Origin of the sequence: Brevundimonas sp. VNH65 (genome assembly GCF_049445955.1) — a bacterium.
Lineage (GTDB): Bacteria > Pseudomonadota > Alphaproteobacteria > Caulobacterales > Caulobacteraceae > Brevundimonas.
Genome location: NZ_JBMSDX010000001.1, coordinates 1 through 55876 on the forward strand (window position 1 = coordinate 1; position 55876 = coordinate 55876).

53 protein-coding genes, 1 tRNA gene and 1 riboswitch (1 of these 55 cut by a window edge) are annotated in these 55876 nt (G+C 68.6%); of the genes, 35 read left to right on the forward strand and 19 right to left on the reverse strand.

Translation table 11 applies throughout. The annotated features are described in order from the left end of the window. Positions 1-164 precede the first annotated feature (164 nt). From ACO2Q1_RS00005 to ACO2Q1_RS00015, 3 genes are all read right to left on the reverse strand, one after another. On the reverse strand, positions 165-1184 hold the full coding sequence (locus tag ACO2Q1_RS00005; RefSeq protein ID WP_423327491.1) for a L,D-transpeptidase family protein: 1020 nt from the start codon (positions 1182-1184) through the stop codon (positions 165-167). A 69-nt stretch (positions 1185-1253) separates the two neighbouring features. Further along, complete coding sequence (locus ACO2Q1_RS00010; protein WP_423327492.1) at positions 1254-2072, reverse strand: SGNH/GDSL hydrolase family protein; 819 nt, start codon at positions 2070-2072, stop codon at positions 1254-1256. Then, positions 2069-2239, reverse strand: a complete 171-nt coding sequence (locus ACO2Q1_RS00015) for a hypothetical protein (RefSeq protein WP_423327493.1) — start codon at positions 2237-2239, stop codon at positions 2069-2071. The genes ACO2Q1_RS00010 and ACO2Q1_RS00015 overlap by 4 nt, the downstream gene beginning before the upstream one ends. Before the next feature lie 157 nt (positions 2240-2396). On the opposite strand from ACO2Q1_RS00015, the gene ACO2Q1_RS00020 reads away from it, so the two are divergent. The 6 genes from ACO2Q1_RS00020 to ACO2Q1_RS00045 all read left to right on the forward strand — a co-directional run bounded on the left by ACO2Q1_RS00020 (position 2397) and on the right by ACO2Q1_RS00045 (position 8679). After that, positions 2397-3569, forward strand: a complete 1173-nt coding sequence (locus ACO2Q1_RS00020) for a GNAT family N-acetyltransferase (protein ID WP_423327494.1) — start codon at positions 2397-2399, stop codon at positions 3567-3569. 11 nt (positions 3570-3580) lie between these two features. Further along, positions 3581-4507 carry a cupin-like domain-containing protein gene (locus ACO2Q1_RS00025; protein ID WP_423327495.1) on the forward strand — a complete coding sequence of 309 codons (927 nt, stop codon included), beginning with the start codon at positions 3581-3583 and terminating at the stop codon, positions 4505-4507. 144 nt (positions 4508-4651) lie between these two features. Then, positions 4652-6049: a circularly permuted type 2 ATP-grasp protein gene (locus ACO2Q1_RS00030; protein ID WP_423328224.1), complete on the forward strand. Its 1398-nt coding sequence runs from the start codon at positions 4652-4654 to the stop codon at positions 6047-6049. Next, complete coding sequence (locus ACO2Q1_RS00035) at positions 6049-6987, forward strand: alpha-E domain-containing protein (protein ID WP_423327496.1); 939 nt, start codon at positions 6049-6051, stop codon at positions 6985-6987. The genes ACO2Q1_RS00030 and ACO2Q1_RS00035 overlap by 1 nt, the downstream gene beginning before the upstream one ends. 2 nt (positions 6988-6989) lie before the next feature. Continuing rightward, entirely contained in the window at positions 6990-7826 is an 837-nt protein-coding gene (locus ACO2Q1_RS00040) for a transglutaminase family protein (protein ID WP_423328225.1), read from the forward strand. 79 nt (positions 7827-7905) lie between these two features. Beyond that, positions 7906-8679 carry a peptidase gene (locus ACO2Q1_RS00045; protein ID WP_423327497.1) on the forward strand — a complete coding sequence of 258 codons (774 nt, stop codon included), beginning with the start codon at positions 7906-7908 and terminating at the stop codon, positions 8677-8679. Positions 8680-8683: 4 nt separating this feature from the next. Here ACO2Q1_RS00045 and ACO2Q1_RS00050 read toward each other — a convergent pair whose 3' ends face one another. Together ACO2Q1_RS00050 and ACO2Q1_RS00055 are read right to left on the reverse strand one after the other, a co-directional pair. Next, a complete protein-coding gene (locus ACO2Q1_RS00050) occupies positions 8684-9319 on the reverse strand; it encodes an NrsF family protein (RefSeq protein WP_423327498.1) in 636 nt (211 codons plus the stop codon). Continuing rightward, the gene (locus ACO2Q1_RS00055) at positions 9309-9851 is read right to left on the reverse strand and encodes a sigma-70 family RNA polymerase sigma factor (protein WP_423327499.1); all 543 of its coding nucleotides are present in this window, start codon (positions 9849-9851) and stop codon (positions 9309-9311) included. The genes ACO2Q1_RS00050 and ACO2Q1_RS00055 overlap by 11 nt, the downstream gene beginning before the upstream one ends. Positions 9852-10005: 154 nt before the next feature. Between ACO2Q1_RS00055 and ACO2Q1_RS00060 the strand changes: the two genes are divergently transcribed. The 6 genes from ACO2Q1_RS00060 to ACO2Q1_RS00085 all read left to right on the forward strand — a co-directional run bounded on the left by ACO2Q1_RS00060 (position 10006) and on the right by ACO2Q1_RS00085 (position 15540). After that, on the forward strand, positions 10006-10299 hold the full coding sequence (locus ACO2Q1_RS00060; RefSeq protein WP_423327500.1) for a DUF2282 domain-containing protein: 294 nt from the start codon (positions 10006-10008) through the stop codon (positions 10297-10299). Further along, a complete protein-coding gene (locus ACO2Q1_RS00065) occupies positions 10299-11159 on the forward strand; it encodes a DUF692 domain-containing protein (RefSeq protein ID WP_423327501.1) in 861 nt (286 codons plus the stop codon). Before ACO2Q1_RS00060 ends, ACO2Q1_RS00065 begins: the two co-directional genes overlap by 1 nt. Next, positions 11156-11935, forward strand: a complete 780-nt coding sequence (locus tag ACO2Q1_RS00070; RefSeq protein ID WP_423327502.1) for a putative DNA-binding domain-containing protein — start codon at positions 11156-11158, stop codon at positions 11933-11935. Before ACO2Q1_RS00065 ends, ACO2Q1_RS00070 begins: the two co-directional genes overlap by 4 nt. Beyond that, complete coding sequence (locus tag ACO2Q1_RS00075) at positions 11932-12360, forward strand: DoxX family protein (protein WP_423327503.1); 429 nt, start codon at positions 11932-11934, stop codon at positions 12358-12360. The genes ACO2Q1_RS00070 and ACO2Q1_RS00075 overlap by 4 nt, the downstream gene beginning before the upstream one ends. A 164-nt stretch (positions 12361-12524) precedes the next feature. Beyond that, on the forward strand, positions 12525-14774 hold the full coding sequence (locus tag ACO2Q1_RS00080; RefSeq protein ID WP_423327504.1) for a TonB-dependent receptor: 2250 nt from the start codon (positions 12525-12527) through the stop codon (positions 14772-14774). Between the two features lie 82 nt (positions 14775-14856). Then, positions 14857-15540 (forward strand): Fe2+-dependent dioxygenase, encoded by a 684-nt coding sequence (locus tag ACO2Q1_RS00085; protein WP_423327505.1) that lies wholly within the window; start codon positions 14857-14859, stop codon positions 15538-15540. 257 nt (positions 15541-15797) lie between these two features. Here ACO2Q1_RS00085 and ACO2Q1_RS00090 read toward each other — a convergent pair whose 3' ends face one another. The 8 genes from ACO2Q1_RS00090 to ACO2Q1_RS00125 all read right to left on the reverse strand — a co-directional run bounded on the left by ACO2Q1_RS00090 (position 15798) and on the right by ACO2Q1_RS00125 (position 22481). Then, positions 15798-17159 (reverse strand): sulfite reductase subunit alpha, encoded by a 1362-nt coding sequence (locus ACO2Q1_RS00090; RefSeq protein ID WP_423327506.1) that lies wholly within the window; start codon positions 17157-17159, stop codon positions 15798-15800. Position 17160: 1 nt separating this feature from the next. Next, positions 17161-18240 carry an FAD:protein FMN transferase gene (locus ACO2Q1_RS00095; RefSeq protein ID WP_423327507.1) on the reverse strand — a complete coding sequence of 360 codons (1080 nt, stop codon included), beginning with the start codon at positions 18238-18240 and terminating at the stop codon, positions 17161-17163. Positions 18241-18249: 9 nt separating this feature from the next. Next, the gene (locus ACO2Q1_RS00100) at positions 18250-19050 is read right to left on the reverse strand and encodes a DUF4198 domain-containing protein (protein ID WP_423327508.1); all 801 of its coding nucleotides are present in this window, start codon (positions 19048-19050) and stop codon (positions 18250-18252) included. Between the two features lie 23 nt (positions 19051-19073). Further along, entirely contained in the window at positions 19074-19586 is a 513-nt protein-coding gene (locus ACO2Q1_RS00105; protein ID WP_423327509.1) for a DUF2271 domain-containing protein, read from the reverse strand. A 13-nt stretch (positions 19587-19599) separates the two neighbouring features. Then, complete coding sequence (locus ACO2Q1_RS00110) at positions 19600-20289, reverse strand: PepSY-associated TM helix domain-containing protein (protein ID WP_423327510.1); 690 nt, start codon at positions 20287-20289, stop codon at positions 19600-19602. A gap of 112 nt (positions 20290-20401) precedes the next feature. Beyond that, the gene (locus tag ACO2Q1_RS00115; protein ID WP_423327511.1) at positions 20402-21814 is read right to left on the reverse strand and encodes a UDP-N-acetylmuramate--L-alanine ligase; all 1413 of its coding nucleotides are present in this window, start codon (positions 21812-21814) and stop codon (positions 20402-20404) included. A 79-nt stretch (positions 21815-21893) separates the two neighbouring features. Continuing rightward, entirely contained in the window at positions 21894-22190 is a 297-nt protein-coding gene (locus ACO2Q1_RS00120; protein WP_423327512.1) for an addiction module antidote protein, read from the reverse strand. Further along, positions 22191-22481: a type II toxin-antitoxin system RelE/ParE family toxin gene (locus ACO2Q1_RS00125; protein WP_423327513.1), complete on the reverse strand. Its 291-nt coding sequence runs from the start codon at positions 22479-22481 to the stop codon at positions 22191-22193. A gap of 352 nt (positions 22482-22833) precedes the next feature. Between ACO2Q1_RS00125 and ACO2Q1_RS00130 the strand changes: the two genes are divergently transcribed. Continuing rightward, positions 22834-23664, forward strand: coding sequence for an LD-carboxypeptidase (locus ACO2Q1_RS00130; RefSeq protein ID WP_423327514.1), 831 nt, complete (start codon positions 22834-22836; stop codon positions 23662-23664). Between the two features lie 385 nt (positions 23665-24049). On the opposite strand, the gene metB is transcribed toward ACO2Q1_RS00130, so the two are convergent. The 3 genes from metB to ACO2Q1_RS00145 form a co-directional block, all read right to left on the reverse strand. Continuing rightward, positions 24050-25234, reverse strand: a complete 1185-nt coding sequence (gene metB / locus ACO2Q1_RS00135) for a cystathionine gamma-synthase (protein ID WP_423327515.1) — start codon at positions 25232-25234, stop codon at positions 24050-24052. Beyond that, positions 25231-26274 carry a homoserine O-succinyltransferase MetX gene (metX, locus tag ACO2Q1_RS00140; RefSeq protein WP_423327516.1) on the reverse strand — a complete coding sequence of 348 codons (1044 nt, stop codon included), beginning with the start codon at positions 26272-26274 and terminating at the stop codon, positions 25231-25233. Before metX ends, metB begins: the two co-directional genes overlap by 4 nt. A gap of 73 nt (positions 26275-26347) precedes the next feature. Further along, a riboswitch (SAM riboswitch) is annotated at positions 26348-26460 on the reverse strand. A gap of 159 nt (positions 26461-26619) precedes the next feature. Next, positions 26620-26748, reverse strand: coding sequence for a hypothetical protein (locus ACO2Q1_RS00145; RefSeq protein ID WP_423327517.1), 129 nt, complete (start codon positions 26746-26748; stop codon positions 26620-26622). Between the two features lie 146 nt (positions 26749-26894). Here ACO2Q1_RS00145 and ACO2Q1_RS00150 point away from each other — a divergent pair, with 146 nt between their 5' ends. From ACO2Q1_RS00150 to ACO2Q1_RS00160, 3 genes are read left to right on the forward strand one after another with little or no spacing between them, the layout of a single operon-like run. Beyond that, complete coding sequence (locus ACO2Q1_RS00150; protein ID WP_423327518.1) at positions 26895-28670, forward strand: homoserine dehydrogenase; 1776 nt, start codon at positions 26895-26897, stop codon at positions 28668-28670. 29 nt (positions 28671-28699) lie between these two features. After that, on the forward strand, positions 28700-29647 hold the full coding sequence (gene thrB / locus ACO2Q1_RS00155; protein ID WP_423327519.1) for a homoserine kinase: 948 nt from the start codon (positions 28700-28702) through the stop codon (positions 29645-29647). Between the two features lie 54 nt (positions 29648-29701). Then, positions 29702-30289: a hypothetical protein gene (locus ACO2Q1_RS00160; RefSeq protein ID WP_423327520.1), complete on the forward strand. Its 588-nt coding sequence runs from the start codon at positions 29702-29704 to the stop codon at positions 30287-30289. 293 nt (positions 30290-30582) lie between these two features. Here ACO2Q1_RS00160 and thrC read toward each other — a convergent pair whose 3' ends face one another. Next, complete coding sequence (thrC, locus tag ACO2Q1_RS00165; protein ID WP_423327521.1) at positions 30583-31992, reverse strand: threonine synthase; 1410 nt, start codon at positions 31990-31992, stop codon at positions 30583-30585. 208 nt (positions 31993-32200) lie between these two features. Between thrC and ACO2Q1_RS00170 the strand changes: the two genes are divergently transcribed. From ACO2Q1_RS00170 to ACO2Q1_RS00185, 4 genes are all read left to right on the forward strand, one after another. After that, complete coding sequence (locus tag ACO2Q1_RS00170) at positions 32201-33145, forward strand: aspartyl protease family protein (protein WP_423327522.1); 945 nt, start codon at positions 32201-32203, stop codon at positions 33143-33145. A gap of 14 nt (positions 33146-33159) precedes the next feature. Beyond that, the gene (locus ACO2Q1_RS00175) at positions 33160-33879 is read left to right on the forward strand and encodes a 16S rRNA (uracil(1498)-N(3))-methyltransferase (RefSeq protein WP_423327523.1); all 720 of its coding nucleotides are present in this window, start codon (positions 33160-33162) and stop codon (positions 33877-33879) included. Positions 33880-33981: 102 nt separating this feature from the next. Continuing rightward, on the forward strand, positions 33982-35343 hold the full coding sequence (locus ACO2Q1_RS00180) for a glutamate--cysteine ligase (protein ID WP_423327524.1): 1362 nt from the start codon (positions 33982-33984) through the stop codon (positions 35341-35343). A 270-nt stretch (positions 35344-35613) separates the two neighbouring features. Continuing rightward, positions 35614-35687, forward strand: a tRNA-Gly gene (locus tag ACO2Q1_RS00185). 118 nt (positions 35688-35805) lie between these two features. Here the strand turns inward: ACO2Q1_RS00185 and ACO2Q1_RS00190 are convergent. Then, a complete protein-coding gene (locus ACO2Q1_RS00190; protein ID WP_423327525.1) occupies positions 35806-36480 on the reverse strand; it encodes a TetR/AcrR family transcriptional regulator in 675 nt (224 codons plus the stop codon). Between the two features lie 392 nt (positions 36481-36872). Between ACO2Q1_RS00190 and pelA the strand changes: the two genes are divergently transcribed. The 4 genes from pelA to ACO2Q1_RS00210 all read left to right on the forward strand — a co-directional run bounded on the left by pelA (position 36873) and on the right by ACO2Q1_RS00210 (position 45202). Further along, complete coding sequence (pelA, locus tag ACO2Q1_RS00195) at positions 36873-39158, forward strand: pectate lyase (RefSeq protein WP_423327526.1); 2286 nt, start codon at positions 36873-36875, stop codon at positions 39156-39158. Between the two features lie 60 nt (positions 39159-39218). Continuing rightward, a complete protein-coding gene (locus tag ACO2Q1_RS00200; protein ID WP_423327527.1) occupies positions 39219-42662 on the forward strand; it encodes a TonB-dependent receptor in 3444 nt (1147 codons plus the stop codon). 71 nt (positions 42663-42733) lie between these two features. Beyond that, the gene (locus ACO2Q1_RS00205) at positions 42734-44266 is read left to right on the forward strand and encodes a pectinesterase family protein (protein ID WP_423327528.1); all 1533 of its coding nucleotides are present in this window, start codon (positions 42734-42736) and stop codon (positions 44264-44266) included. 126 nt (positions 44267-44392) lie between these two features. Beyond that, the gene (locus ACO2Q1_RS00210) at positions 44393-45202 is read left to right on the forward strand and encodes a ricin-type beta-trefoil lectin domain protein (RefSeq protein WP_423327529.1); all 810 of its coding nucleotides are present in this window, start codon (positions 44393-44395) and stop codon (positions 45200-45202) included. 19 nt (positions 45203-45221) lie between these two features. Here the strand turns inward: ACO2Q1_RS00210 and mnmA are convergent, their stop codons facing one another. Beyond that, positions 45222-46442, reverse strand: a complete 1221-nt coding sequence (gene mnmA, locus ACO2Q1_RS00215) for a tRNA 2-thiouridine(34) synthase MnmA (RefSeq protein WP_423327530.1) — start codon at positions 46440-46442, stop codon at positions 45222-45224. Positions 46443-47209: 767 nt separating this feature from the next. On the opposite strand from mnmA, the gene ACO2Q1_RS00220 reads away from it, so the two are divergent. The 11 genes from ACO2Q1_RS00220 to ACO2Q1_RS00270 form a co-directional block, all read left to right on the forward strand. Further along, positions 47210-48556, forward strand: coding sequence for a tyrosine-type recombinase/integrase (locus ACO2Q1_RS00220; RefSeq protein ID WP_423327531.1), 1347 nt, complete (start codon positions 47210-47212; stop codon positions 48554-48556). 875 nt (positions 48557-49431) lie between these two features. Then, positions 49432-49623 (forward strand): helix-turn-helix transcriptional regulator, encoded by a 192-nt coding sequence (locus ACO2Q1_RS00225; protein WP_423327532.1) that lies wholly within the window; start codon positions 49432-49434, stop codon positions 49621-49623. 28 nt (positions 49624-49651) lie between these two features. Then, the gene (locus ACO2Q1_RS00230; RefSeq protein WP_423327533.1) at positions 49652-49873 is read left to right on the forward strand and encodes a hypothetical protein; all 222 of its coding nucleotides are present in this window, start codon (positions 49652-49654) and stop codon (positions 49871-49873) included. After that, the gene (locus ACO2Q1_RS00235; RefSeq protein WP_423327534.1) at positions 49870-50238 is read left to right on the forward strand and encodes a hypothetical protein; all 369 of its coding nucleotides are present in this window, start codon (positions 49870-49872) and stop codon (positions 50236-50238) included. The genes ACO2Q1_RS00230 and ACO2Q1_RS00235 overlap by 4 nt, the downstream gene beginning before the upstream one ends. Beyond that, on the forward strand, positions 50235-50486 hold the full coding sequence (locus ACO2Q1_RS00240; protein WP_423327535.1) for a transcriptional coactivator p15/PC4 family protein: 252 nt from the start codon (positions 50235-50237) through the stop codon (positions 50484-50486). The genes ACO2Q1_RS00235 and ACO2Q1_RS00240 overlap by 4 nt, the downstream gene beginning before the upstream one ends. Continuing rightward, the gene (locus ACO2Q1_RS00245; protein ID WP_423327536.1) at positions 50483-51445 is read left to right on the forward strand and encodes a DUF1376 domain-containing protein; all 963 of its coding nucleotides are present in this window, start codon (positions 50483-50485) and stop codon (positions 51443-51445) included. The genes ACO2Q1_RS00240 and ACO2Q1_RS00245 overlap by 4 nt, the downstream gene beginning before the upstream one ends. Continuing rightward, positions 51442-52218, forward strand: a complete 777-nt coding sequence (locus ACO2Q1_RS00250) for a hypothetical protein (protein WP_423327537.1) — start codon at positions 51442-51444, stop codon at positions 52216-52218. Before ACO2Q1_RS00245 ends, ACO2Q1_RS00250 begins: the two co-directional genes overlap by 4 nt. Continuing rightward, positions 52215-52445, forward strand: coding sequence for a hypothetical protein (locus ACO2Q1_RS00255; protein WP_423327538.1), 231 nt, complete (start codon positions 52215-52217; stop codon positions 52443-52445). Before ACO2Q1_RS00250 ends, ACO2Q1_RS00255 begins: the two co-directional genes overlap by 4 nt. Before the next feature lie 43 nt (positions 52446-52488). Beyond that, on the forward strand, positions 52489-53148 hold the full coding sequence (locus ACO2Q1_RS00260; protein ID WP_423327539.1) for a hypothetical protein: 660 nt from the start codon (positions 52489-52491) through the stop codon (positions 53146-53148). Beyond that, positions 53148-54329: a hypothetical protein gene (locus tag ACO2Q1_RS00265; protein WP_423327540.1), complete on the forward strand. Its 1182-nt coding sequence runs from the start codon at positions 53148-53150 to the stop codon at positions 54327-54329. Before ACO2Q1_RS00260 ends, ACO2Q1_RS00265 begins: the two co-directional genes overlap by 1 nt. Position 54330: 1 nt before the next feature. Beyond that, positions 54331-55876, forward strand: the start of a protein-coding gene (locus tag ACO2Q1_RS00270; protein ID WP_423327541.1) for an LPD38 domain-containing protein. The gene runs 5048 nt beyond the window's last position; only the first 1546 of its 6594 coding nucleotides appear in the window; it begins with the start codon at positions 54331-54333; its stop codon lies off the right edge, out of view.

The window sequence follows — 55876 nt, forward strand, 5'->3', positions numbered from 1 at the left end:
ATCCGTGAAGGCGGCCGCACCGTCGGCGCGGGCGTCGTCTCCAAGATCATCGCCTAAGCGATCTTCTGACCTCAGTCGCATGACAGAACGGCCCCGGGAGCGATCCCGGGGCCGTTTTGCTGTGGGGTGCGTCGTGCGGATCGTGGCCGCTCGCAAGGACCGGCCTAGACGAACCGCACCCGGACCCCCGGCTTCACCGCGGCGGCCAGCCTTTGCGCGTCCCAGTTGGTCAGGCGGACGCAGCCGTGCGACGCCGTCTTGCCGACCCGTGACGGTTCGGGCGTCCCGTGGATGCCGTAGCTCTCGCGCGACAGGTCGATCCAGACGGCGCCCACGGGGTTGTTCGGCCCGGCGGGGACCACCACGCGCGGCCCGCCGGGGCCGTAGCTGAGCTTCTTGGGGTCATAGACATAGTCCGGCGCACGGGCGACGCCGTTGACCGTCAGTTGTCCGCGCGGCGAGGGATTGTCCGAACTGCCGACCGTGGCGGGCAGGACGGCGACCACAGAGTCATCCTCGCCATAGGCCGTCAGCCCGTTGGCGCGGCCGTCGATCTCGATGCGGGCGACGGGCGGCAGCGGATCGGCGTTCAGGACCGGAACCACGATCGCCTGCCCCGCGCGATCGAAGCCGACGCCGGGGTTCAGGGCCTGAAGCAGGCCGGGCGAGACATGAAATCGCTCGGCCAGTCTTTCCAGGGACGAGGTGAAGTGGGTCCCGTTTCGCGCCTGGGCCTGCAGGTCGTCGCCGGGCGGCGGGCTGAACGGCCCGCCCACATCGGCCGGGGTCAGGGCGTAGGTGGTCGTCACAGGCCGGTTGTCCGTCCGCGACAGGGCCTGAAGCAGGGCGTTGTCGGCGCCCCCCTTCTCGCCCAGACCGTTCGCACGCCGATAGGCCGTCACCGCCCTTTGCAGGTTCGATCCGTCCAGGCCGTCGATTTCGCCGGGCGAGAAGGGCGTTCGGTCCAGCAGGATCTGCAGCCGCACCAGCGCCGCATCGGGCGCACCGGAGCCGGGCAGGACAGCGGGGAGGGTCGTCGCCGTCTCGACGGCCTGCCGCAGCGGACTCGTCGGGGCGGACGGCTCGGCCGGCGACGTCGCCGCTTCACGCCCGCCATCGCCGCATCCGGCCAGGAGGCACAGAGCCAGAAAGGAACAGGCGAGGAGGGGGACGTGACGACGCATGGGCGCTCCGCAAGCAACTGATCCAGGGACCAATCCGCCTGGAGCGCCGAATGTTCCCGAAGGGTCGGATCAGCGCACGGCGGCGGCCAGGCTGTCGGCGGTGACCGAGGCCCAGCAGGCGTAGCCGTCGTCGTTCATGTGCAGGTCGTCCGGCCCGATGCCGCCGCGCGTCAGCCCGGTCCAGCCGCGCATGGCCTCGAACCGGTGCTGCACCGCATAGCCCATGCGGGCGCCTTCGACGGCCAGCAGCCGCGCCACCTCGGCCAGGTCGGTGTTCTTGCCCCGGAAATTGACCCCGTCCTCGGGCAGCCGCTGGGGATCGATCAGGATCACGTCGACATTGGCGGCGTCGAGGATGGCCTGGCCTCGGGTGATGTCCGTCATGACGTCGCCCCAGGGCCGGGCGCGCAGCACGTCGTTGGTTCCGACCTGCCAGATGACCAGGTCGGGGCGATAGGCGTCGATCTCGGCCTGCATGCGATTGGCGGTTTCGAACGCCGATTCTCCGCCAATGCCCCGGTTGAAGACGTTGACCGCCACGCCGGGCAGGCGGGCGCGCAGATCGTTCTGGAGGCGCGGCACAAAGCCCAGGTCGCGGCGGCTGGCGCCCACGCCCTCGATACTGGACGACCCGAGGGCCAGGATGTTCAGCCGGCTGAGATCCCGGACCGCAGCCTTGCTGCGATACAGGCCCTCGCCCGCCAGGGTCAGGGCGGCCGCATTGACCGGACAGGCCGCTGCGGACGCTGGCGGCGCCTCGCCGGGGCGAGGCAGGGTCGGCTCCTGCGTGCTCGTCGCGCCGGCGCTCTGCGCCCGGGCCGCGCCCGCGATCAACAGGCCGACGCCGAGCCCCAGCAGGGCGGTCAGGATGACAGTCGTGCGTTTCACCCGTTCTCTTCTCCGGTGGCGGGGTCGGTGGCGGTTTCGCCGGAATTGCTGCTGCCTTCGGACCCCGGCGGCTCCGTGGCCGGGCGCGGCGGCTCGCCCGGACGCGCCGGGGCGCGCTGGTTCTCGGTCTCGGTCTGGCGGTCTTTCGGGCGGGCGGGGTCGGTCATGTCAGTCTCTCCTGAATAGGCGCGCTGGGCGCCTCACGGCAACGCCTGACCGCCGTTTCGGGTCCGGAAAGGGTTCGTTCACCATCGCCCTCAACCGGACCGAAAGCCTGTTCGGGCATAACAGCCGACCAGAAGAACGCGACAAGGGGGCGGACGCATGGGCGACAGGGTGGAGACCGAGATCATCCGCGCGCGGGACCTGACCGCCGCCGACATCGCCGACTGGCGCGCCATGATCGCCTCGGATCCGGCCCTGGCCAGCCCCTATTTCCGTCCGGAATTCACCCAGGTCGCCGGAGAGATCAGCCCGGACGCCGCCGTGGCCGTCTTCCGTCGCGACGGCCGCACCCTCGGCTTCTTTCCGCACCAGAAGCGCGGCGGCACGATCCAGCCGCTCGGGGCGCCGATGAACGACTACCACGGCGTCATCGCCCGGCCCGGCGACGCGCCCTGTTTGGAAGGCGTGGCCCGGTCGCTGAACGCCCCGCGTCTGCGCGTCGGCGCCTGGGTCGGGGCGGCCCAGGATGGGGAGGCCCGCGAAACCCTGATGGTCGAGATGCCTGACGGCGGCTACGAGCCCTGGTACGCCGAGCGGCGTCGCACCTGGTCGAAATACTACAAGGACAAGGAACGCGCCCGCCGCAGCCTGGAGGCCGAGCTCGGCCCGATCCGCGTCGAGCGCGGCCTGCGCGATCCGGCCCTGCTCGACCAGCTCATCAATCTGAAGCGCGACCAGTACCGCCGCACCGGTCGGCACGACATCTTCGACTGCGGCTGGACGGCGGACCTGCTGCACGCCCTGATGCAGACGCGTGGCCAGGACGACTTCGGCGCCTCCATGGCCGCGATCTGGGCCGGCGGGCGACTGACGGCGGTCGAGTATTCGCTGCACGCCGGCGACCGCTATCATTTCTGGTTCCCGGTCTATGAGCCGTCGCTGGCGCGGTGTTCGCCGGGAATCCTGCTGAGCCTCGACACCATGCGGCTGGCCTCTGCGGAGGGCTATCGGGTGTTCGACTTCGGGTTCGGCGGCGAGGGCTACAAGAAATACTTCTGCAACGCCCAGCAGTCGGTGCGCGAGGCGGTCGTCATGCAGCCCGGTCTGGCGGCCTCGGCCAGCGAGGCGGCGGTCAAACTTCTCAACGCCGCGGGCAAGCGTCGCGGCGAACGCCTGCGCCAGAGCGTGCGCCGTCGCTGGGCGGCGATCGAGGCCTGCGAGGTGACGCCGCTCAATCGCTGGAAGGGGGCCGTCGAGGCCACCCGGACGGCCCTGGTCAAGGGCAAGGACCGCGCCGCCGCCCGGCTGGCCGAACCGGCGGTGACCGGTTGAGGATGGACCCGATGATCGCTCCTCCCGCCGAGACACGGCGCACCCGCTATCCCGGCCCGATCGCCCGGGCCGCCGTCCATCCCCACAGTCTGGTGGATCGCGGCTTCGCCGACGACGAGGCGCTGGAGCGTATTCTCGACCGCTATCCGGCCGAGCTGATCGACATCAACCTGTACGACTATGACGACGCCGGCCAGGTGACGATGCGCACCGGATCGCGCGGCGACCTGCCGGGATCGCGCCTGCTGGAGGCGATCAAGGCCGGCCGCCTGTGGGTCAACATGCGGGCCGCCCAGACCGGCTGTCCCGAGCTTTGGGCGGCCGCCATGGAGGAGTTCCATCGCATCCAGGCGACCTATCCGGGCCTGAAGGCGGTGAAGAACGCCGGCCAGCTGATCATCTCCTCGCCCAGCAACCGCACGCCCTATCACTTCGACGCCGCCGGGGTGGTGCTGTTTCATCTTCGCGGCCGCAAGCGGCTGTTCGTCTATCCGGGCGACGAGACCCATCTGGCCGAACACGACATGGAGCGCGTCGTCGCGCGCCAGACCACCGAGGAACTGCCCTATGACCGCGCCTTCGAGGCGGCGGCCCAGGTGGTCGACCTGGAGCCGGGCCAGGCCCTGACCTGGCCCTTCTATGCGCCGCATCGGGTGGAGAACCTGGACCGCTTCTGCGTCAGCCTGTCGATGGATTTCCAGACCTGGCCGTCGCGGCTGCGCAACGGCGCCCTCTACGCCAACGCCGTGCTGCGCAGTCGTGGGCTGAACCCGCGCCCCACCGACCGCATGGCGCCGCCCGAGCTGGCCGCTCGCTGGGCCCTGTCTCTGGCGTTGAAGAAGGCGGGGCTGATGGAGGACCGCATCTCGGCCATCCGTCGCGATTTCACCCCCGACGAAGCGGCGGCGGACGGCGCCGGCGACCTGCGCGCCGCCTGACATCCGGTGCGCGCCAGGAAGGCGGCTGACAGAAAACCTCTGCCGCACTGCAATATTTCTGTTGCTTCGGCGTCGCTCGCCGTCTCAATCTGTCGCCGTGGGATCAGCAACCGGCGAGAGGCGCACGATTTGATCTTCGACGAGATGTCCGGCGGGGGCGGCGAGGTTCGCGAGAGCTATCGTACCCTGGCGCGCTGGCTGGAAAGCGCGCCGGACGACCTGCTGACCTCGCGCTCGCGCCAGGCGGAGCTGTTCTTCCGCCGCATGGGGGTGACCTTCGCCGTCTACGGCGATGTCGAATCCAACGAGCGGCTGATCCCCTTCGACGTCGTGCCCCGCATCATCGGCGCCGCGGAGTGGGCCCAGCTGGAGGGCGGCCTGATCCAGCGGGTGTCCGCCATCAACGCCTTTCTCAAGGACATCTACGGACCGCAGGAGTGCATCCGCGCGGGCGTGGTTCCGGCCGAACTGATCCTGACCAACCCTCACTACCGCCCGGAGATGCAGGGGCGTCGCCCGCCGGGGGACGTCTGGTCCCACATTTCCGGCGTGGACCTGATCCGCACCGGCGAGGACGGCTTCATCGTGCTGGAGGACAATGTCCGCACGCCCAGCGGCGTCTCCTACATGCTGGAGAACCGCGAGATGATGATGCGGCTCTTCCCCGATCTGTTCGCCGAGCACCGCATCCGGCCGGTCGAGACCTATACCGACATGCTGCTGGCCTCGCTGCAGGCCTCGGCGCCCGAGGCGGCGGGGGCCGATCCGAACATCGTCGTGCTGACGCCCGGCCCGTTCAACTCTGCCTACTACGAGCACAGCTTCCTGGCCGACAAGCTCGGGGTCGAACTGGTCGAGGGCGGCGATCTCTTCGTCAACGACGACGTCGTCTATATGCGCACGACCGAGGGGCCGCAGCGGGTCGACGTCATCTATCGCCGCATCGACGACGAGTTTCTCGACCCCCTGACGTTCCGCCCGGACTCCGCCGTCGGCGTGCCCGGCATCATGGCGGCCTATGCGGCGGGCAATGTGACCCTGTCGAACGCGGTGGGCACGGGCGTGGCCGACGACAAGGCCGTCTACACCTATATGCCCGAGATCATCCGCTTCTTTTCCGGCGTCGATCCGATCCTTGGCAATGTGCCGACCTGGCGCTGTCGCGAGCCGGAGGCGCTGAAAGAGGTGCTCGACAAGCTGCCGGAGCTGGTGGTCAAGGAGGTCGGCGGCTCGGGCGGTTACGGCATGCTGGTCGGGCCGGCCGCGACAAAGGCCGAGATCGAGACCTTCCGCGCCAAGCTGATCGCCCATCCGGAAGAGTTCATCGCCCAGCCGACCCTCGCGCTGTCCACGGCGCCGACCCTGGCCAATGGCGAGCTGTCGCCGCGCCACGTCGACCTGCGCCCGTTTGTCCTGTCCAGCCCGAAAGATGTGCGCGTCGCCCCGGGCGGCCTGACCCGTGTGGCGTTGAAGGCCGGATCCCTGGTGGTCAATTCCAGCCAGGGCGGTGGAACCAAGGACACCTGGGTGTTGGACGACTGATGCTGAGCCGCACCGCAGACAGCCTGTACTGGACCGGCCGCTACATGGAGCGGGCCGACTTCCTCGCGCGCATTCTGGAGGCGGCGTCGCGCCTGGCCTCGCTGCCCGCCAAGGATGCGGCGGCGACCAACGCCTGGGCCAGCGCCATCGCCTCGGCCGGGGTGGCGCAGAGGTTCGCCGAGTCCGGCCGGTCGCCGGGCGAGCGTTCAGTGCGGGAGTTTCTGGCCTTCGCGCCCGAGAACCCCTCGTCGATCAAGAACTGCATCACGGCCGCCCGCACCAACGCCCGATCGGTCCGCACCGCCCTGACGATCGAATTGTGGGAGGCGATCAACGGCGCCTGGAACGGCCAGGCGGAGTTCGGCGAACCGACCCGCCGCGACGACTTCGTCCGCTATCTGGAGTGGGTCAAGAACGTCTCCCTGGCGGTCGAGGGCGCCAGCTCGCGGACCATGCTGAGGAACGACGCCTACTGGTTCCTGCGTCTCGGTGCGGCGATCGAGCGGGCCGACAACACCGCGCGCCTGCTGGACGTGAAATACCATCTGCTGCTGCCGGCCGACGAGCGAGTGGGAGGTCAGCTCGACTATTTCCAGTGGACCACCCTGCTGCGCGAGGTCTCGGCCCTGACCGCCTATCGCTGGGTCTATCGGGAATCGGTGCGACCCTGGCTGGTGGCCGATCTGATGGTGCTCAACCGTCAGATGCCCCGGTCGCTGGCCAGCTGTCAGGGGATGATCGTCAGCTATCTGGAGCGGCTGGCCGGCGACTACAACCGCCGCGGCCCGGCCCAGCGGCTGGCTTCGGCGCGTCTGGCCCGGTTCAACGAGGCCAAGATCGAGGACATTTTCCAGTCGGGCCTGCACGAATACATCCTCGGCTTTCTGTCCGAGAACAACGCCCTAGCCGCCGCCATCCACGATCAGTATCTGGTGTGAGCATGCGGATCCGGATCGATTACGAAACCCGCTACGCCTACGAGCGCCCGGCCCGGTTCATCGTTCAGGCGCTGCGTCTGACGCCGCGCACCAACGAGGGCCAGCAGGTGCGCGACTGGCGCATAGAGACCGATGTGGACGCCCGTCTGCGCCGCACCGAGGACGCCTTCGGCAACATCGTCCACCATCTCTACACCGAGCGTCCGACCGACAGCCTGTGCATCCGCGTCACTGGCGAGGTGGCGACCTCGGACACAAATGGCGTGGTCAGGGGCGCGCTGGAGCGGCTGTCACCCACGGTCTTCCTGCGCGAGACCCCGCTGACCGAGGCGGACGGGCCGCTGCGCGCCTTCGCCGAGGCGGTCGGGGAGGGGGACGATCTCGGGCGGATGCACGAACTGATGGGCCGCATCCATGGCGAGGTGGCCTTCGAGGTCGGGGCGACCACGCCCGATCATACGGCGGCCCAGGCCTTCGCCCTGAAACGCGGCGTCTGCCAGGATCACGCCCAGATCTTCATCGCCTGCGCACGCCGTCTCGGCGTTCCCGCACGCTACGTCTCCGGCCATTTCCAGCGCACCGACGGCCAGGACGACCAGGACGCCGCCCACGCCTGGGCCGAGGCCTGGATCGAGGGTCTGGGCTGGCTGGGGTTCGATCCGGCCAACGGCGTCTGTCCCACCGATCGCTATGTGCGGGTGGCCGTCGGCCTGGACGCCCTGGGCGCCTCGCCGATCCGTGGCGCAAGCTATGGTGGTGGGCGCGAGCGGATGACCGTCGCCCTGCGTGTGCGCCAGATGCAACAGACCCAGCAGCAACAGCAGAGGCAGGGTCGATGACGGGGCTGTCCGGGGTCGTGCTGTCGTCCGAATCTGTTAGCGTCGGGGTTCGTTTGTTTGCGGGTCGCGAACCGGGGCGATGACCTACTGCGTCGGCATGATGGTGAATGACGGTCTGGCGATGATCGCCGACACGCGCACCAACGCGGGCGTGGACAACATCTCGTCCTACAAGAAGCTGCACGTCACCGAGGTGACCGGCGAGCGCATCATCGGCATCTGCACCGCCGGCAACCTGTCGGTCACCCAGACGGCGCTGTCGATGGTGGCCGAAGGCGTCCGCATGCCGGGCCAGGATCATGTCGAGACGCTGGAGACCGCGCCGACCCTGTTCCGCGCGGCCCAGATCGTCGGCCACGCCCTGGCCGAGGTCCGCAACGAACTGACCTCCATGAGGGCCGAGGCGCCGAGGCTTTCGGCCTCCATGCTGCTGGGCGGCCAGATCAAGGGCGGCAAGATGGGGCTGTATCTCATCTACGCCGAGGGCAATTTCATCGAGTGCGGGCTCGACACCCCCTATCTGCAGATCGGGGAGTTCAAATACGGCAAGCCGATCCTGGATCGCGCCCTGCGGCCCGACACCCCGATGGCCGAGGCGGTCAAGCTGGGCCTGATTTCGTTCGATTCCACGATCCGCTCGAACATCGCCGTGGGGCCGCCGTTCGACATGGTGGTGATCGGCCGTGACGCCCTGCATGGCGAGCAACGCCGGATCGAGGCCGACGATCCCTATTTCAAGGACCTGGGCCGGCGCTGGTCCGAAAGCCTGGCCGCCGCCCACCGCGCCATGCCCCCGCCGCCGTGGCTGGACCCCCAGCCCAGCGCCCGGCCCTCGATTTCGGTGGTGGGCTAGGCCCTCACCACCTCAGGGCGAACCGGCCGACGACGGCGCCGATGACGCCCGCCGCGAGAACACCCAGCGTGTACCAGGTCGCAACGAAGGCGGCGGTCGCCTCCGGGCAATGCAGGACGCCGTAGGCCGTCGCCGCGATGCCGCCGGCCACGACGCCCAGGGCCGCCCCACAGGCGGCGGGCCGGGTCGGCGCCAGCCGCCGCGCGGACAGCAAGACGAACGGAGCGGTCGCGGCGGCCACCATCACGATGTTCCTTCCGCACACGGTCCAGGTCCGTCCCAGCCAGTCGCCCAGACGCTCGCCCGGAGGGGCGGCCAACAGCTCGATCGCACCCCACAGAAGCGCCAGGCCGATGACGATCGCCAAGGCCAGCAGGGCCCGGCGCACATCGACGCCGGGTCGTCCCGCAGCCGTGACCAGGGCCAGGGCGGCCGCCGTGAGCGACAGGGTGTAGAGGGCTTTCAGCCAGGGCGTCGGCGACTGCACCGCCTGGACGATGTCGGGTCTCACGCCCAGCAACAGAGCGACGGCCAGGACGGCGGCCACGGCCGCGCCGACCAGCCACCGCCCGATCGGTCGGGCAGGGCGCGCCGGCTCCAGCCCGGCGGCGAGGGCGTCGATCAGGTCGTCAGTCTTCATGGTCGGATACGCTGGCGGTCAGGGTCTTCATGGAGCGGTGAACGCTGACCTTGGCCGCGCCCTCGGTGAAGCCGTTGCGTGCGGCGGCCTCGGCCAGGCTGAAGCCGCCGATGCGGACATCCTCGATCAGGCGGCGCTGACGTATCGGCAGGACCGACAGAAGGCGCTTCAGGTCGCGCCGCACCACCCCCTCCTCGATCGTGTGCTCCGCGATCAGCACCGAGGCGTCCTCCAGGGGAACCGACGGTCGTCGTCCCTGCCGACGCAGATGATCGATCAGCTTGTAGCGGGCGATCGCATAGGCCCAGGCGGTGAAGGGCAGCGACCGGTCATATGTGGCGCGCTTGGCGTGGATCGCGATCAGACAGTCCTGCACCAGGTCCTCCGTGTCGGCCTCGCGGCCAAACAGGCGGCGTTTGAAAAAGGGGGTCAGGGCGCCGCGCATTTCGGTCAGCAGCGCGCGCCAGGCCACGGGGTCGCCGTCCAGACCCCGCACCATCAGATCCTTGAACTCGGCTTCTCTGTCGACCACGCCCATCCCCATTCGTATGGACTCGGGAAAGGTTACACGCGCCGTCGCCGCTGGCGTCGAATTCTTTTTTCGTAACCTTCCGGCGATCCGCGTCGAACCCCCCTCCTGTCAGACCGATCCGCCCCGGGCCGGTCCCACACAGGAGACGACCCCGATGAACACCCCCGCCAAGCTCATGATCGGCGCCGGCGCCCTGCTGGCCTTCGGCGCAACCGCCGCCGCCGCCCAGAACCGCCCTTCGGCGGAACAGGAACGGGCCATGGAGAAATGTTACGGCGTCGCCAAGGCCGGCCAGAACGACTGCGCCGCCGGTCCCGGCACCACCTGCGCCGGCACTTCGACCCGCGACTATCAGGGCAATGCCTGGAAGCTGGTCGCCAAGGGCACCTGCACCTCGATCCGCACCCCGCGCGGCCCCGGTTCCCTGAGCCCGATCCCGAACCGCTGATGACCCACGCTCCGACCGCCGGCCTGGGCCTGAAGCCCCAGCACTACGCCGAAGCCGAAACCTGTCCGACGGTCGGCGCTCCTCATAACGCACAAGCCGGCCTGTGGTTCGAGGTTCATCCCGAGAACTACATGGTCGCCGGCGGCCCGCGCCTGTCCTGGCTGGAGCGCATTCGGACCCGGCGACCGCTGTCGCTACACGGCGTCGGCCTGTCGCTGGCCGGGGACGAGCGCCCCGACCGCGATCACCTGCGCCGCTTTCGCGCCCTGATCGACCGGTTCGAGCCTTTCCTGATCTCGGAACATCTGGCCTGGTCGCGACGCGGAGGGACCTATCACCCCGATCTTCTGCCCGTGCCCCGCACGCGCGAGACGCTCGGCCTGATCTGCGACCACATCGACGACGCCCAGACCGCGCTCGGCCGACGGCTGCTGATCGAGAACCCGACCGCCTACCTCGCCCTGGCCGGGCATGAGTGGGACGAGGTGGATTTTCTGGTCGAGATCGCGCGCCGCACCGGCTGCGGTTTGCTGATCGACGTCAACAACGTCCACGTCAGCGCCGCCAACATGGGGTTCGACCCTCGCGCCTGGCTCGACGCCGTGCCGGCGGACCTGGTCGGAGAGATTCACCTGGCGGGACATCGACCGGACCCGGTCTGGGGCGAGGGCCTGCTGATCGACAGCCATGACGCCCCGGTCGCGGAGGCGGTGTGGAAGCTGTACACGACCTTCATCGGTCGTATCGGCGCTCGTCCCACCCTGATCGAACGCGACGGAGAGGTTCCGGCCTTTGCCGAACTGCTGTCCGAGCAGGCGCGCGCGGCGGCCGCCCTGGCGCATGTGCTGGAGGCCGTATGACCGCCTTTCACGCCGCCTTCGAGGCCGCTCTGACGGGGCGGTTCGACGCCCTGTGGCCCCATCTGGTCGCGGACGACCGGACGCTCGGCGCGATCGCCGTCTATCGCAACACAGCCATCAAGGGGCGGATCGACGCCCTGGAGGCCAACTATCCCACGGTCGTGCAGATGGTGGGCCGCGACTGGTTCCGCGCCGCCGCCCGCGAGTTCGTCGAGGCCGAGCCGGGCGGTGATCCGGTTCTGGCCGACTATGGCGTCGGCTTTCCCCACTGGCTGGCGCGGTTCCCGCCGGTGGAAGCCATGCCCTATCTGGGACCGATGGCCCGTCTGGACCGGGCCTGGACCGAGGCCCATTTGTCGGCCGACGCGCCTGTCATGGCGGCGAACGAAGCGGCCGGCCTCGGGCTGGCGCTGGCCGGCGCGCCCGCCCGGCTTCATCCCTCGGTGCGCCTGTTCTGGTTCGACTGGACCGCGCCCAGCCTGTGGCTGGCGCACCGTCGCTCCGGCTCTGACGAGGACCTCGTCTGGCGTCCCGGCGGCGAGGGGCTGTTGATCCATCGACCGGAACACGAGGTTCGCATCCGCCGCCTTTCGCGGCCGGAATGGGCCTTCCTCAACGCCGCGCGGCACGGTCGCGCCTTCGCCTCCGCCGCGCTCGCCGCCCAGTCTGCGGACTCCTCGTCCACCGCCTCCGGCTGTGACGTGCCCGTCCTGTTCGGCGGTCTGCTCGCGCTCGGCGTCTTTCAATCCCTGACCGAACCGGATGTCGCCGCATGAACGCCCTGGCCCGCCTGCATCACCGCCTGACGGATACCATTCCCGAATGGCCCTTGGCCCTGCTTCTGCGTCTCGGCGTGGCCGCGCCCTTTTTTCTGTCGGGGCGCACAAAGGTCGAGGGGCTGCTGACCGTATCGCCTTCGGCCCTCTATCTCTTCGCCGAGGAATATCGGCTGCCGGTCATCCCGCCGGAGATCGCCGCCCATCTTGCGACCTATGCCGAACACCTCTTGCCCGCCTTGCTGGTGCTCGGCTTGCTGACGCGGCCGGCCGCTCTGGGGCTGCTGGCGATGACGGCGGTGATCCAGGTCTTCGTCTACCCGTCGGCCTGGCCGACCCATCTGCTCTGGGCCGCGCCCTTGATCTACCTCGTCGCGCGGGGACCTGACGCGGTCAGCCTGGATCGGCTTCTCAAGCTCGAATAGTCGCGGTCTGCGACGTTCCGCCCCTGCGCGCCTCGGTCGCATTGCGGAATTGCGGCGGCTCTGGGTCGAATTATTGCAAATTGTTCGCAGTATGAGTTGCATCTGCGGCGAGGCTTGGTATTTGCGAGCGCATCGCAATATCGCCTCCCCAAGGATCTGCTTCCATGTCCGCTTGCAACAGCAGCGCCGCCGCGCTCCGCGCCCTATTGTTCGCCTCCAGCGCCGCCGGCTTGATGTGCGCCGCCCCGGCCCTGGCGGAAGCGCCCGGTGATGCGGCGGTCCCGGACCAGCAGGCGGCGGACCTGGGCACCATCGACGTCAACGGCCAGCGCGTGCGCCGCGAGCCAGCTTCGGCCGAGTTCGTCGCGCCTCTGGTGGACACGCCGCGCGCGGTGACCGTCATTCCCGAACAGATCATCCACCAGACCGCCGCGACCTCGCTGGAGGACCTGCTGCGCACCTCGCCGGGAATCACCTTCGGGGCGGGCGAGGGCGGTCAGCCCCTGGCCGAACGCCCCTTCATTCGCGGCCAGTCGTCCGGCAACAACGTCTTCGTCGACGGCGTCAGGGACACCGGCGGCCAGTCGCGCGAGGTCTTCAACCTGGAACAGGTCGAGGTCATCAAGGGACCGGACTCGGTCTATTCCGGCCGGGGCTCGGGCGGCGGCAGCATCAATCTGGGCTCCAAGGCGCCTCACCTCGCCGACTTCGTCAACGTCGGCGCGGCCGGCGGAACCGACAGCTATTATCGCGCCACGCTCGACGGCAACTGGCGCTTCAACGAAACCACGGCGTTTCGTCTAAACCTGCTGGCGACCCAGGGCGACGTGGCCGGCCGCGATGCGGTGGATTTCGAGAAGTACGGCCTGGCTCTGTCGTTCGCGACCGGACTGGGCACGAACACCACCGCCACTTTCAGCTACTATGGGCTGCGCGCCGACTCGATGCCCGACTACGGCATTCCGCTGGATCGGAAACTCGACGGCGCCTGGACGATCCAGACGTCGGACAGCCGCATCCTCGATGTGCCCTATGACAGCTTCTACGGCCTGACCGCCCGCGACGATCTGCGCAACGAGGTCGACAGCGCGACCGTCAAGCTGGAGCACCGCTTCAGCGACACCCTGGCCGTCCGCAACACCACCCGCTACGCCGAGACCCTCAACGACTATGTGGTGACCAATCCCGGCGACGGCGGCACGGCGGTGCTCGTCGGCGGCGAGTACTGGATGAAGCGCGGCCTGAAGTCGCGCTGGAACCCGACCGACACCCTGGCCAACGTCACCGACCTGTACGGGGTGTTCCGCACCGGCGCGATCAAGCACAACTTCGACATCGGTCTGGAGCTGTCGACCGAGGAGAATCGCAACGCCTCCTACACCGTCACCACGACCGGCGGCTCGACCTGTCCGGCCCCGCTCAGCGGTTTCGACTGCACCCGTGTCTATGACCCGAACCCGGCCGATCCCTGGACGGGCTCTATCGTGCGCGGCGCCGTGACCGCCAGCACGACCGACACCACGGCCGTTTACGCTTTCGATTCGATGGAGCTGGGCGAGCGGTGGCGGCTGAACCTGGGCCTGCGCTGGGACGACTATTCGGTCGACGGTGTGGCCTCGACCGGCGCGGCCATCCCGGAGTCCCAGTGGGACTTCGTCAACTACCAGGTCGGCCTCGTCTACAAGCCGTCGGCGAACACCAGCGTCTACGCCTCCTGGTCGACCTCATCGACCCCGCCCACGATCGCCGGCGGAGATCAGAACGGCACGGGCGGTACGGGTTCGGGCAATCTGGCCGGCGATCTGCTGGAGCCGGAGGATACCGAAAGCTACGAGATCGGCGCCAAGGCCGACCTGTTCGGCCAGCGTCTCAGCCTGTCGGCGGCCCTGTTCCAGACCACTCGCAAGAACGCCCAGATTCTGGTCGACGCCGGGGTCTATGAGCAGGCCGGCGAGGCCGAGGTGCGCGGTCTGGAGCTGGGCGCCTCCGGCTCCGTGACCCCGGCCTGGACGGTGTTCGGCGGCTACACCTACATGGACTCGGAGCTTGTCCGGGGCGCCTACAACAACGTCAACGTCGGTGATCCGCTCGCCAACACGCCGGAGCACAGCTTCAGCCTCTTCAGCACCTATCGCGTTCTGCCGCGTCTGACCCTGGGCGGCGGGCTCTACTATGTGTCGGACCGTTTCGGCGGCAACCAGGGCGGCGCCGGCGGCGGATCGGCCAGGGTCTACGCCCCGGAGTACACCCGCATCGACCTGTTCGGGGCCTATGAGCTGACCGATCGGGTGGGGCTGCAGCTGAATGTCCAGAACGCCGGCGACGAACGCTACATCCTGCGGACCAACGGGGTGCACCACGCCGATCCGGCGCCGGGCCGCTCGGCGATACTCAAGCTGAACGTCCGCTTCTGATTTTCTCCCCGACCCCGTTCCAGCGGGTCTAACCTCGGGCGGCGTCAGCTTCTGACGCCGCCCTTTTGTTCGCGAGGCCGCCGTGCTGCTGCATATCCCCGAGGTGTTCACCAAGGCCGAGGTGAAGGCGCTGCGCGCCATTCTCGACGCCGGTCCCTGGGCGGACGGCAACATGACCTCTGGCCATCAGTCGGCGACGGCCAAGCGCAACACCCAGCTGCCGGAGGACTCGGCCGAGGCGAAGGAGGTCTCTGCCCTGGTGGTTCAGGCTCTGAACGCCAATCCGATGTTCGTCGCCGCCGCCCTGCCGCACACGATCTTCCCGCCCCTGTTCAACCGCTATGAGGGCGGCGGCGAGTTCGGCGTCCACGTCGACAACGCCATCCGCCAGCGCCGCGACGGCTCGGTCCGCATCCGCAGCGACCTGTCCGCCACCCTCTTCCTGTCCGAGCCTGAGGACTATGACGGCGGCGAACTGGTCGTGGAGGAGATGTACGGTTCCCAGACCGTCAAACTGCCCGCCGGGGACATGGTCCTGTATCCGTCCAAGAGTCTGCATCGGGTGACGCCCGTGACACGCGGCGCGCGGGTGTCCAGCTTCATGTGGCTGCAGAGCCTGATCCGCGACGACGGCGACCGCGAAATGCTGTTCCGCCTCGACGTCGCCACCCAGCGTGTCGCCGCCGATAAGGGGCCGAAAGATCAGGCCGTCATCGAACTGACCGGCGTCTACCACAACCTGCTGAGACGGTGGTCGGAGGTTTAGGCGCGAACCGGGGCTTTTTGGGGGGGCGGCTATGGGTGGGAGCCAGCTCTCCCTCTCCCTTCTCCCGGTTGGGAGAAGGTGCCCCGCAGGGGCGGATGAGGGGACTGTCTGACCGTCGGCGAAGCCGTCGCACGGCTGGAGCCTCTCCCAACCGGGAGAGGGAAGCTGGGAACGTCGTCAACGGCCTGAAGGTGGACCCAGACTCACTCGCGACTGGGGGCGAACAAGACGGCCTCGCCTGACTCCGGCGAAACAGCTCAGTACACGTCCCGCCGATACCGACCCGCGTCGCTGAGCGCGATCAGGCCGTCGGCGCCCAGGGCCCGCTCCAGCGCCGCATGGACGCCCGGCGCCATGCCTTCCAGCGCGCCGCAGACATAGACGGCCGCGCCCCGCTCGACCCAGGCGCGCACCTCGTCGGCATGGCGGTCGATCAGGGCCTGCACATAGCTTCCGTCGCCTGCGTCCCGCGAGAAGGCCCGGTCCAGTCGGCTTAGGGCGCCTGACGCCAGGGCGGCCTGAAGCTCGTCGTCGAAATAGGCGTCGTGGGCGGCGGTCCGCTCGCCGAACATCAGCCAGGCGCCGCCGTCGCCCGGCGCTCGCGCCCGCAGGTGGCCGCGCAGGCCCGCGATCCCTGTGCCCGCCCCGATCAGGATCAGGGGCGTCGCTCCGTCAGGACCGTGGAAGTTGCGGTTGCGGCGAATCCTCAGCGGCGCCTCGTCGCCGATCACCAGCGACCGGGTCAGCCGTCCCGACCCCAGACCCGGCGTCCCGTCGGGCCCCGTCATCAGCCGCACCACCAGCTCCAGCCGACCGTCGGACGGCAGAGAGGCGATCGAGTACTCGCGCGACACCGTGTCGCCCGTCTCGGTCGTCACGCCGACCTCGGCGATGTCCCCGGCCGACCACTCCAGCCGTCCGTCCAGCGGCGCCAGGGCGACATGCCAGGTCTCGCCGCCCGGACTGCCGGGGTTCAGCAGGCGGCGCTCGACCATACGCCACCGGCCATAGGCGGCGGGGGTCCAGTCGGGGGCGACCTGCGTCCCGGTCAGCTGGTTCAGCTGGTGCTGCCAGTGCCGGATGGCGGCCGGATCGGCGTCGTCCACCTCGACCGCGTCGAACAGGGGCAGGGCGCCGGACTGGCGCAGCCAGTGATCGACCGCCCGTCCAAAGCCGCAATAGTCCCTGTAGGACCGGTCTCCCAGCGACAGCAGGCCGAACGACAACCGGTCCAGATCGGCCGGCGCTCCCAGCAGGGTCCGCACCGCGCGCGCGGCGCTGTCGGGGGCGTCCCCTTCGCCGGTGGTCGAGACGACGAACAGGGCGCGTCGGCAGGTCCGCAGCAGATCCAGATCCAGTTCCGCGAACGACACCGTGGTCGCCGCCTGTCCGGCCTCGGTCAGGGCGCGCGCGGTCATCTCGGCCAGTTCCTCGGCGAACCCGGTCTGACTGGCGTAGGCCACCAGCGTCGCGTCGGCGGCCCGGTTCGCCCGTTCGGCGGCGCGGCGCGCGGTGTCGCGGCGTTTGCGCGCCTCGCCCCAGACCACCGCCAGGGTAACGGCCAGCCACAGGACGAGCGCGAGGGCCGCCAGGGCCAGACGGATCGGATCGCCGCTCACCTCAGCCCTCGTCGGCCATGGCCCGGAAGGCGGGGCTCTCGGTCTCGGCGAACCGGCCGCGATCGTGGCGGATGAAGCGGGCGGCGATCCCGGCCTCAGTGGCGAAGGCCGGACCGTCCTCGGACCCCATCACGGTCAAGGCCGTGGCCAGGGCGTCGGCCCGCGCCGCGCTGGGGTGCAGCACAGTCACCGAGGCCAGGCCGTTCTGGATCGGCGCGCCCTCTCGGCCGTCGATCGAATGCGAGAACAGTCGCCCGTTATGTCCGAAGTAGCGGCGATAGTCGCCCGAGGTCGCGACCGCCAGATCGAAGGCGGCGGCCACGGTGCGAACGCTGTCGTCGCCCGGCGGCCGCTCCAGCTCGACCCACCAGGGCTGGCCGTCGGGCTTGACGCCCCGGCCCAGCAGTTCGCCGCCCACCTCGACCAGATGCGAGGTCGCGCCCAGGGTCGTCAGCCGCTCGGACACCCGATCCGCCGCCCAGCCCTTGCCGATGGCCGAGAAGTCCAGCCGCATGCCGCCCGGCTGGAAGGCCGTCCGGTTCGGCCGGTCAAGCCGCAGCTTCATCCAGCCGGACGCCGACAAGGCCGCCTGAAGGTCTTCGTCCGACGGAAGACCGGCCGTCGCGTCGCGCGGACCCGGCGGGCCGAAGCCCCACAGGTCCACCAGGGCGCCCAGGGTCGGATCGACCGCGCCGCTGGTGTCGTCCGCCAGATCCAGCGCCAGATCGAACAGGGCCCAGAAGTCTTCGGACAGAACCACCGGCCCGGCCTCGGCCGCATTGAACCGGCTGACCTCGCTGTCGGGCGACCAGGGACTGAACAGGGCGACGACGCGGTCCAGTTCGGCCTCGACGGCGCCCAGCAGTTCGACATCCGTCGTGGCCGGCGGGGCGATGACCCGCGCCGACCAGGTGGTGCCCATGGTCTGACCGCCCAGATCGCGGATGCGGTCGTCCGGCGGCCGCGTCGGAGGCGGCGCGTCGAGCGGCAGCAGCATGCGATCGCCCTCGCGCCCGTCCACCGGCGTCGCTTGACCGATGATGACAGGCGGCGGCGCGCCTCGGGACGGACGGTCGATCAAGCTCAGACCTTAGGGCAGGACTTCGACCACGGCGACATAGCTGGCGTTGGTCGCCGGCTCCGCCCCCTGGGCCGGGGTGCGGACCGAGGCGTTCAGCCAGTACATGCCCGCTTCGGGCCAGGTGACCGAGAAGCCGCCGTCGGCGCCCGTGGTCACGGTCTGCTCTTCCGGATTGTCGCGATACCGGGTGGCGCCGCGGGCGACGGTGACTTCCAGCCCGGCCGCCGGCTGGCCGTCCTTGACCAGTTTGAACGTCGCGGCCTCGCCCTTCACCAGGTCGTTGGGATGGGTCACCGGCACCAGGGCCAGGCCCTCGGCCGGCGCCGCCAGGGCGGTGGCCGAGGTGTCGTTCAGGGTGACGAAGGTTTCGATGCGGCTCGACGTGCGGGTGGCCTGCACGTCGGTGGCGCCGGCGGGGATGGCGGTCGCGAACTCCGCCGGCGCGCCGCGCCAACGCTTCTGCTCTCCGTTCAGGGTGTAGGAGGCCATCATCCCGCCCATGACGTTGGCGATCCGATAGGTGCCGCTCTGCGTCAGGTGCAGATCGAAGGACGAGCGATAGCGGGCGCGGTGCTGGTTCTCGGCCTGGACGGTCGTGCCGTCCGGCGCCGTGATGGTCAGTCCGTCCAGACGCATGGCGGCGTGATCGGGAATGAAGACCCCGTTCGACATGCCGGCGTCGAAGCCGACCCAGGCGTCATTGCCCGACAGGACGGTGGAGGTGGGCGCCAGCCAGGCGCGGTGGGCCTGGGCCGACAGGGGGGCGCCGAGGGCCAGCAGGGCGGCGACGAGAGCGATCGACTTCTTCATGACGGGTCTTCCTGTGACGAGGATCAGCGGGTGACGGCGACCGAAACGGCGCCGAGTTCGGTGGAGCCGGTCGCTCGGCCGGTGTTGGCCGCGCCCCAGCGGAAGGGGACGCGCACCACCTCTCGACCGCCCAGTTCACGGGCCGCCTCGACCACGATGTTGTACTGGCCGGGCTGCAGGCCGTTCAGACGGGCGCCGGGCACGCGCACGGTGTGCTGGCCCGGCGCGCGGGTGGCGCCGGACACGCCGTCCGCCGGCAAGGCCATGGCCCGGCCGCCCTTGCGCCACCAGGTGCGCATGTCCTTCAGCCAGTCCTTGCCGTCGCCCTCGGCGTTGCGGGTCTGCTGGTACCAGACGGCCAGGGTCCGCACGGCGTTCTGGTCCGGCGTCTCGATCCACACGGCGACATAGGGCCGGTGGTAGGAGCCCGAGTTGATGCGGGGCACGGTGACATTGACCGTCAGGTCGGCGGCCGACGCGACCGCCGGAGCTCCGGCGGCGATCACAGCTGAGGCGGCGAGGGGGAGGACGCGCATGGTCTTGGCTCGATCAGTGAATGAACAACAGGGCGATGATGACGGGGATCAAGAGGCCCAGCCCCACCAGGGGCCAGGTCGAGGGGCGGCTGCGGCCGTGCAGCCACAACAGTCCCAGGCCGGTCAGGGCGAAGACGACGCAGGCCACGGCCAGCACGTCGATGAACCAGTACCAGACCTTGCCGGTGTTGCGGCCCTTGTGCAGGTCGTTGAGGTAGGCGACCCAGCCCTGCTTCGTGACCTCCATCGTCACCTCGCCCGAGGCGCGGTCGATGGTCATCCAGCCGTCGCCGCCGGGACGGGGCAGGGCGACATAGACCTCGTCCGGCGTGGTTTCCGTCGGGCGGCCGGCGATGCGAGCCTTCAACTCGCCCTGCGCCCAGCGGGCCACGGCGTCGGGGACGGGGTCGGTGGTCTCCTCGCCCATCTCGGACAGGCGCTCCACCAGCGGCGCGGGCAGGACGGCGCTCTGTTCGGTGGTGCGGGGCTCGGACTTGATCTGGGGCGCGTGGTTCAGGGTGATGCCCGTCACCGCGAACAGCAGCAGGGCCATCAGCGACACCCCCGCCGAAATCCAGTGCCAGCTGTGCAACTGCTTCAGCCAGAAGGCGCGCGCGCGGTTCACGCCCGGCGCCTTGGCGGGCCGGGAGGCGGCGGCTTCGACGGGCGAGTCAGGCTCGGGGCGGGCGGGAACGTCGGTCACACCCGGCCTCTGCCACAAGATGCGAACGAGTTGCAATAGAAACAGCGCGCAATGCGCGATCGGTCGCAGGTTTTATTCCTTCTCCAGGCAAAGCGCAGGGGGAGGAATAGTTCTATCCGCCCAATCGCCTGACCAGGGCCGCCGCGAACTCCGACAGGGTGTCGTCACGGGCGCCCATGACCAGGATACGGTCGCCGGGCCGCGCCAGGTCGATCAGCCGGTCGCCACAGGCCGCACGGTCCGCCAGGGCCAGGGCGTCACGGCCCAGGGCGCGGACACCGGCGGCGATGTCCTCAGACCCCACCGATCGATCGGTCGTCCCGCCATAGTAGACCGGCTCGGGCATCAGCAGCACGTCGTCCTCGCGCATCAGGCCGGCGAACCCCTCGGTGAACTCGGTCTTCATCAGCTTCAGCGGGCCGAACCCATGCGGCTGGAACAGGATCAGCAACCGCCCGTCGAAGGCGTGCAGGGTCTTCAGCGTCGCGGCGATCTTGTCGGGGTTGTGAGCGAAGTCGTCGATGACCGTCACCCCGTTCGCCGTCCCGACCACCTCCATGCGGCGACGGATGCCCGCGAAGGACGCCAAGGCGGCAACCGCCGCGTCCAGCGACACCCCGATGGCCCGAACCGCGCCGATGGCGGCCAGGGCGTTGGCCACATTGTGCGCCCCAGGCACGTTCAGGGTCACCGGCCGCGCCGCACCGCCTCGCGCGTGAAGGACGAAGGTCATTCCGGTCGGCAGGGGCGACAGATCGCGGGCCACCAGATCGGCGTCGGCCTCGCCCAGTGAAAAGGTGGTCACGTCGCCGCCACGGCCCTCGGCCTCCATCCTCTGCGCCAGGGCCTGGGTCTCGGTGTTGTCCAGGTTCAGCACCGCCTTGCCGGCGCGCCCGGTGAAGCCGCCGAACAGCGTCCGCAACTCCTCCATCGACTTGTGGTCCAGCGAGATGTTCGACACCACCGCCACCGTCGCGTCGTAGCGGGCGATCGAGCCGTCGCTCTCGTCCACCTCCGCCACGAACAGCTCCGAACCCCCGATCAGGGCGCTGGCGTAGGGGTGGTCGGCGTCGACGAAATTCCTCATCACCGCGCCGTTCATCACGGTCGGGTCGCGACCCGCCTGATGCAGGATCCAGGCGACCATGCCGGTGATGGTCGACTTGCCGCTGGTGCCCGCCACCCCGACCGAGGTCGGCGCCGCATTGAACAGTTCGCTCAGCAACTGCGGCCGGGTCTTGATGACGGCGCCGACGCTTTTCGCCGCCGCGATGTCGGGCACCGTATCCTCGATCGCGCCCGAGGCGATCACCACCTGATCCGGCGAGGTCACCCCCGACCCGTCCTGCGCAAACAGGGTCACCCCGTGTTCGGCCAGCCAGGCGAACTTCTCCGGCGTCCGCCCCTGATCCCGCGACCGGTCCGAACCCTGGATGGCGTGACCGCGCGACTGCACGATCATCGCCAGGGGCAACATCCCCGACCCGCCGATGCCGCAGAAGAAATAGGAGGCGTCGCTTTTCATTTCGGCTGAGTAGCGGGGTGCAGGTGACGGGGGAAGTCACAGATCGTCGGGCTCCGGGCGGCCCGACGCTTTTCCGTCCTCACACGGGTTCAGGCAGCCGCTCCGGATGCAGCCGCAGACCCAGGGCTTGGAGGACCCGCAGCACCGTGCGGAACTCCGGATTGCCGTCGCTGCTGAGCGCCCGATACAAGGACTGGCGCGGAAGGCCGGTCTCCTCGGCCAAAGCCGTCATGCCGCGTGCGCGCGCGACGACGCCGAGCGCATCGGTGATTTCGGCCGGATCACCGTCGGCGAAGGCGCCTTCCAGATAGGCCACGATCGCTTCCGGGTCTTCCAGATAGGCGGCCGGATCGAAGGGACGGGATTCTACGGGCATCTAGATCTCCTTTGCGAAGCGTAGGGCGGCGCGTATGTCGCGATCCTGACTGTCCTTTTCGCCGCCGCAGAGCAGGATGATCAGGATGTCGCCGCGCTGAACGAAATAGACGCGATAGCCGGGGCCGGTATGGATACGAAGCTCGCTGACTCCCTGTCCCACCGGCTTGACGTCGCCTGGATTGCCAAGGGCCAGTCGGCGAATCCGGCGGGCGATTTCAGCCTTGGCGCGGACGTCCCGCAGAGCCGCCAGCCAGTCCGAAAACATCTCGGTCTCGCGAACCTCGATCATCTGTCAACTATACGTGACGCTCAACCCTTGTCAATCAAAGGTGACACCCTGAGGGTCCGATGATTTCGTGAATGTCGAACGGGTCTTTGTCGGCGGACAATCGCCTTTCCCCGCCTACGCCGCACCTCTATCCTGGCCACAGGACAGCGATGGAACGCATGCAAAATCCTCTCCCGAAAACCCTGCTGAAACGGCTGGGAGATATCGTGTTCGGCGCGAATGACGCCCCCGTTGCGCATGACGTCGAACGCTCGTCCGGCGAGACTGAAAAAGGACGTCCGTCGCGACGCAGGACGTCGAGCGAGCGACTGATGGACCTGATCTTCGGGGCAAGGGACGAGGGCGACCGGAAGTGATCGCCAACACCTTCAAGATCGGCGTGGTCTGCGCCAGTTCGCGGTTTCCCAAGGCGAGGGCCGAGGCGGTCAGGGCCTGGTTCGCCGAACACTATCCGGACGGCTCGGTCTCGGTGGTCTTCCACCCCGCCTGTTTCCTGAAGCACGGTCATTTCGCCGGCGATGACCGGGCGCGAGCCGAGGCCTTCATCGAATACGCCAACGACCCCCGCATCGACGCGGTGTGGTTCGCGCGCGGCGGCTATGGCTCCTGCCGCATCGCCGAGGCGGTGATCCCGCGCCTGAACGCAGTGGCGCGCAAGAAGCGCTACATGGGCTATTCCGACGCCGGCAGCCTGCTGGCCGGCATGTACAAGGCCGGGTTCAAACATCTGGCGCACGGGCCGATGGCGTCGGATTCGGTTCGTCGCGACGACACCGCGCGCGGCGCCGTGGCCTGGCTGACGACGGGGGCGTCCGACTGGCTGGAGCCCTCGCTGGCGATCGACCGGAAGCCCGCCGTCGCCTTCAACCTGACCATCATCGACCAACTGGTCGGCACGGCGCTGGAGCCGGACCTGACCGGCCATGTGCTGATGATCGAGGAGGTGTCGGAGGCCCTGTATCGCGTCGATCGGATGATGTTCCACCTGACCGGCCAGGCCTCGATCCGCAAGGTGGCCGGCATCCGGCTCGGCCGGGTCTCGGACGTGACCCCCAACGATCCCGACTTCGGCCTGACGCCTGAGGAGATCGTCCGCTACTGGTGCGCGCGCTCGGGCATTCCCTATCTGGGACCCGCCGACATCGGCCATGACCGGGACAACCGGATCGTCCCCTTCGGCTGAAGGTTCCGGCGTGGCCGCCGCGCCGCACCTCCCGGTACGATTTGGGGGCTGGTACGAAAAGTATCCCGTTTCGGCACAAAGCCTCTCGACAGCCGATGTAACAGTCGTTCACATACGCGCCGATGTCGCCTGACGGTTCACCGCCGGGACGTGCGGACGGTTCGCCGTCCGGGATTTCCTGAGCGGGCGTCAGCGGTTAGCGAGTTTGGGGGATGACGTGGGGGCGTCGTCGTGACCCGCTGGGAGCCGGGGCGCATCAGTTCCGACAGGACCCGTCTCCACCCGGTGGAGGCGGGTCCGATCGTTTCGGGCCACCGGTTGCCCCAGGGTGACGGCCCATGGGGCGCGAGACGCCCTGGTCCGTTTCGGACCAGGGGCTCCTGGGTCAGGCCGCCTCGGCCGTCGCCGCAACCTCCGTCAGGGCGTCCAGGGCGCGGGTCAGGTCGGCGACGATGTCGTCCTCATGCTCCAGCCCGACCGACAGCCGCAGCAGGCCTTCGGTGATGCCGGCCGTCACGCGCGCCTCGGGCGTCATGGCCGCATGGGTCATGGTGGCCGGATGGGCGATCAGGCTTTCGACCCCGCCCAGCGACTCGGCCAGGGTGAAGATCTCCAGCTCCTCGATCAGGGCGCGCACCGCCTCGGCGCCCCCGTTCAGTTCGAACGACAGCATGGCGCCCGGTCCCTTCTGCTGACGCGCCGCCAGGGCGTGGCCGGGGTGGGAGGCCAGGCCCGGATAGTGGACCACGCGGACGGCCGGATGGGCCTCCAGGATCGCCGCCACGGCCCCGGCCGTCGCCTGCTGGCGTTCGATACGCGCGAACAGGGTGCGCACCCCGCGCAGGGTCAGATAGGCGTCGAACGGCGAGCCGGTGACGCCCAGGCAGTTCGCCCACCAGGCCAGTTCCTGATGGTCGGCCGCATCCGCCGAGACCACGGCGCCGCCGACGACGTCCGAATGGCCGTTGATGTATTTGGTCGTGGAATGCACGACGAAGTCGGCGCCCAGTTCGATCGGCCGTTGCAGGGCCGGCGACAGGAAGGTGTTGTCGGCCACCACCTTGGCCCCCACGCGATGCGCGCGGGTGCAGATGTCGGCGACGTCGACGACGCGCAACAGGGGGTTGGACGGCGTCTCGACCAGCACCAGTCGGGGGTTCAGCGCCAGGGCGGCCTCCAGGGCGTCCGGGTCGCCCTGATCGACGAAGGCGACCTCGAAATGGCCCTTGCGGGCGCGGGCGCTGAGCAGGCGATGGGTGCCGCCGTAACAGTCGTGCGGCGCGATCAGCAGGTCGCCCGGCGACAGCAGGCTGAGCGGCAGATCGACCGCCGCCATGCCGGTGGCCGTCACCACGCACCCGGCGCCGCCCTCCAGCCCGGCCAGGGTCTCGGCCAGGACGTCGCGGGTCGGATTTCCCGACCGGCTGTAGTCGTATTTCCGCTTCTGCTCGAAGCCGGCGAAGGAGTAGTTGGACGACAGGTACAGGGGCGGCATCACCGCGCCGTGCGCCGTGTCCTGATCCACGCCCGAACGGGCGCACAGGGTCTGAGCATTCTGGGCGCGGGTCATTGTTCGATGTCCTTGAGAGCGTCTTTGAGGATGTCGCCGACGAAGGCGTCCTCTTTCAGAAAGGCGTCGTGGCCGTAGAGGGACGGGGCCTCCACCAGACGCCACAGGTTCGGCAGCCGGGCGGCCAGTTCGCGAATGTCGTCGATCGGCACCAGCCGGTCGGAGGTGAAGCCGATCAGGAAGGTCGGCGCCGTGATCGGCTCGGGCGTCACCCGATGGCGGTCGATCGAATCCGACAGCGACAGCCAGCGGGCCGGGGTGGTGTGGGTGCGATAGGCCTCGCCGCGCGACGTCAGATAGCCGCACACCGGATAGGCGTCGCCCGCCGACGGCGCGATCGCGTCATCGAATCGCTCGGCGAACTCCTCCGGCGTGCGATAGGTGGTCATGGCCAGTTCGCGGGCCAGGGCCACGCCGTCCTCGGGACGGCCGACCGAGGCGGCGAACTGCAGGATGCGCCGCTGGATGCCGCGCCAGGCGGTGGCCTGGGGATGGGCGCGGTGCGCGGCTGACACCACGATCAGGCGGCCGAGACGCTCGGGGAACTGTTCGGCGAAGGCCAGCCCGACCATGCCGCCGTAGGAACAGCCGACGAAGGCCGCGACGCGCCCGGCGCCGATGTGGTCGAGGACCAGCGCCAGCAGCCGCGCCTGATCCTGGGTCGTGATGGTGACGGGCTCGGCGCCGGGGGCGGCGTCCGGTGCGAAGTCGAAGGCCAGGACCCGACAGGTCTTCAGGTCGATCGGGCCGCCGTCAGAGACCGCGCCCGACCACCAGCCCAGGCCGTTGGTTTCGGTGCGGTGCACGAACCGACCCGAGGAGATGCCGCCCGCCACGACGATCAGGGGGCCGTCAATCCGCCCATGCAGCCGCGCGGAGATGACCGGCTGGCCCAGGCGCTGGCCCGAAGCCAGACGGAAGTCGGCGGGCAGGGGCACGAGGACGTCGCCCGTCTGCTCCGAACCGACCGCCCCGGAACGACGCGTTTCCGGCGCGCGACAGAGCGGCTCCAGAGTGGTGTTTTCAGCGTCGAAAGCCATGGTCGTCATCCGCATTCCCGCCCACCAGGGCTCATGCGGTGACAGATCGTGGGGCGTCGCCTCGTCGACGCTCCACTCATCTCTCGCGGCTTCGGAAAGCCCCGCAGGAGTTGGCACCGTTCGGGCGGAACCCGATGGTTGCCCCGGCGTCAAAGGGCCTAATCCCTCAGCCGGTCTTGATGAGTGCTTTTAGGGGTGATGAATTTTGCGGCCAGCGTCAAGAGGAAAATTCTGTCGATCGATCCAGGAAACAGGCGATGCGTGCGCGGCCCTATACTCGTCGAATTGCCAAAACGCGCAAAAAACGTGCGAGAGGGGTTGACGGGGCCGACGACGCCCGACACCCTAGACTGGAAGTTTTCGCAGGATGACCGCCGTGTCGCGTCTCGTCTCCATCGTCGCCTCGATTAGCACCGCCGCCGGTTCGGCGCGGTCGGCGACGTCTGCGCTCACCACCACCGGCGGTACGACCATGACCGGCCCCCCTGGGGCGGGAACAGGTTAGCGCGCGTCGATCAGGACAAGCTCAAACCCGAACCCGCCCGGACCCACCGGGCGGGTTTTTCTTTGCCCTCAGCCTCCTTCCTCCACTCCCCGTTCCAAGCCTCAAGAGACCTCCGATGCCGCACTCCAATCTCGCCCTCGTCGAACCGCTCAAACCGCTCGAGGCGGCCGATGACGCCCCCGTCCAGGCCGTCGCCTCTCCGCTCGCGGCCGCTGCGCCGGACGTCGTCGTGCTGAAGTTCGGCTCCTCCATCCTGCGCGACGCCGCCCAGGCCCCGGCCGTGGCGTCCGAGGTCTATGGCCACGTCCGCGCGGGTCGGAAGGTGGTGGCGGTGGTCTCGGCCCTCGCCGGCCAGACCGACGCCCTGCTGGCCGAGGCGCGCGACCTCGGTCTCGACCACTCCAACGACCTGCTTCCCGCCTATGTCGCCCAGGGCGAAGAACGTGCCGCGGCGCTCGTGGCCATCGCCTGCGACCGTATCGGCCTGGACGCCAAGTCCCTGTCGGTGCGCGAACTGGGCGTCGTCGCGGAAGGCCCGCTGGAGCACGCCCATCCCGTCGGCCTGCACGGCGCGCATCTTCGCAAGGCCCTGTCGGAGCATCAGGTGGTGGTGGTGCCCGGCTTCGGCGCCGTGAACGACCGGGATCAGGTCGCCCTGCTCGGGCGCGGCGGGTCGGACCTGACGGCCGTCTTCCTGGCGGCCGAGCTGGGCCTGAAACGCGTGCGGCTGGTGAAGGACGTCGACGGCCTCTACGACCGCGATCCGGCCTCCAACTCGGGCCGCCCGCTGCGCTATCGTCAGGCCAGCTGGGACGACGCCCGCCGTCACGGCGGCGCTCTGGTCCAGCATGACGCCATCGACCTGGGCGAACAGCGCGGGGTGGAGATCGAGGTCGCGGCCCTGGGGCGCGCCGACTGCACGGTGGTCGGCCACCATTCCGCGCCTCCCGGTCGGTCGATCCCCGACGCCCCGGTGCGCGTGGCGATCGCCGGCTGCGGCGTGGTGGGCGGCGGCCTCCTGGCCCGGCTCCTGCCCGACAGCCGCTATGAAGTCGTCGGCGTCCTGGTGCGCGACCCGAAGAAGCCGCGCGACGTGGACGCCCCGGCCGGGCTGTTCCTGTCGGACCGCGAGGCCCTGCTGGATCTCAAGCCCGATCTTCTGGTCGAGGCCCTGTCCGAGGGCGGTGCCGGCCACGACCTGATCCGGGCCGCGCTGGAACGCGGCGTCGACGTGGCCAGCGCCAACAAACAGGCCATCAGCCGCGACCCCGGCGGCCTCGCCCGCCTGGCCGAGGCGAACAACGCCCGCCTGGCCTATTCGGCGGCGGTGGGCGGCGGCTCGCCGATGATCGAAACGCTCCGTGCGGCCCGCGCCGCCGGCCCGGTCGCCGGCTTCGAGGCGGTGCTGAACGGCACGGTCAACTTCATGCTCGACCGCCTCGATCAGGGCGCCGAGTTCGCCGACGCCCTGGCCGACGCCCGCGTGGCCGGTTTCGCCGAGGAAGACCCTTCGTCCGATCTGGAGGGCCGCGACTCGGCCGCCAAGGTGAAGCTGCTGGCGTTCGAGGCGTTCGGCGAAACGCCCGGCGACGACCTGCCGTGCGATGTCCTGGCCGCCGACTTCCAGGCCGACGGCCCGGTCCGCCAGATCGGCGCCTGCCGGCTCGAGGACGGGGTGCTGCAGGCCTCGGTCAAGCTGGACCGCGACCTCGACGACCCCCTGTTCAGCGCCCTGAAGGGCGAACGCAACGCCCTCAAGGTCTATGGCGAGGACGGTCGGGTCTGGTCGTGCAAGGGCCGGGGCGCGGGTCGCTGGCCGACGACGGAAAGCGTCCTCGCCGACGTCGCCGACATCATCCGCGCGCGTCACGCCGCCCTCGGCTATCACTGAGCGGAGGAAGCGGACGCGGAGTCGATCTGATGGCGGTCTTCACGCCGGTCACCGTCGCACAGGCGCGCGACTTCGTCCGGGGCTACGGCCTCGGCGAGGTCACGGGTCTGCACGCCATCGCCGAGGGGGTGGAAAACACCAACTATCGGCTGGAGACGTCCGAGGGTCGTTTCGTCCTGACCCTGTTCGAGGGCCGGACGGACGCCGCCAGCCTGCCCTTCTGCCTGGGGCTGACCGATCATCTCGCGGCAGCGGGATTCCCGGCGGCCCGCCCGCTGCGGAATGCGGCGGGCGAATGGATCGGCGACCTGAACGGCAGGCCCGCCGCCGTCGTCGAGTGGCTCACCGGCGCCTGGCTGCGCGCGCCCTCGGTTGACGAACTGGCCCAGGCGGGCGCCGCCCTGGCCGAATTCCATCTTGCGGCCGCAGACTTCGCGGGACGCCGCCCCAATCCGGTCGGGCCGGTCCAATGGCGCGCCCTGCTGGATCGCTCGGCCTCGGGCGCGGTGACGCCGGAGGATCGCGGACTGGTGGCCGGCTGCCGCGCGGCCCTGGACCGGATCGGCGATCCGTTCGCGGACGACCTGCCTTCGGGCGCCGTCCATGCCGATTATTTTCCGGACAACGTCCTGTTCGACCAGGGCAGACTGTCCGGCGTCATCGACGTCTATTTCGGTTGCGACGGCCCCTTCGCCTACGACCTCGCCATCGCCCTGACCGCCTGGGGCTTCGACGGAGAGGGGCGGGAAATCCCCGGCGCCGCTGCGGCCTTCCGGCGCGGCTACGAAGCCGTCCGTCCCCTGACCCCCGCCGAGCGTGAGGCCCTGCCGCGCCTCGGCGAGGCCGCCTGCCTGCGCTTCACCCTGACGCGCCTGCACGACCGCATCTTCCACGACCCGGCCAATCTGGTCACGCCCAAGGCCCCCGCCGCCTTCTTCCGCCGCATGGATTTCTGGCGCCTGGCCGAGCCGGCCTGACCGGCGTCAGCTTCCGTCGTTTGGCGTCTCTGTCCGGTCGGTTAGATTGGCGCCATGCAGTTCGGCGCCGTCGATCGTCTCCGCCAGTCCTTCGCGGCCCAGTTCGAGCCGGAAGAGGGGCGATCCTTCCTGTATCGCCAGGACCAGAAAGGTCCGGCGATCCGCCTCAATGCGGACGAACACCGCCAGTTCATTCAGGCCTATGACCGCGTCCTTCGCTGGTCCTTCTGGGGCGTGTTCGGCGGAACCATCCTGATCGCCGGCGGCCTGGCCCTGGCGCTGGGCCGCGAGATCGAGACCCGGGCCTGGATCCTGTATCCGCCGTTGATCGCCCTCGCGGCGGGCCTCGTCGCCTGGCAGATGTGGGCCCGATACGCCCCGGCCCGAGCTCTGGCGCGTCGCCGCCCGGTGTCGCCCGCCCTGTCTCCGGCCGCGTCCAGGGGGCTGGCGATGCGCAACCTCAGCTACGGCCAGCTGGCCCTCGGCGCCCTGGCCGTCCCTTTCATGCTCTGGAACGCCTCGCGCGCCTGGGACATCACCCGGGGCTGGGGCCTCTTGTGGATCGTGGGCGGCGTCATCCTGTTCGCCGTCATCGCGGTCCAGGCCGTCCGCAAGTGGCGGTTCGAGCAGGGACGGAAATAGTCGGGCGCTCTGCTCGCGCTGTTCCCATCACCCTTGGCGCAAGGCCCGGATGACCACGACAGAACGGGCTCATCCAGCGCAGAATCCCGTTCCCGGCCTTTGTAATACCTCGGTTTTCCAGAAACTTCGCGCCCGCTTCCGGCCGCGACCTGAAACCGATGCATAATCCTGCCTGCCCGCTGCAGGGGAGCGTCCGGCGATCTGGCCGTGGCGCCTCCATCGCCGCGTCAATTGGAGGAACCCGACTCTCTGGACTCTCCCGACTCCTTTTTCGCCCGGGCGGCGGCAGGCGTTCACCCCGCCATGAACCCCTTGACCGCCGCCAGCACGGCCTCGGGCGTCCCCTCGACCACGGTCAGTCGCTCGGGGCGGTCACCCAGGTCGCGGATGACGGGGCAGGGTTCGGGGTCGAAGCCCAGGACCGAGGAGACGTCGCCGCCGAACTTGGCCGCATGGGCGGTGGACAGGGCCACGACCGGGGCGTCCTGGCTTTCCAGGCGGCGTGCGGCCGACAGGGCCACGGCCGTGTGCGGACAGACGACGCGGCCATAGGCCTCCCAGGCGTCGGCGATCTCGGCGCGTGTCGTGGCCTCGTCCACCGAGACGGCGGCGACCTGGGCGCGGACGGCGGACAGGATGACGGCGGGAATCTCCACCCGGCCCTCGGCGGCGAAGGTCTCGAACAGGGCGCGGGTGGCCACGGCGTCACGGCCGGAGGCCTCGAAGATCAGGCGCTCGAAGTTCGACGGCGCCTGGACATCCATGGAGACGCTGGCCGTCTCCACCGCGGGGCGGCGCTCATAGAGGCCGTCGTTGATGGCGCGGGCCAGGGCGTCGTTGCGGTTGACGGCGGCGGTGAAGCCGGCGACGGGCAGGCCGCTCTTCTGCGCCGCGACGCCGGCGAAGGCGTCGCCGAAATTGCCCGTCGGCACCACGAAGTGCGGGGCGCGATCCTCGCCCACCGCCCGCAGTTGCATGACCGCCGAGACATAGTAGGGAATCTGGCCCGCCAGCCGGGCCCAGTTGATGGAGTTGACCGAACTGAACCGGGCCCCGTCGCGCAGGCTCTCCTCGGCCAGCAGTCCCTTCACCAGCCGCTGGCAGTCGTCGAAATCGCCCTCGACCGCCAGGTTCAGGACGTTATCGGCCGGGACCGTGGTCATCTGCCTGCGCTGCACCGGCGAGACGCGGTCCAGCGGGTGGAGGACGATCAGGCGGATATTGGCCTTGTCGGCGAAGGCGTTGACGGCGGCGGCGCCGGTGTCGCCGCTGGTCGCCGTGACCAGGGTCAGCCGCTCGCCGGACGCCGCCAGGGCCTCCTCCGACAGGGCGGCGGCCAGCTGCATGGCCAGGTCCTTGAAGGCGGCCGTGGGACCGTGCCACAGTTCCAGCATCCACAGGTCGTCGGACAGCTGGACCAGGGGCGTCACCGCCGGATCGTCGAAGCCGGCGACCAGCTTCGCCAGCGACCGCTCCAGCGCCGCCGGGGGCAGGGCGTCGCCGAGGTAGGGGACCAGAACGTCGGTCGCGATCTGGCCATAGGTGCGTCCGGGTCGGGCGACGTCGGCGGGCAGCGTCGGCCAGCGCCCGGGCATATACAGGCCGCCGTCTGGCGCCATGCCGCGCAACAGGGCGCCGGCGAAATCGGTGGGGGTGTCGTCTCCTCGGGTGGAGAGATAACGATCGGCGGCGAACTGGGTCATGACCGGCGTGTCCTAACCGGAAGGCGGAACGGTCGTCACCCCGGATTGCAGCGGATCGGGCGAAAAATTGCCTGCTGTGGCGCCGGATGGCCGGATCGGGGAAAGCTTCGACCCTTGCGCCATGTCATGCGCCCCGCGCCAGGATGACGCGGGCGCTGGCGTCGGCGACCGGATGCGGCCATGTGTGGCGCATGAGGTCTTTCCGCCGATGAACCGCCGCGGCCTGTTGCTGCGTGTGGGCGCCCTAGGCGCCGCCGTCGCCGGCGGGGTCTGGCTGCGCGATCAGGTCGTCTGGCGGCGCCCGGACGTGGCTGTCGTCGACGACGCCTGGCGACCCTGGGATCATCCTCGCACCGATGTGCCGACAGTGTCGGCCGCAATCCAGGGCCGCACGGTGCGCGCCCTGATCGACAGCGGCGCCGAATACTCGGCCATCGACCGGGAGTTCGCCGAGAGCCTGGGTCTGAAGTCGGGCTTCAACATGCCGTTGATCGCCTATGGCGTGGGCGGCGGGCCTCAGATGGGCCGGGGCGTCGGCGTGTCGTTGGCGGCGGGGGGGCTGCAGATCTCGCGGCTCCAGGCCGCCGTGCTGGACCTCGGGCCGGTGGCGTCTCCGCGCGGCCTGGCCACCCCGATCATCCTGGGACAGGACGTGCTGGGCGAGGCGGTCATCGAGCTGGACCTGTCGCGGCCCCGCCGCGCCGGCCGACGGCTGCGCTTTCTCGCCGCCGCCCCCTCCGCCGCCGACCTGGTCGCGGCGCCCGCCCGCCGTCAGGGCCGCGCCCTCCGCACCGAGGTCATTGTCGAGGGATCCCTGATCGACGCCCTGGTCGACACCGGCTCCTCCTCGGCCCTCGCCCTGTCGGAGGCCGAGGCCCGAAAGGCGGGGCTGCTGGACGGCCGTCCGACCACGCAGGGCTCGACCCTGGTGCTGGGCGGGGCGATGGCGTCGCGCCTCATCCGCGTCGGGTCGCTGACGGCGGGTGGTTCGGACCTCGGCCGCGCCGAGGTTTCCGTGTTCGACACGCCCGGCCTGCCGACCTTCCCCTCCTCCCTGGTCGGAACCGCCGCCTTCGAGGGCCGTCGCGTCGTCCTGGATCTGGCGGGCGGGCGGATCCTGGCCTCGCGCCCGCTGGACCTGATCGTCGGCTGAGGCGAAAAGGCGGCATGATCCGGCTTCACGTCACCTCCGACCTCGCCCCCGGCGCCGCCGTCGCCCCGACCCTGGACCAGTCCCGCTATCTGACCCAGGTCATGCGGCTCAAGGCCGGCGACGACCTTCTGGTGTTCAACGGCCGCGACGGCGAATGGTGCGCCGAAGTGGCAGAGGTTCTGAAGAAGGGCGTTATCCTGCGCGCCGTTGAACAGAGCCGGCTCCAGGTCTTCGGCCCGGACCTCGAACTGATCGTCGCCGTGGTCAAGAAGGCGCGCGTCGAGACCATCGTCGAAAAGGCGACGGAGCTCGGGGCGCGCAGGGTGCGCCTGGTCCTGACTCACAGAACCAACGCCGACCGTCTCCGCCTCGACCGCCTCGACGCCATCGCCGAGGAGGCCGCCGAACAGACCGGCCGGCTCGACGTGCCCCTGATCGATGATCCGGTGAAGCTGGAGACCCTGCTGGACGATTGGCCGGACGGCCGGCGCCTGATGTTCTGTGACGAGACGGGCGGCGCGCCGGCGATCCGAACCCTGGCACAGGCCGGATCCGGTCCCTGGTCGATCCTGATCGGGCCCGAGGGCGGATTTTCGCCGGAGGAGGGCGATCGTCTGCGCGCCCTGCCTTACGCCTCGGCCGTCTCTCTCGGTCCGCGTATCCTGCGCGCCGACACCGCCGCGATCACCGCCCTGGGCCTGTGGCAGGCCGCGGTCGGCGACTGGGATCGCTGACACGGCGACCCGGCTTCGTCTTCCCCCTTGAGGAACGTCGCTTTCCCGCCCATCTAGCCGCGACAGGCCGACGCACGGGTGCGTCGGGAGGGGCTTCGCCGCATGGCCGATCAGGAAACGCTTTCGCTCGATCAACTGATCGGGGCCATGTCGAAGGGCATGAAGCCGAAGGATGAATGGCGCATCGGCGCCGAACACGAGAAGTTCGCCTTCGACCGCTCGACCCTTCGCCGTCCGACCTATGAAGGGCCGCGCGGCATTGAGGCGATGCTGGACGGGCTGCAACGCTTCGGCTGGACGCCGGTCGAGGAGGGCGGTCACGTCATCGGGCTGGAGCGCAGGAACACCGAGGGCTTCACCGCCTCGGTCAGCCTGGAGCCAGGCGGCCAGTTCGAACTGTCCGGCGCGCCGCTGCGGTCGATCCACGAAATCTGTTCCGAGACCGGCCAGCATCTGATGGAGGTCAAGCAGGTCGCCGACCAACTGAACCTGGGCTTCCTCGGCGTCGGCTTCGACCCCATGTGGCGGCGCGAGGACGTGCCGGTCATGCCCAAGGGCCGCTACGACATCATGCGCGCCTATATGCCGAAAAAGGGGTCCCTCGGCCTCGACATGATGCTGCGGACCTGCACCATCCAGGCCAACCTCGACTTCGATTCCGAAGCCGACATGGTCGCCAAGTTCCGTACCTCCCTGGCGCTGCAGCCGATCGGCACGGCCTTGTTCGCCAACTCTCCCTTCACCGAGGGGCGCCCCAACGGCTTCCTGTCGGCGCGCGCCAATGTGTGGACCGATACTGATCCGGACCGCACCGGCATGCTGGATTTCGTCTTCCGCGACGGCTTCGGTTTCGAGGCCTACGCCGACTATGCGCTCGACACGCCAATGTATTTCGTCAAGCGCGACGGGCGCTATGTCGACGCCTCCGGCCAGTCGTTCCGCGACTTCCTCGAGGGCCGGCTGCCCGCCTTGCCGGGCGAACGGCCGACGCTCAAGGACTGGGGCGATCACCTCACCACCTTGTTTCCCGAGGTGCGGCTGAAGCAATATCTGGAAATGCGCGGCTCGGACGGCGGGCCCTGGAGCCGTATCTGCGGCCTGCCGGCGCTTTGGGCGGGCATCTTCTACGACGCGCCGTCGCTCGCGGCCGCCTGGGACTTGTGCAAGAACTGGGACATTCAGGACCACGAACGCCTGCGCCGCGACGTCACCCGGCTGGGCCTGAAGGCTGAGGTCGCCGGCCGCTCCGTGCGCGACATCGCTGTCGACATGGTCGCCATCGCCCGCGAAGGCCTGAAGAGCCGGGCCATGTTCTCGGGCGGCATGGTCGACGAGCGCGGCTATCTGTCAGAACTGGAAGACATCGCCGACAGCGGCGTCACCCCGGCCGAGCGTCTGCTCGACCTGTACCACGGCGAGTGGGCGGGCGACCTGAGCCGCGTGTATCGCGACTTCGCCTACTGATCAGTCCTTCGGCTCGCTCAGGGTCCACAGATGGGTTCCGCCCACGGCGACGATGAAGACGCCGAAAAAGGCGAGGACGGCGGCCAGCCAGGGCAGGGCTTCGGTCGGGACGGGCATGGCGATCTCCTGATGCGAGGATCGGGAGATGCGCTGCGCGGGGCGGCGACGCCTTGATCTACATCAACCGTCGGGTGCCGCGGTCTTCGAGTATTCTTTTTGCCTCAGCGCTTGGAGCGGGCCACGCGAGCCGCTAGTGTCCGCCCCGGCTCCGCGGGCATGATGTAGTGGTAGCCTGAAAGCTTCCCAAGCTTTTCGTGCGGGTTCGATTCCCGCTGCCCGCTCCAACACTTAGCCGATATCGCCCTGCCGTTTTGCCGGCCTTTTGACAGTCCCGGCCGTGGTTTCGACCCTGATCCTGGTTTCCAATCGTGGGGATCGGTTGACGGCCCGGGGTGGCGACGATCACTTCGGCTGATCGGCGTCCGCCCGGATCGAGGATCCTGTGAGCAGGGCCCCGGTCAGGGTCCGCTTGTGATATTCCAGCAGCGTGATGTCGACTTCGGCGGTGTGACGGTCGCCGGAGAAGGTCATCTCGATCAGCAGGCCGCGCATGGCCGCTACGTGCAGCCGCACCATGCTCTCGACGGCGGCGCGGTCGCCAATGCCGAGTTCCTTCGCGAGAGCCCAAACGCCTTCTCTCTGGTCTGCCTCCAATTGCTGGGCGATCTGCGGAAATCGTTCTCCCAACGCCGGATCGCTGCGTGAGGCCAACATGATCTCGAGCAGGGCCAGGGCAGGGGGCTGACAGATCGCCTCCCAAGTGGCGCGGGTCAGGGCCATGTAGCGGTCTAGGCCCGCCGGAATCTGGCCCAGCCGGCGGCGAACGGATCTGTTCTGATGCAGGGCGGCCGCTTCCGCCACGGCGATGATCAGATCCACCTTCGTCGGAAAGTGGTGCAGCATCGCGCCCCGGCTCACCCCGGCCTCCTCCATGACGACCTGGGTGGTGGTCGCCGCATAGCCCAGCCGGCTCAGACAGGCGATCGCGGCGTCGACCAGGCGCTGGCGCATCTGTGCGCTGCGCTCTGCGTGTGAGCCGCGCGGTTGGGGAATGGGAGTGGCAGGCTTTGCGGTCATGGCGTCCTGCAAATGACCAGTTCGATCCCTGAATGTCCAGCTCAATAAGCCGTTCGGCTCATTTGACAGTCACTATTGACTGTAAAAGGGGTTCACGCCACAGTCGTTCCAACATGACCTCCGACGCGGCCTGATGACACCGGTGGCGGAATGAGAGGCGCAGGAAGCGTTCAGCGGCGGCAGCGGCCTTAGCGGGGTCAGCGCCGCCTGGGAGGGGCCGTATGTCGACTGAGGCGACACAGACGCGTTTTGGCGTCAGGACGGACCGTAAATCGTCCTCGCCGGCCTTGCGGAACGGAATTTCGAAACCCGGTCCTGGGTTCTCCTCCTGGGGGCCGGCCCTCGCCGGTCGGCCCCGCCCTTTTTCAGCGAGGCGAACGCACGGCCTGTGTTTGTTGACGGCGATCGGCGCCATCGGCTGGGCCGCCGCAGCCCCGGCGTCCGGCCAGATCGCGGGCCTGGCGCCGGCGAATACGGATGAGAGCCAGGTCGGCGCCTACGTCCTGCCGGAACTGATGCCCCAGGCGACGGGTCAGGATGCGGCGACCTGGGTCGCGTCCCGCCGGGCGGAGGTGCTGGATCTGGTCGCCGGACATCAGTTCGGCCGGACGCCCGCCGAATATGTGCCGATGAAGCCTGAGGTCTGGGAGCGGGAGGCGCCGGGGCTGAACGGCCTCGCCCAGCGGACCCAGGCGCGTCTTCGGATCGGCGCGGGGGCGGATGCGCAGATCGTGCGCGTCGTGCTGTACGTTCCGGTGTCGGCGACAGGACCGGTCCCGGTTCTGCTGCACCTCGGCTTCTCCCCCAATGCGCTGGTGTTCGACGACCCGGGCGTCGAGGAGGGCATGGGCTGGGACGTGCGGACCCGGACGCGCGTTCCCGATCGTCAGGTGCGGCTGCTGGCGGGTTTTGACCCTCGGCCGTTCCTGGAACGCGGTCTGGCCGTCGCCCACGTCTACTATGGGGACATCGAGCCGGACTTTGACGGAGGGGCTGCGTTCGGCGTCCGCCGCCTGTTTGGCGACCCCTCCGCGCCGCGCGCACAGGACGCCTGGGGCGCGATCGGCGCCTGGGCCTGGGGCGTCAGCCGCGTGGTCGACTGGTTGTCGACGGAGCGGGCGGTGGACGCGCGACGCATCGCCCTGTCCGGCGCGTCCCGCCTGGGCAAGACGACGCTCTGGGCGGCGGCCCAGGACCCGCGCATCGCTCTGGCCATGCCGATCGTGTCCGGCGAGAGCGGCGGGGCGATCAGCCGTCGAAACTACGGCGAGACGGTCGCCGCGATCAGCCATCCGGATCGTTACGATTACTGGTTCGCGCCCCGATACCAGACCTATTCCCAGCGCGTCAGCGACCTGCCGGTCGACGGCCATATGCTGCTGTCCTTGATCGCGCCGCGGCCGATGCTGCTGGTCACCGGCGACACCGACACCTGGTCGGATCCGCGGGGCGAATATCTGGGCGCCGTTGCGGCGACTCCGGCGTGGGAGCTGTTCGGAAAGACGGGCGTGGCGGAGCCGCAGCCGCCGTCCGAGACCCTTCCGACGTCGGACCTGGCGGTGTTCCAGCATGTCGGCGGCCATGCCCTGCTGCCCGGCGATCTGACAGTCATGGCCGACTTCATGGCGGAAAGGCTGTCGCCGACGCCCACGCGCTCCGTCGCTCAGGCCAACGCGGCGCGGGCGGCGAACCGGAACAGACCGAGCGCCTGGTGGGCGTCTCTGGAGGGCCGTCCCGACGACTGGTTCGCAGGCGCCGAGGCGGCCGTGATCACCCGCAATATCCTGTCCTGGCAGGACAGGGTCAGCGGCGGCTGGCCGCTGATGAACACGACGGCGGAGCCGAACATCGGCGATCCGACGGCGGTCGGTCCGTGGGGCGCGCGCTCGGCCCTGATCAAGGCGACGGTCAACGAAATGCGGTTCCTGGCGCGCCGTCAGGCGGCCAGCCCCGATCCTCTCCAGGTCCAGGCCGTCGATCGCGCCCTGGGCTACATCCTGGACGCCCAGTATCCGTCAGGCGGCTGGCCCCATTCCTGGCCCGTCTTCGTCAACGCCTACGATCATCAGGCGACGTTCAACGACGACGAGATGGTCGATCTGATGATCCTCCTGCGCGAGGTCGCCACCGATCCCCGCTTCGCCTTCCTGGGCGCTGAGCGGCGCGCGGCGGCCCAGGCGGCGTTCGATCTGGGGCTGGGGTTCATCCTGAAGAGCCAGATACGCGTCAACGGCGTGCTGACGGCGTGGTGCGCCCAGCATGACGAGGTCACGCTGGAGCCCCGATCGGCTCGCGCCTTCGAGCCGGCGTCCATCAGCGGAGGGGAAAGCGCCGGCGTTCTGCTGCTGCTGATGAGTCTGGACGACCCCGGCCCCGAAGTACGCGCCGCCGTGAAGGCCGGGGCGGAATGGTATCGCGATAACGCCATACGCGGCATCCGCGTGGAGGTCGGAAACGGCGACAGGATCGTGCACGCCGATCCCAACGCCCCGCCGGTCTGGGCCCGGTTCTACGAGATCGGAACCAACCGGCCGATCTTCGCCGGGCGCGACGGGGTCATTCGCTACCGCCTGGCCGAAATCGAGAAGGAGCGCCGCGGCGGATACGCCTGGTACGGCGCCTGGGGCGTGCCGGTTCTGGAACGCTACGCCGAATGGTCCCGCCGATACGGCACATGAATCACGCAATCGCACAGACGCCGGACCACGGCGCGAGCACATCTTAGGGAAGGGAAGATCATGAATTCATCGAAACGCGGCGTCGCCAACGTGCTGATGTCCGGCGGCTCTCATGCCGTCATCGCTCTGGTCGCCGGACTGGCCCTGGCCGGACCGGCTCTGGCCCAGTCAGAGGCGCCGGTCCGCACCGCGCCGCAGGATGACGACGCCACCCAGGTCGAGGAGGTGGTGGTCACCGGCTTCCGGGCCTCGCTGCAGAGCGCTCTGGACGCCAAGCGCCGGTCTAACGTGATGGTCGACGTCATCGACGCCGAGGACATCGCCGACTTTCCCGACGCCAACCTGGCCGAGTCGCTGCAACGCCTGCCCGGCGTCACCATCGACCGGGACAACGGCGAGGGCCGGACCATCACCGTGCGCGGCTTGGGGCCCGACTTCACCCGCGTGCGCCTGAACGGATTGGAGGCCCTCTCCACCGCCGGCGGAAATGATTCCGGCTCGACGCCGAACCGCTCGCGCGGGTTCGATTTCAACACCTTCGCCTCCGAGCTCTTCAGTTCCTTGCGGGTCCAGAAGACGGCTTCGGCCGAGGTGGACGAGGGGTCGCTCGGCGCCACTATCGACCTGGTCACCGGCCGCCCGTTCAACTTCGCGGGCCGCCGCGCGGGCCTGTCGATCCAGAACGCCCACTATGAAAACGGCGGGCGCAACAGCCTGAAGGCGGCAGGTCTGATCTCCGACCGTTGGGAGACCTCCATCGGTCAACTCGGCTTCACCGGGTCTGTCTCCTACAGCGACGCCTCGCGCATCACCGACAGCTACAGCCGCCAGCCGGCCTCGTTCGACTATGCCTCGGCCCAGTCCTGGTTCGCTCCGACCCTGAACGCGACGGCGCCTGCGAACGGGATTCCGCAGCGGCAGGGCTTCGCCGCGCCGATCGGCACGCCCTGCAACGGCGGCACTGTGGCGGCGCCGATCCTCAATGGCCTGGTGCCGGGTCTGAATGTGACGCGCGCCGCGGCCTGCGACAATCTTCGCGGCTCCAACCCCGCCGCCTACGCCCTGATCTATCCGAACGGCGGCGCGGTCCGCAGTTTCCAGAACGGGGCGACTGTGGTGACCCAACCCGGCTCCATCGTCCGTCTGCCGACGCTGCCGACGTTGAACCAGCAGGAACTGGATCAGGAGCGGTTGGGTCTGACCGCCGCCCTGCAGTGGCGCCCCAGCGACCGGACCACGGTCAGTCTGGACGGGGTTTACTCGAAGTTTGAGGTCGATTCCCGACTCTATCAGATCTCGACGATCGGGCTGAACCGGGCCAACAACACCAGTTCAGCCTACTACACCGCGACCAGCGGTTCGGCGGCGCTGTACAGCTCCTGCGGCGTGACCGGCGCCGGCGGTCAGTCCATCCAGTGTCAGGGATCGGAAGGCTCGGGGGCGGTGCTTCCCGGCTTCGCCAACAGCACGAACCCGAACAATCTCAACGCCTTTGACTACTACAACAACCCGGCCTCGGTGGGTTACATCCCGACCGGCAACAATCTGGCGATGATCGACGCCCTGGTGGGCAAACCCTCGACCTGGATCATGGACGCCAGCGTCGACAACAGTAATCCGAACTCGCCGATCGCCGACTATCTGGTGCTGGGCAACCTGGACCTGCGCTCGGCCAACGACCAGAACACCTATACGACCGAGTTCCAGCAGGTGTCGGCCACCATCGAACACCAGTGGACCGACCGCCTGAAGATGACGGTCGTGGCGGGGATGTCGAAATCGACCAACGAAAGCCTCGGTCTGCTCTCGGACCTGATCCGGCTGGATTCGGGGCGAGGCGGCGTGGGCGACGGCTATTTCGTCTATGATGCGCGTGACGGCGGCGACATGCCGGTGATCGACTTCGGCTTCGACGCCGCCGATCCGACGAAGTGGGACACGGTGAAGGGTTACTCCGTGCTCCGGGTGCAGGCGCGCTCGACGGAAAACACCTTCGAAAACGTGCGCACGGACTTCGCCTGGGATGTGTTCGAGGGCGACCAGATCAAGTTCGGCGCCGCCTTGCGTCGCTACGGGTTCGACACCCAGGAACTGCGCCGCGCGTCCCAAGAGGCCATATCACCGACCCTGCTGGAGGCCGGCTCCACCGTCGCCGCCACGGGCCGGGTGATTGAATGGGGCATGGGGCTGGATGTTCCGGCGGGAACGACGACCCGGTTCTGGACGCCGGACAACGCCAAGATGGCCGAGGTGTTCGGCTTCGACTGCAACTGCGTGAACAAGTACGGCGACTTCCGCCTGACTCCCGGCGGCGCCTCGAACAATCTCGGGCTGAACTACGACATCGCGGAGACGGACACCGGAGCCTACGTCCAGTACGACTATGACCGCAGCCTCTTCGGCATGCCGTTCCGCGGCAATGTCGGCGTGCGTTACGCCCTGACGGAAGTCGAGGCCGGAGGGCTGACGACGATCGGCACGCCGATCACCAACACCAACCGCTACGAGGACATCCTGCCGTCGCTGAACAGCGTCCTGACGGTGCGCGACAACCTGCTGCTCCGGTTCGGGATCGCCAAGGTCATGGCGCGGCCCTCGCTGAGCCAGCTGGCGCCCGGGATCACCTCCTTCAACGTGCCGGGCACGGTGGGCGCCACGACCGGCGGCTCGATCTCGTCCGGCAACACCAAGCTGAAGCCGTTCCGGACCACAACCACGGATCTCAGCCTGGAATGGTATTTCGCGCCCGGCGCCCTGTTCGGCGTGGCGATCTTCAACAAGGAGGTGGACACCTTCCCTCAGCGGGTTCTCGCCGAAGGTCGGCTGAGCGAGTTTCTGGATCCGAGCGTGGTCGAGGCCCTGCGCGCCAGTCTGACGGCGACCACGCCGGCGGGTGACGCCCAACGCGCCTATGTCGATGCGGACAACCCCTTCAACTTCAGCCAGCCGCGTGACGCGCCCGGCGGCTATATCCGCGGGTTCGAGGTCAACTATCAGCAGAACCTGACCTTCCTGCCGGGCTGGCTGAGCAACTTCGGCATCCAGGCCAACTACACCCATATCGAATCCGAGCTCAGCTACATCATCGATACCGGCTCGCTGACGGCGCCGGTCCGGCCGCAGCTGATCGGCAAGGCGCCGTTCCTGGGGGCCTCGCCGGACTCGCTGAACTTCACGCTCTACTATGAGACGGAGAAGTGGTCCGGCCGCGTTTCTGCGGCGCACCGGGCCGAGTATTTCACCACCTATCCGCTGCAGACCGGCAGCTGCGCGCCGGGCTTCTGCCCGACGCCGCTGATCAACGACTTCGCGGGCAGTCAGGCCACCACCAACGTCGACGCCTCGTTCAGCTATCGCCTGACCCCGAGGATGTCGTTCACGGTGGAGGGGCTGAACCTGACTAATCAGACATCCAACCGCTTCGCTTATGACGGTTCGGAAGTGGTGACCCAGTACGCCAGCACGGGCCGCCAATACTTCCTCGGCTTCCGCGCCACCTTCTGACGCCTTCACGGTCGGCGCCGCGTTCGGCGCCGACCGCCTGCCTTCCAGCCGTCCCTTCGTTGGAGTTCGCCGTGATCCAGATCGTTCGCCCATCCTCGCTCGCGCTCCTGTTCGTCGTTCTCGCGGGTCTGGTGACGCCGGGCATGGCGAGCGCCGGCGTGGCGGCTTCCGACACGCGCGCCCCGCGCCTGTTTCCTGCTGATGGAGCCACCGGGGTCAATCCGGACACCAGACTGACCCTCGCCTTCGCCGCGCCGCCGACGATCGGATCCGCAGGACGGATAACCATTCACGATGCGGCGGACGGCAGCCTGGTCGATACGATCGATCTGGCGATCCCCGCGTCGCCCAATCCGACTGGCCGCGTCATAGGGGCGGACGGCAGCACGCGCGCGCCCGTGCCGCCCGCACCCGCCGGCCCCGACAACCCCGGCTTTCAACACACCAACATCGGGGGAGCCTGGTTCCACTTCTTTCCTGTCCGTACGCGTCAGAACGTCGCCACGATCCAGCCTCACCACGGCGCGCTGAAATACGGTCGCTCCTACGTCGTGCGTGTCGAGCCCGGCGTGCTGGCCGTGGGCGACGACGTGGCGACTGACATCGGCGGCGCAGACGGCTGGACGTTCACGACCAAGGCCGCGCCGCCTGCGCCGGACACAGAACGCGTGGTGGTCGCCGCCGACGGGTCCGGCGACTTCAGCACCGTCCAGGGCGCCGTGGATTTCGCGCCTGCCGCTCCGCCCAGGCCGGTCGAGATCCTGATCCGCAACGGCGACTACGAGGAGATCGTCTACATCAACGGCAAGTCGAACCTGACGCTGCGCGGCGAGAGCCGCGACGGCGTGGTGGTCCACTATCCGAACAACAGCGCCTTCAACCGCATTCGCCCGGCCTTCTCTGTCGTCAATTCCAACGACATCCAGCTCTCGACCTTCACCATCCGCAACGACTTCATCGGCCAGGCTGAAGCCCTGCTGATGCGCGGACAGCGAAACATCGTCGATCGCATGACGCTGAACGGGTCCGGCGACGCGATGACCACCGGCGGGACCATATATATGGTCGACAGCAAGCTGACGGGCGACGGCGACACCATCCTGGCCTACGCGGCCCTGTTCTGCCTCCGGTGTGAAATCCATTCCGTCGGCCCGTTCACCTGGACCCGCACGCCCCAGGGCAGCCACGGCAATGTCTTCGTGGACTCGACCCTGATCTACACCGACAAACCTTTGCCCTGGTCGATCACCGCCGCCAATCCGGCGGGGACCAAGACGCCTGGCGTTCTGGGCCGCCTGCCACGCAACGGCCCCGTCGGCTCGCCTAGCCGCAACTTCCCCTATGCCGAAATGGTCCTCATCAACACCCGGACCGACGGGGTGCCGCCCCAGGGCTGGGGCGCCGTCGAGGACCAGGCGACCTTCGACTGGTCCCATCTTCGCCTGTGGGAATACAACACCATGGACCTGCAGGGACGGCCGGTCGACCTGTCGCAGCGCCACCCGGTCATGAAGATCCTGACTCTGCCCGCCGACGCCCAGACCATTCGCGACTATTCCAATCCGAGCTTCGTGTTGGGCGGCTGGACGCCGGTGGTGCGGTGACCGCCGACGTGCAGGCTGACTGACACGCCGCCTTCGTCGCGGCCGGCGCCGCCTTGGTCGCGGCGGGATGTCGGGGCGGCGTTCTGCGACCGACAGTGCCGATCCCAGATCACGGAGGATCGGATCATGCGGATGAAGCGGGAACTTCTTGTGGCGGTCGGCGCGGCGGCGCTGACCATCCTGGCGGGGGCGCCGAATGCGGCGCGGGCCCAGAACATCAGCGGGGCGCCGTCGATCGCTTCCTATCACGCCCAGGGTCGATGCCTGGACATGCGCGCCTCGGACGGCCAGGTGCTGCTCTACAACTGCCATGGCGGCTGGAACCAGGCGTTCCGTTTCGTGACGGGCAGCTACGGCATGATCTCCCTGGGGGACCAACGCTGCCTGACCAGCGGCACGGCGTCGGACGCGCCGCTGACGGTCCAGACCTGCACCAACGCCTCGAATCAGCGTTGGGGCTTCCAGGCCAACGGCAACCTCAGAAACGAGCTCGGCTTCTGCGCCGACATCGAGCGCGGCGCCACCAACAGCGGCGCACGTGTGCTGGGCTACGGCTGCCACGGCGGCACGAACCAGCAATGGTATCCGGCGGTGACCGCCCGGGCCGCCCCGCTCGGCCTCATGGCCGGGCAGCGGCTTCAGGGTCGCTCAGGCGTCCGAAGCTACCTGTCCAGCGCCGGGTTCAGCGGCGGGAACATCGTCGCGTCCGGGGGCGGGAACATCGTGTCGGGCGGGGCAGGCAATCTGATCGCCAACGACGGCGCCAGCATCGTCGCCGGCGGGGTGGGCAATATGCTGGCGCGCTTCGGCGGTCAGCTGCTGGCGAACGACGGCGCCGGCATCGTGGCCGGGGGCGCCGGGAACGCCCTGCCCAACAACTGGAACTTCTTCTCCGGCGCGGGGGCGGGCATCGTCGCGGGCGGCGCCGGCAACTGACGACGGCGTGCCCGGCGGATCAGTCGGCTGACGTCGTCGCCGCGATGAAGCCGCCGCCCAGCAGGCGGTCGGGGTCCGCCGGGTCGTACAGGGCGCAGGCCTGACCCGGCGCGACGCCTTCCTCTCCGGCTTCGAACGTCACCGTGATTTCGCCTTCGTCCGTCGTCCCCAGGCGCGCCGGCGAGGGCGGACGGGTCGATCGCACCCGGGCCAGGACTGCGGCGCCCTGGCGCGCGGCGTCGGCGATCGTCGGCGCGTCGCCCAGCCAGTTGACCTCATCCAGGGTCAGTGCGGCGGTCAGCAGCGCCTCGCGCGGCCCGACCACCACCCGGCGTGTTTCAGGCTCGAGCCTGGTCACGAACAGCGGCTCGCCCACGGCGACGTTCAGGCCGCGCCGCTGGCCGATGGTGTATCCGGTCACGCCGTCGTGGCGACCCAGCACCCGGCCGTCACGATGGACGATCTCGCCCGGCTCGGCGCCCTCGGGACGCAGCCGGTTGATCAGGGTCCGATAGTCGCCCGAGGGCACGAAGCAGATGTCCTGGCTGTCCGGCTTGGCCGCGATCCGCAGACCCAGGGCCGCCGCCACGCCGCGCACCTGGGGCTTCTCCAGGTCAGCCAGCGGAAACCGCAGATAGTCCAGCTGTTCCCGCGTCGTGGCGAACAGGAAGTAGGACTGGTCGCGCGACGGGTCGATCGCCTTGCGCATCTGGCTGCGGCCGTCGGCCCCGACGGCGCGCCGGACATAGTGTCCGGTCGCCATGGCCTCGGCGCCCAGTTCACGCGCCACGTCCAGCAGGTCGCGGAACTTGACCGTCTGGTTGCAGCGGATGCAGGGCACCGGCGTCCGCCCGCGCAGATAGTCGTCGGCGAACTGGTCGATCACCGCATCCCGGAACCGGCTTTCATAGTCGAGCACATAGTGGGGGATGCCGATCGTGTCGGCCGCCAGCCGCGCGTCGTGGATGTCCTGTCCGGCGCAACAGGCGCCCTTCTTCTTCAGCGCCGCGCCGTGGTCGTAGAGCTGAAGCGTGACGCCGACGACGTCATAGCCGGCCTTCTGCAGCAGGGCCGCGACGACGGTGGAGTCCACGCCGCCCGACATGGCCGCGACCACGCGCGAGCCCGGCGGCAGGCCCACGGCCCGGCGCGCGCTTTCAACCGCCGCATCCATGTCGGAGGGCGAGGACATCGGCGCGATGTCGGGCACAGGGCAGGCGGGCGCCTCGATCAGGGTCATGGCCGCAATCTAGGGCTTCGCAGGGGCGATTTCGAGACCTGGCTGTCCCCTGTCGTCGCGCCCGGTCCGCCGCCGCCATCGGGTGGCTTTGTAAACGACTGTTAGATGCGCATGTTTTCGGTTGTGATCGCCCGCTAAACGCATCAAACGCCCCCTCCGCGCTGTGGGGGCCGAAATGAACGACGATAAACCGCTGGATCCCTGGATCGTCGTGATCGGCGTGGTCGGCGTCGTGATCCTGGCCGTCGCTACTCTCGGCGCCTTTCTCTTCAGCTAAGCATGGCCGCGCGCCCTGCGGAGCCCTGACAGCAGGAACCTTCGGCGCCCGGAACCTCAGCGTCCGGAACCCCGTTATTCTGATGGGAGGGTCGACAGAGGAGGTTCCTGTGATCGGCCATATGATCGGCGATTTCGCCTATGTCCTGCACCGCGCGAGGCGGCCGCTGATCCTCGCCTTCGGGGCCGCGCTCGTCATCGCCATCCTGGTCTGACCGGCGCCGGCCATAGGTGGCGATCCCGGCAGGACTCGAACCTGCGACCTCTGCTTTAGGAAAGCACAGAGGCAAGTAAGCAAGGGGGTCCATCGCCATATATCCACGATGGCGCAGAGCCAGTCGTGGCCTAGCGCCTTGTCAAATCGGACACACCCGCGCACAGTCAAATCCACGCCCTGTGTGTCCCCACGATTTGCCGGGGACACAGGGCTATCGGCGGAGCGAAGACTTTTCGCTTTGGTCGGATCGCTTGGCGGCGAAGGGACAAGACGAATGGCACGGGTCAACTTGACCGACCGCGCTGTGCAGGCCGCGAAGGCCGAGCCCGGCAAACGGCTGGAGCTTCACGACGCCCTCACGCCGGGACTGACGCTCCGGGTTACGGACAAGGGCGTCAAGTCATGGGTGCTGCGGTATCGCGCACCGGACGGACGGTCACAGCGCCACAAGGTTGGGGACGCCTCGCGAATGGGTCTACGGGCCGCGCGTCTGGAGGCGGGCAGGCTCAAGAGCGAGATTGACAAAGGCGCTGACCCGCTGAGCGAGAAGCGGAAGGCGCGTGTCATCGCGAAGGCGCTGACTGTCCGCACCTTCCGAGACCTTTCCGCAGCCTACTGGATCGCCTGCGAGACCGGCGAGTGGAAGCCGAAGAAGAAGCGTAAGCGGTCTCAGACCATCGAGTACGAGAAGGGCATCCACGCCCGACATATCGAGCCCGTTCTGGGGCCGCTTCCTCTCCCGGAGATCAAACGCGCCACGATCAAGGGTCTGCTGCGTGACATGGCGGCCAGGGGTATCGGTGCGCAGACCAACCGGACCCACGCCCTGATCCGTCAGATATTCAACTTCGGCATTTCCGAAGAGCACGTCGCCGTCAACCCGGCGATGGGCTTTGACTCCTTCCACGATCCGCAGTCGCGCCGCCGCATCTGGACGGACGGCGAACTCAAGCGGTTGTGGGCTGCACTGTCCGATCCAAGCGAATTGCGGGATCCAGGCGGAGAGCGAGTCTACGTCAGCCGCGCGGCTGCCATCGCAATTCAGCTCTGCGCTCTGCTTCTCCAGCGCCGTGTCGAAGTGGCGGGCATGGCCACGGACGAACTCGACCTCGATGCAGGAACATGGGTCATTCCGCCGGAGCGTATGAAGAACGGCAAGGCCCATTTGGTCACGCTGCCTGCCGAGGCTGTGGCTCTGATCCGAGAGGCACTGACGATTGCCGCAGAGGCCCAAGCTCGAAGAGAAGATCGCGACGGGGACAAAGCCAAGCGACCCAACCGCATCGTGGTCTTTCCCGGCCCTCGTGATGTGAACACGCCCATCCGGGCCGACAGCCTGACCCACGCCATGGACAAGGTGCGGTCCTGCATCGGCGTGGAAGGGGCGACCATTCACGACCTGCGACGGACGGGTTCGACGGCTCTGACCAGCGAGCGGATCGGGGTGTCGCCGTTTATCCGGTCAAAGGTTTTGGGGCACGGAACGGACGCCGGAGGCGGCGCGGCGGTTTCTGCCATGCACTACGACGTAAACGAGTACGTCGCCGAAAAGAGGCGCGCCCTGGAGGCGTGGGAGGCCCTCTTGATGAGGGTCGTGGGTCGAACGGAGGCGCAGTCATGATCACCTATGGCAGCAGAGGTTTCTGGAGGTCCGACCGAGTGCTTCCCGATTGGCCCCCGTTTGATCCTGAGGGAATGGTCTTCCTCGGGCGGTTCGTTGACGAATGGGGTGTCGCGAGATTTGGCGAGGCCTGGAGGCCGGATGATCCGTTCGACGGCTCGATCCGCTCAGACGGGACGCTTCAGGATATCGAGCTGACGGGCGCAATGGCGAACGGCGCTTTCGCAGACGCGATGCGGGCCTCCCACGCCTCCAGGGCGCGCCTTCAGGGTCAGTGGGCAAGTATTATCGGGGATCTTGCGAAAGCCGGGGCTGAAGCGCGACTGAGGTTTGCGCTCAGTTACGGCCCGGGCGGTCTGGAGGCTGGGCGTCCGGCGGACTGGCACAGGACCGACTGGCTTGTGATTTTTGCTCGGTGCGAAATGCCGCCGAACAGGCCGTGGAATGGCAGCAACCCCCGGCCTGTCTTTCTTGTTCGAGAGGACGCAGACCGATTGAAGCGGGGCTGGGCATCTGGCGAGAGACCTCAATGGTGGCCGCTGGACGGCGAAACGATGAAGGCTTGGGTTGCCCGTCCGGAGGTTCGCGCGGAGGCCGAGCGCCGGGCGAGCGATGCACTGGTCGGTCCGCAGCAGTCTGACCACATCCGCGCCGGCCTTCGCATGTGGAGTCTCGCATCGCGGACCGGCACTGAAGGCTCCATGCAACAGGCTTGGCTCCAGGCGTGGCGCCGGAGCGAATAGCTAGTCGGGCCGCTCAGGCGGCTAGTTTGGGCGGCGGACGACGCTAGTCGTCTAGTCCGAGGAAGCTGGTCAAGTTTTCCCCGTGCCCAACCGGAGGCAATTCCGCCTGCCGGGGCACACGGGAAAAAGGACATGGCCGAAGAAGCGAAGCGCTTCATCACGATCCCCGAGTTCTGCCGACGCAGCACCCTTTGCAGGCAGTCCGTCTACAATCTGATTGACCGGGGCGATATCTCCCGCCCGATCAAGATTTCCCCCAACCGCGTCGCCTTCCCGGCAGAGGTGGTTGATGCCTGGTTCGCCTCCAAGGTGGAGGCGGCGTAACGACATGTCCGCATATGAAAAGCCCGCCATGCGCGGGCACGACGGGCCTTCCGTAATCGTTCAGCTTGGCGGCTTTGAACGGCATCAGGATAGCCTCTCTGGCCACCTCCCGCAATATCGCCTGAAGGCTTTGCGCAGCGCGCACATGGAAGCGCTGTCGCTTGGCGCCCGGCAGGGCATGAACGCCGACGCCTTGGCCCAGCACTACGCCCGCCAGCACCGGGCGAGCTTCGTCGGGAGGGCCGCATGATGGACGCGCTCCCCAACCCGCACCCTCTCTGGCGCAAGTCCTCGACCGGAGAGACCGCCCGCGACGCTGCGAGGGCTATGGCCCCGGATCACAAGGCCCCGACGCTTCGCAAGCGGGTTTTGGATATCGTCGCGGAGCACGGCCCGATCATCCCAGAACGCGCGCTTGCCCGCCTGCGGAATGATGGCGTCTCCACGGTCCTGACGTCTGTTCGCCCCAGGTTCAGCGAACTGGCGCGCATGGGTCTGATTGTGGACTCGGGCCAGCGTGAGCGCGCTGAAGGCGGCTGCAACGCCATCGCCTGGCGCCTCGCGACCCCCGAGGAGACGGCGGCCTATCTCGCAGCACGGGAGGCCGGCCAATGACCGAACCCGTTGTTGTCGCCGTGATCGAGAAGAACAGCCGCGAAACCGTGAAGGTCAGCGTGAGCGCCTACATGGGGCACATCCTGGCCGATGTTCGGGTGTTCGCCCCGGTCGCTGGAATGGATGCTCTGGCCCCGACCAAGAAAGGGGTGTCGATCCGGGCCGACATGATCTCCGCTCTGCGCAAGGCGCTGGACCTCGCCGAAGCGGAGGCCAGGCGGCAGGGCTGGGAAGGGGGGGCGGCATGACCGCGCCCCTGACCCCTGCATCCTGCGACCTCCGTGGCCTCGACTTCATGCCACTGGACGTGGTGCGCCTGCTGGACAGCGACACGCTGGCGCTTTTGACAGGCGACGAGTTCAAGGCGGCGTTCCAGCTTTGGTGCCGCTCATGGAAGGAAGTCCCGGCGGCGTCGCTGCGGAACGATGATCGGATCTTGGCCAGGGCGGCGGGCGTGACCTTGTCCGAATGGCAGGCCATCAAGGCCGCTGCTCTGCGAGGCTGGGTCGAGTGCGACGATGGCCGCATCTATCATCCCGTCGTGGCGGAGAAGGCCCTACGGGCTTGGATCGAGCGCATCGGCTATCGGGATCGCTCCGCCAAGGCGCAGTCCTCTCGCCACGACAGTTTCACCTATCAGCCGGAGGGCTTCGCAGACCTCCGGGCAGAGGCCGTCGCTTGCCTTGAGGTCCTGTCCCCCAACGCATCCCTGACTCTCGGCGCCGTCCTTCAAAGAGGGGTGAAGGTTCCCGCAAGGCGTCCTTCAAGGAGCGATTTGGGCTCCGAAGAGAAGGGAAGTGTTAGTGTTAGTGAAGTGGGAGAGAAGGATATCTCTATCGTCGTTTCGCCTTCGGCGAGCCCGACGCCGGACGCTCGCCAAGCCTTCAACCTCTACAACGAAATGGCTTCCGAGGTCGGAATCCCGACCGCCCGTGACCTGACCCCCGCCAGGGCGAAGAAACTCACCGCCTATCTGAAGGAAGAAGGGCTCTCCGGGTGGGAGTCTGTCTTGGAGGCTGTGCGCCAAAGCCCGCATTGCCTCGGTCGGAACGATCGCCAGTGGAAGGCCGACCTCGACTTCCTGCTGACGCCTTCGCGGCGGACGCGGTTGCTGGAGGGGTCATACGCCCATGCGTCCGATCCTCGACGCAACGGGGGAGGGCAGGCGCGCAGCTACCTCGATACGGCGCTGGAGGCGGTGGCATGACCGCGCTGCAAGCTGTAGCTCCCCAGACCACTCGGCCGACCACGACGCAAGCCAGCCGCACGCAACAGGTCGTAACTGCACTGGCCAACAGTCGGGACAAGCTGGAGCGCCCCTTTCGCCTGATTGAGCGTCTCCATGAACTGATCCCGCCCAGAGCCTACAGCCCTGTGCCGTCCGCCGGTGCCAGACGTGCCGCCGTATGGGCGCAGGCGTGGTTGGATGACATGGGCGACCTTGCAGAGGTCGAGACGATCCATGCCGACCTGTTGCGCGCCAGCCAGACACCAGCGGACATGGGGTCGGCGCGCATCACGCTCGGCCTCCTGCTGTCAGCCTATCCCAACACCGGCAAGGAACCGAAGGAAGAGTATTTCGCGACCCTGCTGCACGACGTGACGGACGAGGGGATCAACCCGTTCGTGTTGGCTGAGGCCTGCCGCAAGGTGCGCCGTTCGATGAAGTTCATCCCCACGGTTTCTGAGTTGATATCAGCCTGCGGCATGGAGCGGCGGCGGCTTGACGATGGGTTGGCCAACGCCAGCCGGATCATTGAAGCGCGCGACAAATGCCGGGAGGTCGTTCGTATCCACGCCATGCCGGTGACCGATTGGCCAGAGTGGGTGTGGGCGAACGCGATCTGCGACAGGAGGTCTGTCAGGGTCGGCGATGTTCACCCCTGGGACGTGTCTTTGCTTGGCCCGGCGCCGGGCCAGTCGGGGTGTCAGGTCCCGCCGTCAGTCTTGGCCCGCTTTGGTCTGCCGGTGACCACATGACCAGAGGCGTAGGATTCCGCATCAAGAGATGGACCGAGCCACGCGATCTGTTGGTGCGGCTTCGCGTCAATGAGTCGGAGCGGGCGCACATGATCACCGTCGGAGATCGCTTCGGGGTGGCCGACCTGTCCGACACGCTTCGCCTGGGACTCGCCGCTCTGGAATGGATGGCCGCTCGTCCGGAGCCTGACCTATCGCAGTTCATGGCGTGGCTCGAAAAAGAGTAGTGTGGCCACATACAGCGGCGGCGGATCGTGGGAGATAATTCCTATGACCCAGGAAGCATCCGCCGCCGTCGCCGCCGAGCCGAACGCCATTCCGCCCGCTCGCGCCGACTTCCCGCTGAGCGCCATTGCCCAGACCATCGGCAACCTGTTCGGGGAGTATCACGCGTCACGCTGGCTGGACTGCCTCGCTGCCGCCGTGACGCGGGATGGGGAGCGCTCTGCGGCTGACATCGGCGCGGCCTTCGTCGTGTGGCTGGCCTATGTCGATGAAGTCGAAGAGGCGCTGTCCAATCTGAGGTCTGTTCGCCTGCTCGGGGTGGAGGCGGAGACCACCCTTGGCCTCACCATCATTCCGCCGCCCAGCCTTTCGGAATGGCCGGGCCTCAACTTCATCAGCACAGATGCAGCGGAGGCTGTCGCCAGGGCCTTGATTGAGCCGACCGCAGCGGAGGCGGTGCAGACGCTCAGCGTGTGGGAAGACACCGATGGGCGGGCCGGTATCGAGATCTTCTATGCCCTGAGCGACGCCAAGGTTTCGAGCCACTATGGGGACCGCCCGGCTGCTGCCAGCCTGCGCACTGTGCGGACGCTGAGCGGAGAGACTCTTCGCGCCGTCAATCGGAACCTCTGCGCCCTGATCGAGCCGCCTGACCCGCGCTCCAACGTCGGCTCCGGCGCCCTCGAACTGGAAGGAGCGCACTGATGCTGCTCGGGGGAAAGGCCGGCCGCCCGGTCACCGACAAGGAAAAGATGGAGACGGCTCTAGCGCGGTTGCTCAGCGGTCAATCCACCGGGCTTCTTCAACCGCCGCCCGACCCGGCGCTGACGGCGCCCGCCACCCCGACCGCGACGGGGGGGTTGTTCGCACCGCAGCGGCCCAAGGATGCGATGCCCAGCAGCCAGTCTCAGGCTCTCCAGAACGTGCTGAACCCGCAGGACGGACTGCTCGCGCCGCTCAACAGATCGGAAGGCCCGACCTGGCGGGAACGCCTCCAGCGTGGATGGGCAGGCTATGTCGGCGGCGTGGATGGTGTGAGGCAGTTCGATCGGGATCGGGAGCAACAGGCCTTTGCCGACCATCTCGGCAGTTTGGTCGCAAACACAGATCCCAAGGGTGCGGACCAGCGCCAGGCGGCTATCCGAACCCTTCTGACGCGCCATGCCGCACGGGGTCACGACATTTCTCAGGTCGCGAATTTCCTCGGACAGGGTCGCCAGGATGACGCCATCGCCGCCGCATCGCGCGCCTTGCCCACGCAGTTGCAGCCCTTCGGTCGGCTGGCCCCCAATGCGGGCGCGGCGTTCATGTTCGGCCAGCACGAGAACACGCTGATCCCAGGGCGGGATGGCGCACAATATCGGGGCAACCTGGCGGGCGGACCCTTTGAGCAGGTGATCGGGCCTCAGGGTGGTTGGGACTGGATGCAGGGACCAGACGGTGCTGCGACCCCGCGTCCGGGCGGGCCAGCCGACCCGAGTTATCTGCGCGATCGCGCCTATGAGGCTACGTCGGGCGAGGTCGCGGCGACGCCGAGAAGGCCGGTTGATCCGCCGAACCAAAGTCAGGTCATCGCGGCCATCATCCAGAAGGCCCAGCGCGGAGAACCCCTCAACGAGTGGGAACAACGGATTATGGAGGCCGAGACAGCGATACCCCAAGGGCCGATGGGGATGTTTCCGATGATGGGTCTGGAGCCCTTCGGCAACACCGGAGCCCCGGCGCGTGCCCAAGGTGGAGCCGGTCGCGGCGGCGGAGGGTCTGCGACGCGCCAGCCATCCAGCGGCGGCGTCGCCCGGCCGCAGACAGAGGCGGACTTCGCCGCTCTGCCGCGAGGCGCTCGCTACATCGATCCCGACGACGGCCAACTCTACGAGAAGCAATAGGATGGCGCGCTTTCCCGGCCGTCCGGTCGCCCGTTCCGGCCCTCGGTTCGGCGGCTCTCGGATCAGCTATTTCGAAACCGACGACGGCCCGGCGACCTATACGCTCGGGCAGGACGGTTCTCCGTGGCTGGAGACTCAAGGCGGCAAGACCGGCGGCCTTGACCGGTTCAGCAACGCACGCCCGGTCTACGCCCAGGCCGCCCCCACGCCTGCTCCCGCGAATCCTGTGGGCGTTCAGGCCCGCCCGCGCACGCTTGGAGAGCGCTTCTCTGACACCGTCGAAGACACGGCGCTGCGCAACCCCCTGATGGCGATCGGCCGTTGGGCGACGACGCGCGGCCCGGATACCTACACCCAGATTGATCCTGCCTCGGGGCAACCGATCGAGTTCAGGACCTTCGGCGCACAGGCACGTGATACCGAGCGCGCCCGGCGAGACGCGTTCGACGCACGCGTGAATGGAGACGGGTGGCGGGATGCCCCTGGCGGCGTGGTCGGCAAGGGCGCGGCCGGGGTGACCACGCTTGGCGGGGCTCTGACGGGAGCGTTTGCGGACCCGACGAATGTTCTCTCCGGCATCATCGGCGGCGGTCGTTCGATCCTCGGGCGGATTGCGGTCGATGGGGCCGTGAACGCTGCAGCCGACGCGACAGGTCAGGCCGCCGATGTCGCCGCCGGTGTTCAGGATCGCTACTCGCCTGTGCAGACGGCCTTCGCTGGCGCTCTTGGGGCGGGCATCCGGGGAGGCTTCGAAGCGGCTCCGGCTGTGGGGCGCGCCGCTGTCCGTGGCGGTCGCTTCGGTGGGCGCCTGATCGCCAACACGGCGGAAAGCCTCGGGCGATCGATCGAGAACCCGGTGCCCCGGTTCGATGGCGTCGCCGTCGATACCGGCCCGATCACCCAGCCGCCCGCCAACACACCCCGCCGCCGTGCTGCGCCGCCCGCGATTCAAGGTGTGATCGATCAAGCCTCTCGCGAGCGAGGCCTGTCCGCCGACTATATGACGCGGCTTGCTGAAAGGGAGAGCGCGTTCGATCCCTCCGCCCGCGCGGGCACCTCTAGCGCGACGGGCCTCTATCAGTTCACCGACCGCACGTGGTTGGGCGTTCTCAGCAAGTATGGCGAGGAGCTTGGCGTTCGTGACGCGGCGGCGTTGGCCCGCACAAATCCGGACGCCCTTCTGCGTCTGCGCACCGATCCCGCGCTGAACGCCCGCGCAGCCGCCCGCCTGACTGAGGATAACGGCCGGGCTCTGGCCCAGACCCTCGGCCGCGCGCCGACCGATGCCGAACTCTACTCGGCCCATTTCCTCGGGGAAGGGCAGGCCCGCCAACTGGCCATGGCAGCCGATGATGCGGTGGCGGCTAACCTCTTTCCGGAGGCGGCCCGCGCCAATCGATCGATCTTCTTCGATGGCCACCGCGCCCGCACAGTTGCCGAGGTGCGCGCCGACTTCGCCAGGACGTTCGACGGCGGACCTCGGGAATTGGCTGCGCCTGTCTCTCGCGGATCGGGCCAGGCTGAGCAAATCATCGCCGAACGCAGCC

What these genes read in the sequence shown, in the direction of transcription:
- ACO2Q1_RS00005 (WP_423327491.1), bottom strand. Translation starts at nt 1,184, where the DNA reads ATGCGTCGTCACGTCCCCCTCCTCGCCTGTTCCTTTCTGGCTCTGTGC.
- ACO2Q1_RS00015 (WP_423327493.1), bottom strand. Translation starts at nt 2,239, where the DNA reads ATGACCGACCCCGCCCGCCCGAAAGACCGCCAGACCGAGACCGAGAAC.
- ACO2Q1_RS00020 (WP_423327494.1), top strand. Translation starts at nt 2,397, where the DNA reads ATGGGCGACAGGGTGGAGACCGAGATCATCCGCGCGCGGGACCTGACC.
- ACO2Q1_RS00025 (WP_423327495.1), top strand. Translation starts at nt 3,581, where the DNA reads ATGATCGCTCCTCCCGCCGAGACACGGCGCACCCGCTATCCCGGCCCG.
- ACO2Q1_RS00030 (WP_423328224.1), top strand. Translation starts at nt 4,652, where the DNA reads ATGTCCGGCGGGGGCGGCGAGGTTCGCGAGAGCTATCGTACCCTGGCG.
- ACO2Q1_RS00035 (WP_423327496.1), top strand. Translation starts at nt 6,049, where the DNA reads ATGCTGAGCCGCACCGCAGACAGCCTGTACTGGACCGGCCGCTACATG.
- ACO2Q1_RS00040 (WP_423328225.1), top strand. Translation starts at nt 6,990, where the DNA reads ATGCGGATCCGGATCGATTACGAAACCCGCTACGCCTACGAGCGCCCG.
- ACO2Q1_RS00045 (WP_423327497.1), top strand. Translation starts at nt 7,906, where the DNA reads ATGACCTACTGCGTCGGCATGATGGTGAATGACGGTCTGGCGATGATC.
- ACO2Q1_RS00050 (WP_423327498.1), bottom strand. Translation starts at nt 9,319, where the DNA reads ATGAAGACTGACGACCTGATCGACGCCCTCGCCGCCGGGCTGGAGCCG.
- ACO2Q1_RS00060 (WP_423327500.1), top strand. Translation starts at nt 10,006, where the DNA reads ATGAACACCCCCGCCAAGCTCATGATCGGCGCCGGCGCCCTGCTGGCC.
- ACO2Q1_RS00065 (WP_423327501.1), top strand. Translation starts at nt 10,299, where the DNA reads ATGACCCACGCTCCGACCGCCGGCCTGGGCCTGAAGCCCCAGCACTAC.
- ACO2Q1_RS00070 (WP_423327502.1), top strand. Translation starts at nt 11,156, where the DNA reads ATGACCGCCTTTCACGCCGCCTTCGAGGCCGCTCTGACGGGGCGGTTC.
- ACO2Q1_RS00075 (WP_423327503.1), top strand. Translation starts at nt 11,932, where the DNA reads ATGAACGCCCTGGCCCGCCTGCATCACCGCCTGACGGATACCATTCCC.
- ACO2Q1_RS00080 (WP_423327504.1), top strand. Translation starts at nt 12,525, where the DNA reads ATGTCCGCTTGCAACAGCAGCGCCGCCGCGCTCCGCGCCCTATTGTTC.
- ACO2Q1_RS00100 (WP_423327508.1), bottom strand. Translation starts at nt 19,050, where the DNA reads ATGAAGAAGTCGATCGCTCTCGTCGCCGCCCTGCTGGCCCTCGGCGCC.
- ACO2Q1_RS00105 (WP_423327509.1), bottom strand. Translation starts at nt 19,586, where the DNA reads ATGCGCGTCCTCCCCCTCGCCGCCTCAGCTGTGATCGCCGCCGGAGCT.
- ACO2Q1_RS00115 (WP_423327511.1), bottom strand. Translation starts at nt 21,814, where the DNA reads ATGAAAAGCGACGCCTCCTATTTCTTCTGCGGCATCGGCGGGTCGGGG.
- ACO2Q1_RS00120 (WP_423327512.1), bottom strand. Translation starts at nt 22,190, where the DNA reads ATGCCCGTAGAATCCCGTCCCTTCGATCCGGCCGCCTATCTGGAAGAC.
- ACO2Q1_RS00125 (WP_423327513.1), bottom strand. Translation starts at nt 22,481, where the DNA reads ATGATCGAGGTTCGCGAGACCGAGATGTTTTCGGACTGGCTGGCGGCT.
- metB (WP_423327515.1), bottom strand. Translation starts at nt 25,234, where the DNA reads ATGACCCGCGCCCAGAATGCTCAGACCCTGTGCGCCCGTTCGGGCGTG.
- metX (WP_423327516.1), bottom strand. Translation starts at nt 26,274, where the DNA reads ATGGCTTTCGACGCTGAAAACACCACTCTGGAGCCGCTCTGTCGCGCG.
- ACO2Q1_RS00145 (WP_423327517.1), bottom strand. Translation starts at nt 26,748, where the DNA reads ATGGTCGTACCGCCGGTGGTGGTGAGCGCAGACGTCGCCGACCGCGCC.
- ACO2Q1_RS00150 (WP_423327518.1), top strand. Translation starts at nt 26,895, where the DNA reads ATGCCGCACTCCAATCTCGCCCTCGTCGAACCGCTCAAACCGCTCGAG.
- thrB (WP_423327519.1), top strand. Translation starts at nt 28,700, where the DNA reads ATGGCGGTCTTCACGCCGGTCACCGTCGCACAGGCGCGCGACTTCGTC.
- ACO2Q1_RS00160 (WP_423327520.1), top strand. Translation starts at nt 29,702, where the DNA reads ATGCAGTTCGGCGCCGTCGATCGTCTCCGCCAGTCCTTCGCGGCCCAG.
- thrC (WP_423327521.1), bottom strand. Translation starts at nt 31,992, where the DNA reads ATGACCCAGTTCGCCGCCGATCGTTATCTCTCCACCCGAGGAGACGAC.
- ACO2Q1_RS00170 (WP_423327522.1), top strand. Translation starts at nt 32,201, where the DNA reads ATGAACCGCCGCGGCCTGTTGCTGCGTGTGGGCGCCCTAGGCGCCGCC.
- ACO2Q1_RS00175 (WP_423327523.1), top strand. Translation starts at nt 33,160, where the DNA reads ATGATCCGGCTTCACGTCACCTCCGACCTCGCCCCCGGCGCCGCCGTC.
- ACO2Q1_RS00180 (WP_423327524.1), top strand. Translation starts at nt 33,982, where the DNA reads ATGGCCGATCAGGAAACGCTTTCGCTCGATCAACTGATCGGGGCCATG.
- ACO2Q1_RS00190 (WP_423327525.1), bottom strand. Translation starts at nt 36,480, where the DNA reads ATGACCGCAAAGCCTGCCACTCCCATTCCCCAACCGCGCGGCTCACAC.
- ACO2Q1_RS00200 (WP_423327527.1), top strand. Translation starts at nt 39,219, where the DNA reads ATGAATTCATCGAAACGCGGCGTCGCCAACGTGCTGATGTCCGGCGGC.
- ACO2Q1_RS00210 (WP_423327529.1), top strand. Translation starts at nt 44,393, where the DNA reads ATGCGGATGAAGCGGGAACTTCTTGTGGCGGTCGGCGCGGCGGCGCTG.
- mnmA (WP_423327530.1), bottom strand. Translation starts at nt 46,442, where the DNA reads ATGACCCTGATCGAGGCGCCCGCCTGCCCTGTGCCCGACATCGCGCCG.
- ACO2Q1_RS00220 (WP_423327531.1), top strand. Translation starts at nt 47,210, where the DNA reads ATGGCACGGGTCAACTTGACCGACCGCGCTGTGCAGGCCGCGAAGGCC.
- ACO2Q1_RS00225 (WP_423327532.1), top strand. Translation starts at nt 49,432, where the DNA reads ATGGCCGAAGAAGCGAAGCGCTTCATCACGATCCCCGAGTTCTGCCGA.
- ACO2Q1_RS00230 (WP_423327533.1), top strand. Translation starts at nt 49,652, where the DNA reads ATGCGCGGGCACGACGGGCCTTCCGTAATCGTTCAGCTTGGCGGCTTT.
- ACO2Q1_RS00235 (WP_423327534.1), top strand. Translation starts at nt 49,870, where the DNA reads ATGATGGACGCGCTCCCCAACCCGCACCCTCTCTGGCGCAAGTCCTCG.
- ACO2Q1_RS00240 (WP_423327535.1), top strand. Translation starts at nt 50,235, where the DNA reads ATGACCGAACCCGTTGTTGTCGCCGTGATCGAGAAGAACAGCCGCGAA.
- ACO2Q1_RS00245 (WP_423327536.1), top strand. Translation starts at nt 50,483, where the DNA reads ATGACCGCGCCCCTGACCCCTGCATCCTGCGACCTCCGTGGCCTCGAC.
- ACO2Q1_RS00250 (WP_423327537.1), top strand. Translation starts at nt 51,442, where the DNA reads ATGACCGCGCTGCAAGCTGTAGCTCCCCAGACCACTCGGCCGACCACG.
- ACO2Q1_RS00255 (WP_423327538.1), top strand. Translation starts at nt 52,215, where the DNA reads ATGACCAGAGGCGTAGGATTCCGCATCAAGAGATGGACCGAGCCACGC.
- ACO2Q1_RS00260 (WP_423327539.1), top strand. Translation starts at nt 52,489, where the DNA reads ATGACCCAGGAAGCATCCGCCGCCGTCGCCGCCGAGCCGAACGCCATT.
- ACO2Q1_RS00265 (WP_423327540.1), top strand. Translation starts at nt 53,148, where the DNA reads ATGCTGCTCGGGGGAAAGGCCGGCCGCCCGGTCACCGACAAGGAAAAG.